This window comes from Mycobacterium sp. (assembly GCF_004298145.1).
Classification (GTDB): Bacteria; Actinomycetota; Actinomycetes; order Mycobacteriales; family Mycobacteriaceae; genus Mycobacterium.
Map to the genome: position 1 here is coordinate 1 of NZ_SCRH01000013.1, position 56,827 is coordinate 56,827.

A 56,827-nucleotide genomic window follows, 5' to 3' on the forward strand; every position below is an offset into this window, starting at 1 on the left:
AACCTCCCGGGCGATCAGCGAACTGGCGCGCTCATCCCACAGCACCGTCAACACCGTGCTGCAGGCCGCATGGGCCCAGCTGCTGATGTGGCTGACCGGCCAGCATGACGTGGCCTTCGGCACCACGGTCTCGGGCAGGCCGGCCGAGGTGATCGGTTCGGATTCGATGGTGGGCCTGTTGATCAACACCGTGCCCGTGCGGGCGCGCATCACGCCGGCCAACACCACCGCCGACCTGCTCGACCAACTGCAAACCGCCTACAACGACACACTGGACCACCAGCACCTGGCACTCAGCGAGATCCACCGCATCACCGGCCACGATCAGCTCTTCGACACCTTGTTCGTGCTGGAGAACTACCCCGTCGACACCACCGCCCTCGCCGGCGACCACGAGCTGGCCATCACCGAATTCACCGGCCGCGAATCCAACCACTATCCGCTGACCGTGCAAGCCACCCCGGGACCGGAGCTTGGCCTTCGTCTCGAGTACGACACCGACGTGTTCGACGCTGACAGCATCCAGGCCCTGATCGACCGGTTCCAGCGGGTGCTGGCGGCGATGACCGCCGACCCCACACAGCGGTTGTCGACGGTGGATCTGCTCGACGAGGATGAGCGCGCACGTCTGGATCAGTTTGGTAACCGCGCGGTGCTGACCCGGCCGGCGCCCCCCGCCATGTCGATTCCCGCGTCGTTCGCTGAACAGTTGGCCCGCACCCCCGCAGCGGTGGCTGTCACCTTCGACGGCAACTCGATGACCTACCGCGAACTCGACGAGGCCGCCAACCGGTTGGCGAACCTGCTGGCCGACCACGGCGCCGGACCGGGACAGCGTGTGGCGCTGCTGCTTTCACGTTCCGCCGAAGCAGTCGTCGCGATCTTGGCGGTGCTCAAGACCGGCGCGGCCTACCTACCGATCGACCCGGCACTGCCGGCGGCGCGCATCGAATTCATGATCGCCGATGCCACACCGATGGCCGCGATCACCACCGCCGCGCTGGCCGGCCGACTGAACGGGACCGACCTACCGATCATCGATGTCGACGATCCCCGTCTCGACACCCAGCCCGCCACCGCACTGCGGGGACCGACGCCCGACGACATCGCCTACCTCATGTACACCTCGGGCACCACCGGCGCCCCCAAAGGCGTGGCCATCACCCACCACAACCTGACCCAGCTGCTGAAGTCGCTGGACACCTGGCTGGAGCCGGAACAGGTGTGGTCGCAATGGCATTCGCTGGCCTTCGACGTCTCGGCGTGGGAGATGTGGGGTGCGATGTTCCGCGGTGGGCGGCTGGTGGTGGTCCCCGAGTCGGTGGGCCGCTCACCGGAGGACCTGCACGCCTTGCTGGTGGCCGAAAAGGTCAGCATGCTCATTCAGACGCCGTCGGCGGCCGGAATGTTGTCGTCGGAGGGGCTGGATGGGGTGACGTTGGTGGCGGCCAGCGAGGTTTGCCCGGGAGAGCTGGTGGATCGGTGGGCTCCGGGACGGTTGATGGTCCACGCCTACGGCCCTACCGAGACCACGGTGTACACGTCCATGAGCGCGCCGCTGAAATCCGGGTCGGGGTCGCCGCCAATGGGCTCGCCGGTGGCGGGTGCGGCCTTTTTCGTTCTGGACGGGTGGTTGCGTTCGGTGCCAGCCGGGGTGGTCGGCGAGTTATATATCGCCGGCGCCGGTGTGGGAGTGGGGTATTGGTGCCGACCCGGGCTGACCGCATCGCGGTTCGTGGCGAGCCCGTTCGGGGGGCAAGGGGCCCGCATGTATCGCACCGGCGATCTGGTGCGATGGCGCGCCGACGGTCAGCTGCAGTTTGTGGGGCGCGCCGACGAACAGGTCAAGATCCGCGGCTACCGCATCGAACTCGGCGAAATCCGAACCGCCCTAACGTCTCTCGACGGCGTCGACCAAGCCGTCGTCATCGCCCGCGAGGACCGCCCCGGCGACAAACGCCTCATCGGCTACATCACCGGCACCGCCAACCCCAGCGACCTACGAATTCAGCTGAGCGAGCGGCTACCGGCCTACATGGTGCCGGCCGCGGTGATGACCATCGAGTCGCTACCGCTCACCCCCAACGGCAAACTCGACACCCGCGCACTCCCGGCGCCCGAGTACTCGGCGGCCCAGTACCGGGCCCCGGCCAGCCCCACTGAGGAGATCCTGGCCGGCATTTACACTCACGTGCTCGGGGTCGAGCGGGTCGGAACTGACGACTCGTTCTTCGACCTCGGCGGGAATTCCCTGTCGGCGATGCGCCTGATCGCCGCGATCAACTCCCGCCTGGACGCCGACCTTTCGGTCCGCACCGTGTTCGACGCGCCGTCCGTCCGGAAACTCGGCGAGCAGTTGGGCAGGCGTGCCGGCTCGGCCAGCGGTCCCAGCTTTGCGTCCGTGCACGGCCGCAACTCCACCGAGGTGCACGCCGCCGACCTCACGCTGGACAAGTTCATCGACGCGACGACGCTGGCCAAGGCACCGACTCTGCCGGGCCCCAGCGCCGAGGTGAGAACCGTTCTGCTCACCGGGGCCACCGGCTTCCTCGGCCGCTACCTGGTGCTGGAATGGCTGGAGCGGATGAAGCTGGTCGACGGCACGCTGATCTGCCTGGTGCGAGGAGAGTGCGACGAGGACGCGCTGGCCCGTTTGAGCAAGACTTTCGATAGCGGCGACCCGGGGCTGCTGCGCCACTTCCGGGAACTGGCCGCCGATCATTTGGTGGTCGTCGCCGGTGACAAGGGGGAAGCGAACCTGGGGCTCGACCCACAGACCTGGCAGCGGCTGGCCGATACCGTCGACCTGATCGTCGACTCCGCTGCCCTGGTCAATGCCGTCTTCCCCTACAGCGAGCTATTCGGGCCCAATGTGGTGGGCACCGCCGAGCTGATCCGGATCGCGCTCACCACGAAACTCAAGTCCTACAACTTCGTGTCGACTGCCGACGTGCGAACCCAGATCGATTCGGCCGCCTTCACCGAGGACGCCGACATCCGGGTCATCAGCCCCACCCGCACAGTCGGCGACAGCTACGGCGACGGCTACGCCAACAGCAAATGGGCCGGTGAGGTACTGCTGCGTGCAGCCAATGACCTGTGCGGGCTGCCGGTGGCGGTGTTCCGTTGCGACGTGATCTTGGCCGACCCGACGTACGCAGGCCAGCTGAACCTGTCGGACACGGTCACCCGGATGGTGCTGAGCTTGGTGGCCGCCGGCATCGCGCCCGGCTCGTTCTTCCGGCTCGACGGCAGGGGCAACCGGCAACGCGCCCACTTTGACGGGCTGCCCGTCGACTTCATCGCCGAGGCCATCGCCACACTGGGTGCACGGGCGCTCGAGGGGTTTGAGACCTATCACGTGATGAACCCGCACGACGACGGCATCGGGCCCGACGAATATGTCGACTGGCTGATCGACGCCGGTTACCCGATCCAGCGCATCGGAGACTTTGGGGAGTGGTTGCAGCGGTTCGAGACCGCCCTCGGTGCCCTGCCGAATTGGCAGCGCCAGCACTCGTTGCTGCAGATGCTCTTGTTGCGCAATTCCGCGCCAGTCGATCCCCCCGAGCCGACCCGTGGGTCGTTCGCGCCGGCCGACCGATTCCGGGCGGCGGTGCAAGAAGCAAGAATCGGTCGAGACAAGGACAGCCCGGACATCCCACACATCTCGCCGCCGATCATCATCAAATACGTCACCGATTTGCAATTGCTCGGACTGCTCTAGCCCGTCGAGGAGGAACAAATGCGGCGAATTGCCCTTTCGATTTACTGGGCCTTCTTGACGGTCGTGCGCTCCTTCAGCCTGATCCGACAGAAAGACGCCGCGGGCTACTACACGGTCCTCGGCGATGACGTCATCGACTTCATGAATGACAGGTATGCCGACCAATCCAAGCCGCTGTGGCTCAACAACGGTTACTGGAAAGCCGCTCGTACCTATCCCGATGCGTGCATCGCGATGGTCGAGCTTCTGGGCACGCGGGCCGGACTGCAGCCAAGCGACGAAATACTCGACGTCGGTGTGGGTTTCGCGGAGCAGGATTTTGCTCTTCTCGATCGGTTCAAGGTGTCTCATATCACCGGCATCGACATCACGCCCGTCCACGTCGAGAAGGGTCGGGAACGCGTCGCCGAGCGCGGACTGGAGAAACAGATCGACATTCGGCTCGGCTCCGCGACCGCAATGGATTTTCCCACCGCATCGTTTGAGCGAGTCTTGGCCCTGGAATGCGCCTTTCACTTCGACACGCGTGACGACTTCATGCGCGAAGCGTTTCGCGTCCTCAAACCGGGAGGAACGATCGCGCTCGCCGACATGCTCCCGACCCCGGGCAGGAAACCGGCTCGAGCAACTACCTTCGGCCGAAGGTACGGCCACATTCCCGAGGCCAATAACTATGACCGCGATGAGTATTCACGTCGGCTGTCGGCCGCGGGGTTCGACGACGTGCTCGTGGAATCGATCCGGCAAGACGTGTTCCCCGGGATGGCCAAATACGCTCGGCAACGCCTCGAGGGCAAGAAGATGGATGAAGTGGTCGTCGAGATTTCGGATGACGATCGCGCCCAGTGCCGCGGTGTAGAGGTGTGGGAACGAGGGACTGGCTTGACGGATTATGTGATCGCGTCGGCGCGCAAGCCGATGGATATCGAGGTTCGGGCGCAAGGCTGAGCCGGGATCGCGCGGGGGCGCAGCCGGAATCATCGGTCATTGCCGCCCGGTGCCGGCGTTGTGAGCTGGGTCGAAGTCCTCGGCTTGTAGTTCGATCGGTGCACCATGCGGTGTGCGGTCCGCCGCGTGTTGCCAGGCAGCACGCCAGCGTGCCGTCTCGGCCGAGCCGATGCCTTTGCGCGCCAACAGGTCTTCGAGCGCATCAAGCCAGTGCTGGTAGTAGGTGTCGCCCACGTTGGAATCGGCATGTGCTGGTGACGCTTTGATACGACTGGCCAGCGCGTCGGCCCACTCGGACCAGGTATACAGCCCGCGCTCGTGCAATGAAACCGCCATTGCGAAAGCCCTTGCCTCCCAAGGCTCTGCGAACACCGGCCCGCCGGCGCCGATGACCCGACGAAGGCGTGCGGGCCGATTCATGCCGCTTCCAAGTACGGTTCCCATGCGTCGACCGACACGGTCAAGCCCCGCTCGGCGTCCGGCCAGAGGTCGGTGCCGCGGAACACCACCGTATACAGCCACTGCGGCTGTTCCCCGTGACCACTGGCATTCGCATCGGCGAAGACGTGCATCCCGTGCAACCGTTCGATCACCGCCGGCTTGCCCTGCCCATATTCCGGCAGGCGGGTGTGATGCGGGGTGGGCCCGGAAATCGTGCGCACGCGCTGGCCGACAGCGAACCGAGGCGCCTTGGTTGCGGACCGCTCGGTGGGCGCGCCGTGGGCCTGCAGCGTCGGCACGTCGCGCGCGCGCACGATGCGGGGCACCGGGATCGGCGGGCGGAGCGACCGGCCGGCGGCCAGTTCGTCGGCGGAGACCAACCCGCGCTCCTCGAGCTGCTTGAGCAAAGCGCCGAACCAGATTTCGTAGTAGCTGCGTTGGTCGTAGTCCGGCAGGGTTTCGCGTGCGGAACGTGTCATGTCGAGATTCCAGACTCCGGAGGCGCCCATCGACAGCTGAAGCGCGAAGACACGCGGCTCCCAGGCCGCGTGCCAGGGCTCGAACCCGGACTCGAGTTTGATGGAACCGTGTCCCAGCTGACCGCCTAGGTCAGCGTGCGTGACGTAATCGTCGCTACTCATGCGTCGAGGGCCTCGGGGCGCAGGGGTACACCGGTGCCGATCATCGAATCGCGTGTCACTAACCCGGCGAGCTCCTCTTCGCCGAGGTCTTCGCTTCCGACAGGCCGGATGGGCACCACGAGATAACGGACCTCGGCCGTCGAATCCCAGACACGGATGTCTGTGCCTGCCGGCAGGGTCACGCCGAACTCGGCAAGCACACCACGCGGGTCACGCACCGCACGCGACCGGTACTGCGCGCTCTTGTACCAGGCGGGCGGCAGCCCCAACACCGCCCACGGATAGCAGCTGCACAGCGTGCAGACCACCAGATTGTGTCGCTGGGGCGTGTTCTCCACTGCGATCATGTGCTCGCTCTGCCGGCCGGTGTAGCCCAGCCACGCGATCGCGGCGGTGGCGTCGCTCAGCAGCCAGTCGCGGTAGCTGGCATCAACCCACGCGCGAGCGACCACACGTGCACCGTTGCGGGGACCAATGCGTGTCTCATAGGTGTCGATGAGCTCGTCGAGTGCCGCCGGATCGACGTAGCCCTTCTCGACGAGCACGCTTTCCAGCGCCCGCACCCGCAGATCCATCTCCCCGATCTCGCTGCGGTGACTTGCGTCGATGCCGCGAACACGGTCATCGGGCCCACTCATGTTTCGAGGTTACGGCGATGACGCGGACCGACACAACGACCCTCACAACGGCGTGACGGAAAGCCGCAGCGCCCCAGGCGAATTGTTGCGCGACCTTCGCCGGCCCATGTAGCACTCCCCCGCAGTAGATCGGCGGCGGTCATGGTGCGCCAGGCAACGGCTTCGGAGAAGAAACCCTTTGCGCAGCGGCGTTATACGGCCAGCGTTCGTGGTCCTGCCCTGCACTCCCGCTATCGGGACGATGTGCTAGGCCGGCGTCGAGCAATTCGACTTCCGGGCCAAAGCGACGGTCGTTCCGTCGCACAGCCAAGACGGAAGTGTCATCGAGCCGACCCGTTGTCACGGATTTGGCCGCGGCGGCTTTTGCGTACTCCCACTGCTCCCGATCACGAATGTAAAGCGGTGATACGGCCTTCAACCCCGCGAGCTCGAACCCACCGTTGCGAAGAGTGAACCGGACTTCGCCACTTACGCGGTGCGCGCTCACCTCGAGGAAAGACTGCAAGGCCGCTCGGAGACCGCGGAACCATCGCCCCTCGACAGCCTCCAATATCAAAGCCTCACCGAGAGTGCGCATCCAACGGAGGGTTTCCACCTCGACGGTCGCTGATGCGAGCTGTGCGAAACCTTCGAGGATGAGCGTCGCGGCGGGAGCTTCGCGGACCTCAAGCACCTTCTCGCCGTTTTCGAGATGCTCCAGACTGCTGAAGCGTCCGATACCGTAACGGCCGATTGTGGTGTTCAGGCCGCGTATCAGGTCGACGAAGTCAGCGACAGGTTCAGTGTCCACCGATACGACATGCCCGCCCTCGAAGCGCAGCTCTACCACACGGCTGGCCGTTTCAGTTTGGACGGACCACTGGTAGAGATTCTGGTCGATTTCAAACTGCTCGGGATCGTCCAGGCTTCCACTTTCGAACTCTCTGCACCACAAGTTGGTGTCGGTGCTTGTCATCCGATTCGCAAAGCCGGAAATGCCGAACTCCTGTTGAAGTTCCACGCGCTTGAATTCGCGGCTGAGGGCATCGAGCTCGTAGGGCGATCCGTAGTAGCCCTCGAAACCCAGGTCGGAAATGGCTCCATTGAGCCTCCTGAGACTATTTTGCGACTGGTTGGCCGTATGGAGCAGACACTTCGCGCCGACCGAGCGCGCGAACTCCACACCGACTCGGGCGATCAATGGTCGTGACAGCGATGCACTAATGGGATGCTGTCCAAGATATCTGCCGCCCGCGAGAATCGACGGGTACACGAACTCTTCGACGAATTCTTTTCGGTAGTCGAATCTGGTTATTTGTAGATCAAACTTATCCGCGATGGATGAAAACTGTTCAAGATCGAATTCGTCACCGACGTCGATGGACAGTGCGATAAGATACACGTCGAGTTTCGACAACTGCGCCAACAGATATGCGCTGTCCAATCCACCCCCGCACAATGTGACGATAGTGTCATTTCGGCGACACAATTGCTCTATATCCGAGAAGGAGCGGACCTTTCTGTATTCCATATGGCCAGATCCCATGATTCAAGCGCCATCGGGCGGGTCGGAAGGCGCCACGGTCGTAAACCTCCGTTGCCCACGAAGGGCTCATCATCCGGCCGAAACGTCCCAGAAGAGTACGAAGGTCGCCCCGGCGGGGGTGGAAGGCTCGGATCCTTCCACTGGGTCAGGCTAACACTGTTCTCCGTTCGGGACACCTTGGTTTCGGCGATTGACAGGCCCCCCGAAAGTGCGTCCTCGTCTCCTTGCGTGCGGCCCGCGCTCCCCAGCGGGATGCGGGGCGCCGGTTCGGTCAATCCGAGTGCCCGTCAGGGGTTTCGTAAACCGTCCGCATCGACCCGCAAATTAGCAGGCCACGACAATCCCAGTCCGGGCAGCCGACGTAGGGAAGGTCGGTGGGTTCCACGGAGTCCGCGGTCGATCTCCCCCTCGGAGATGAGGACTCAATCGAGGTGCGCTTCTCGCAATATTTGCATCGCCGTAACACCACTTGCGGCGCCGCACCGGCCAGCCGGGTGTTCATCGCAGTGAGCCGTCCAGCAAACCAGCTGTCAATCGTCGGCCACCATGCCCGGCGGGGGCCATGGGCGCGGCGGCCCGCGCCTTGGCCCAGGTCACCGCGAGCGAGCCGGCCGCCATCGGACTTTGCTTGGGCAGGGCGTTCAGTACCGAAACGTCACAACGTCGGCCGGACGCGAGACGACAAATCCTCGGTGTTCCGGCATGTCCGGCAATTCTCTGTCGCGGCCCCAGCCGCGTATCTTTGCGACAATCGATCGAATTCCTAAGCGAGGCGAGGATGTCGCACGCATTGCACGTAGCCGCGGCCTGGGCCGAGGGAATTCGATGAATATCGACGCACGTGAGTGTTTGGAGATTACATCGGACGATCCCACCACTTGTCGTCAGTATCCGGAGGCCGAGGTCCGTGAGTTGACCGAGGTGCTCGACGAGGCCGGCTGATGCCCCTCCTGGAGTCGGACGCCGTTCGCTTTCGAATTGTGCCGTTTTGTGTGAATTTGTGACCGTTTTATGCCGGACCGCGTCTGCCGTCATCCATGATGGTCCGCATGGACAGGATGGCCCACGACATCGCGAGCATGCCCCGGGGCGGGCCGGACGCCTCGTGGCTGGACCGGCGGCTGCGTACCGACCGGCTGGAATACCTGGACCGCGACGACGTCGACGATCTCAGGCGCAAGGTGATCCAGGCGCTCGACCGCAGCGGACGGCGGCGGTTTCTCGGTAATTACGCGCTGTGCGCCCGCGCGGCGCTTGATGAGGTGACCGAAATCGCCTCGCCGAAGATCCTCGAGCTCGGGTGCGGCCTCGGCGGGTTGTCGCGCAAGCTGCTGGAGTTTCACCCCACCGCTCAGGTGACGGTCACCGACGTCGATCCCGAGTATGTGGCCGCCGTCGCCGCCAGCGACCTCGGCAGTCACCCGCGCGCCACAGTGCGCGAAATGGACGCCACCGCAATCGATGCCCCCGACGGGTATTACGACCTGGCGGTGTTCGCGCTGTCGTTGCATCACCTGGCGCCCGAACAGGCCGCTCAGGCGTTCGCCGAAGGGACCCGAGCGGCTAAGAAGTTGTTGGTCATCGACCTCCGCAGGTGGCGGGCACCGCTCCAATTGGGGTTGTTGACGCTCACACTCCCGTTCACCAGCCTGAACCCGCCGTTGCACGATGCGGTCATCAGCTCGCTACGCGCCTATAGCCCTTCGGCCCTGCGTGCGCTCGCACACTACGCCGACCCGGCGATTTCCGTCGAGTTCCGCACCCGACCGCGGGGCGCGACGGCCATGGTCGCCGGTCGTGCCCGGCAACCGGGCCGGCCCGCGTAGCGACTGTGGTGATCGGACGTTGATCACACCGCGCTGCTCGCGCGACGAAAACGACCGGGCCACCCTTCGGCAACGCGTGAAACCCCCTGGCTCAGGCTTCCAGTTCCCTTTTCAGGTTCGCCAAGACCTCGCCCTGAATCCTCTTCAGCCCCAACGGCGCAAAGGTCTTTTCGAAGAAGCCCTTCACGCCGCCGGCGCCGGTCCAGGTGGTCTTCACGGTGACGCTGGAGCCGGGCCCGGCGGGCGCCACCGTCCAGTTGATCACCATCGTCGAGTTGGCGTCCTTCTCGATGACGGTGTGCCCGGCCACGTCGACGTCGACCTGGACATCGCGGACGCGTGATCTGGTGGCTTGCAGCTTCCACGTGGCGACCGTGCCCGCCCCCTGCCCGCCCTGCAGCACCTGGTAGCCGCTGTACTGCGGGGAGAGAATTTTCGGACGCACCGTCTGATAGTCCGCGACGGCGGCAAGGGTTGCCGCAGGCTCGGCGTTGATCAAGATGGTGCTGTCTGCGCTCACCTGTCCCAAGGCGACCCCTCCTCGTGATGATTTCCCCGGTGCTGCCGCTCGCGACGGGTGCGCGGGCCGTTGTCGAAGACTAGGGTATATGCGGTGCCTGTCCTTGGATCTGCACTCTCGGCCCACAAGTCGGGCGTTGACCGGCTGCTGGCAAGTTATCGATCCATCCCGGCAGCGTCGGCAGTCCGGCTGGCCAAGCCGACGTCAAACCTGTTCCGCGCCCGCACCAAACGTGATGCGCCTGGTTTGGACACGTCCGGGCTGACCGGCGTCCTGGGTGTGGATCCCGAAACCCGCACCGCGGATGTGGCCGGCATGTGCACGTACGCGGACCTGGTGGCCGCGACCCTGCCGTACGGTCTCTCGCCGCTGGTCGTCCCGCAGCTGAAGACCATTACCCTGGGCGGCGCGGTCAGCGGCCTGGGTATCGAGTCGGCGTCGTTCCGCAACGGGCTGCCGCATGAATCGGTGCTGGAGATGGATATCCTCACCGGCGCTGGCGATTTGCTCACCACATCCCGCACCCAGTACCCGGACCTGTTCCGCGCCTTCCCGAATTCGTATGGGACACTTGGGTATTCGACCCGGCTACGGATCGAGTTGGAATCCGTCGCACCGTTTGTGGCGCTGCGCCACGTCCGCTTCCGCTCCCTGCCCGCTCTGATCGCGGCGGCCGAACGCATCATCGACACCGGCGGGCAGGGCGGAACACCGGTCGACTATCTCGACGGGGTGGTGTTCAGCGCCGATGAAAGCTACCTGTGCGTGGGCCGACGGACCACGACCCCCGGCCCGGTCAGCGACTACACGGGTAAGAACGTCTACTACCAGTCCATCCGGCACGACGCCCCCGGTGTGGAAGCCACCAAGGACGACCGGCTGACCATGCACGACTATTTCTGGCGCTGGGACACCGATTGGTTCTGGTGCTCACGCGCGTTCGGCGTGCAGAATCCGCGGCTGCGACGCTGGTGGCCCCGCCGCTACCGGCGCAGCAGCGTCTACTCGAGGTTGATCGCCCTGGACCGGCGCTTCGGGGTGTCCGACCGCATCGAAGCGCGCAACGGTCGACCCGCACGCGAACGGGTGGTGCAAGACGTCGAGGTGCCGGTCGAACGGACCTGCGATTTCCTGGAGTGGTTCCTGGACAACGTGCCCATCACGCCAATCTGGTTGTGCCCGTTGCGTCTACGCGACCACCACGGCTGGCCGCTGTACCCGATGCGGCCGGACCACACGTACGTCAACCTCGGCTTCTGGTCGTCGGTGCCCGCGGGCGCCACCGATGGAGCCACCAACCGGATGATCGAAGCCAAGGTGGGCGAACTCGACGGGCACAAGTCGTTGTATTCCGACTCCTTCTATTCCCGCGAGGACTTCGACGAGCTGTACGGCGGCGAGGCCTACAACACCGTCAAGAAAACCTACGACCCCGATTCTCGTTTACTCGACCTCTACGCAAAGGCGGTACAACGGCGATGACATCGATGAGGGAAACCAAAGAACCCCACCGCTCGCCGACGGGGAAACTCAGCATGGCCGAGATCCTGGAGGTCTTCGCCGCGACCGGGCGACATCCGCTGAAGTTCACCGCCTACGACGGCAGCACCGCGGGCAGCGAAGACGCCGAGCTGGGTCTGGATCTTCGGAGCCCCCGCGGCGCCACCTACCTGGCCACGGCGCCCGGCGAACTCGGTCTGGCCCGCGCCTACGTGTCGGGTGACCTGCAGGCCCACGGCGTGCATCCGGGCGACCCGTACCAGTTGCTCAAGACGCTGACCGATCGGATGGAATTCAAGCGGCCGCCGGCGCGGGTGCTGGCCAACGTCGTCCGGTCGATGGGCATCGAGCGGTTGTTGCCGGTCGCACCGCCGCCGCAGGAGACGCGGCCCCGGTGGCGCCGCACCGCCGACGGGCTGATGCACACCAAGACCCGTGACGCCGAGGCCATCCACCACCACTACGACGTGTCCAACACCTTCTACGAACTGGTGCTGGGGCGATCGATGACCTACACCTGCGCGGTATACCCGGATGACGACGCGACGCTGGAAGAGGCGCAGGAGAACAAGTACCGGCTGATCTTCGAGAAGCTGCGGCTACAGCCGGGCGACCGGCTGCTCGACGTCGGCTGCGGCTGGGGCGGCATGGTGCGCTACGCGGCGCGACGCGGGGTCCGGGTGACCGGCGCCACCCTGTCGGCCGAGCAGGCGAAGTGGGCACAGCAGGCGATCGAAGGTGAGGGGCTGGCCGGCCTCGCCGAAGTGCGCCACACCGACTACCGCGACGTGGGCGAGGCGGCGTTCGACGCCGTGTCCTCGATCGGGCTGACCGAGCACATCGGCGTCAAGAATTACCCCGCCTACTTCGGGTTCTTGAGGTCGAAGCTGCGCACCGGCGGCCTGCTGCTCAACCACTGCATCACCCGCCGCGACAACACCGCGACATCGTTCGCCGGCGGGTTCACCGATCGCTACGTCTTCCCGGACGGCGAGCTGACCGGCTCGGGCCGTATCACCAGCGAGATCCAGGACTGCGGCTTCGAGGTGCTGCACGCGGAGAACTTTCGCCATCACTACGCGATGACGCTGCGCGACTGGTGCCACAATCTGGTCGAGCACTGGGACAGGGCGGTCGCCGAGGTCGGCTTGCCGACCGCGAAGGTGTGGGGCCTGTACATGGCGGCGTCGCGGGTTGCCTTCGAGCAGAACAACCTTCAGCTACATCACGTGCTGGCCGCCAAGACCGACGCGCGGGGCGACGACGACCTGCCGCTGCGGCCGTGGTGGACGGCCTGAGAATTAGCCGTTGTCGATGCGGCGGGCGCCCAGCTCGTTCTGAAGCAGTTCGAGCGCAACCTCTTCCGGATCGCGGCGCGGCGCCGACGGCTCGTCGCGGACCGCTTCGGCAAGCATGTGTTCTTCCTCGGCCCGCCGGGCGGAATCCGGTTCGGGGGCAAGATCTTCCGGCTTGGGGGTCAGCGGGCCGGCCGCGGCGGGTGCCGACGCGCCGGCCTCACACCGCACCCGCCAGTTGACTCCCAGCGCGTCTTTGAGCGCTTCGGCGATGACGTCGGCGTTGCGCTGTTCGCAGAGCCGCTTGGCCAGCGGAGCCGACTCATGGCTCAGCACCAACGTGTTGTCCTCGATCGCCCGGACGGTCGCGCCGGCCAGCATCACCTCGGTGGTGCGGCTGCGCTGACGCACTTTGTCCCGCACCGTCGACCACATGCTTCGGACCGCGGCAGCGTTGAGTTCACCAGGGGCAGAGGGCGATTCGGATGCGGGCGCAGCGGTGGGTTCGGGAGCGGGAACCGGTGGGGCCGGAGCGGGCTCGGGTTCGGGCTTGGGTTGGGGTTCGGGCTTCGGATCGGGCTTGGCGGCAGGTGCCGCGGACGGCCGGGTGAACCGGACCGGCCGGTCGACGGGCTCGGCCGGTCCGGGCGCGCCGCGAGGTGCGCTCGCGGTGGTTTCGGAGCCGGGAATGGACATGTCCAGCCGGGTCTCGATCCGCTCGACGCGTTGCAGCAGCGCGGATTCGGTGTCGCTGGCCGAGGGCAGCAGCAGCCTCGCACACACGACCTCGAGCAGCAGGCGCGGCGCCGTCGCACCCCGCATCTCCCCGAGCCCCGCTTGCACCACCTCGGCGTACCGGGTCAGGGTCGCCGTCCCGATCCGGGTCGACTGGTCGCGCATCCGCTCCAGCACGTCCTCCGGGGCGTCCACCACGCCGCGGCTGGCCGCGTCCGGGACGGCCTGCAGCAGGATCAGGTCGCGAAACCGCTCGAGCAGATCGGTGGCGAAGCGCCGTGGGTCGTGGCCCGCATCGATCACCGACTCCACCGCACCGAACAGCGCCGCGGCATCCGCGGCGGCCAGGGCATCCACGGCGTCGTCGATCAATGCCAGGTCGGTGGCTCCCAGCAGGCCCAGTGCCCGCTGGTAGGTCACGTGGGCGCCTGCTGGACCAGCTTCAGAACCCGCGACCAGTTGGTCCAGCACCGACAGAGTGTCACGGGGCGAACCGCCGCCGGCGCGGATCACCAGCGGGTAGACCGCGTCGTCGACGACGACGCCCTCTTGCTCACAGATCCGCCCGATCAAGGCCCGCATGGTCTTCGGCGGCAACAGCCGGAACGGATAGTGATGCGTGCGCGACCGGATCGTCGGCAGCACCTTCTCCGGTTCGGTGGTGGCGAAGATGAAGATGAGGTGCTCGGGGGGTTCCTCCACGATTTTGAGGAGTGCATTGAACCCTGCGGTGGTCACCATGTGCGCCTCGTCGACGATGAACACCCGGTAGCGCGACTGCGCCGGCGCGTAGAAGGCGCGGTCCCGCAGCTCGCGGGTGTCGTCGACACCGCCGTGGCTGGCGGCGTCGAGCTCGACCACGTCGATGCTGCCGGGCGCGTTGGGCGCCAGCGCCACGCACGAGTCGCAGACTCCGCAGGGAGTGGCCGTCGGTCCTGCAGCGCAGTTCAGCGACCGGGCCAAGATGCGCGCCGAGGAGGTCTTTCCGCAGCCGCGTGGACCCGAGAACAGGTAGGCGTGGTTGATCCGGCCCGCTTCCAGCGCGATCGACAGCGGCTCGGTGACATGCTCCTGCCCCACCACTTCGGCGAAGGTTGCCGGACGGTACTTGCGGTAGAGAGCCACGGTCAGCAGGCTACCGGCGCCGGGTGACGAGAACCCGCCGGGCGTCGAGCGTGAACGTAGGGCGGGATTTCGATTTTTCGCCCTCCGCGCACACCCGACGCGGGCTCACACTCGATCGCGAGCCAGCAGCGACTCCGAAGCCGCCAGCAGTGCGCAGGTGGCCAGGCCGTCGACCGCGTCGCGCAGATCCGGCAGCGACGGGAAGGTGGGGGCGATTCGGATGTTCGTGTCGTTCGGATCTTTCCGGTACGGGAACGACGCACCCGCCTCGGTCACCGCGATGCCGGCGTCCTTGGCCAGCGCGACGGTCCGCTTGGCCGTGCCGGACAAGACGTCGAGGCTGATGAAGTAGCCGCCCTTGGGATCGGTCCACGAGGCGATCTTGGAATCGCTCAACCGCTGATCCAGGATCTCGGCCGCCAGCGCGAACTTCGGCGCCAGGATCTGCTGGTGGCGCAGCATGTGCAGGCGCACGCCGTCGGCGTCACGGAAGAAGCGCAGGTGCCGCAGCTGGTTGATCTTGTCCGGTCCGATCGACTTCTTCCCCGCGTATTGCAGATACCAGGCGATGTTGCCCAGCGATCCGCCCAGGAAACTCACGCCGGCGCCGGCGAACGTGATCTTGGAGGTCGACGCGAACACATACGGCCGGTTGGGGTTGCCGGCCGCGGCCGCCAGGCCGAGCACGTCGACCTGCCGGACGAAGTCGTGCGTCAGGGTGTGCACCGCGTACGCGTTGTCCCAGAACAGCCGGAAGTCGGGGGCCGCGGTCCGCATCTGGACGAGCCGCAGCACCGTCTCCCACGAGTAGGTGACCCCGGTGGGGTTGCCGAACACCGGCACGGTCCACATGCCCTTGATGGCGGGGTCCGCGGCGACCAGTTCCTCGATCAGGCCGATATCCGGACCGTCGGACAGCGTCGGGACGGGGATCATCTCGATGCCCATCGTCTCGGTAATGGCGAAGTGCCGGTCGTAGCCGGGGACAGGGCACAAGAACTTGACGCCGGGCTCGTCCTTCCAGGGCCGATGCGAATCCACGCCGCCGTACAGCATCGAGAAGGCGACGAGATCGTGCATCAGTTCCAGGCTGGAGTTGTTTCCCGCGATCAGGTTCTGCACCGGGATGCCGAGCAACTCTCCGAAGATGGCGCGCAGCTCCGGCAGGCCGTGCAGGCCGCCGTAGTTGCGGGTGTCGGTGCCCTCGCTGTCGCGGTAGTCATCGCCGGGCAGGCTCAGCAGCTGGTTGGACAGGTCGAGCTGGGCGGGGGCCGGTTTGCCGCGGGTCAGATCCAGGGTCAGCTTCTTGGCCTGCAGGCCCGCGTAATCCTGCTGGTGGCGAGTGTGTGCGGCGGCAAGCTCGGCAGGGCTGACGGACTCCAGCGACACCATGGACCCTTTCGCTATCGAAAGCGCGAGAGGTGGCGATCGCGAGCGCGGCGGAGCCGGGCGCGGCGGGTCGGCACCCGTTTAACCTAGGGGACCCCGCGCACCCGACAGAGCCCATTGACCCTTGCTGCCTTCCGGCCCTGGGGGAGTTCACAGGATAGACGCCGCGCGGGGTCCACCGAGAGTCTAATACCTGAGCCGGAGCAACTGGCGGCCGCCGCCTGACCCTCGGCTACCATGGCCACGGAGGATTCGCCTAGTGGCCTATGGCGCTCGCCTGGAACGCGGGTTGGGTTAACAGCCCTCGCGGGTTCAAATCCCGCATCCTCCGCCATCGGTCCGCCCGGCGGACACGCACAAAGCGGTTTGGAATCGAGTTGGTCGCCTTTAGGCTGGCTTGAGCCAACCCAGCATGAGGAGGCTTATGGGGCGCAAGGTCGCCATCCCGTGGCACGCGTCATTTTCGATCGCTGCCGGCGTCCTCTACTTCTTTTTCGTGTTGCCCCGCTGGCCTGAGCTGATGGGTGACACCACGCATTCGTTGGGGACGGCGCTGCGCATCGTGGCGGGTGCGCTCGTCGCGCTCGCGGCGCTGCCCGTGGTGTTCACCCTGCTGCGGACCCGCAAGCCGGAACTGGGCACACCGCAATTGGCGCTGTCGCTCCGGGTCGCCTCGATTGTGGCCCATGTGCTGGCTGGCGTGCTGATCATCGGGACGGCGATCAGCGAGATCTGGCTGAGCCTGGACGCCGCCGGACCATGGTTGTTCGGGATTTACGGGGCGGCCGCGGCGATCGCGTTGCTCGGCTTCTTCGCCTTCTATCTCTCCTTTGTCGCCGAGTTGCCACCACCGCCGCCCAAACCGATCAAGGCGAAAAAACCCAAGGACGCCAAGAGACGGGGCATTCGCCGCAAGAGGGGCGCGGAGGCCGACGCGGAAGACGCGGAAGACGCCACCGACGAAGACGAAGACGAGCCCGCCGAGACGGACGGAGCCCTGGAAGCGGACGCCGTCGAAGCGGCAGAAACCGAGGAGCCCGACACCACGGAAGCCGCCGAGGCGGCCGACGAGTCCGCCGGGACCGAGGCGGCCGACGGGTCCGCCGGGACCGAGGCAGCGCCGGTAGCCGACACCGCCGAGGCGACCGAGGAGAGCGAAGAGCCGCGGGCCAAGTTGCAAAACCGGCGCCCGACGGGCAAGGGATCGCATCGGATGCGGCGCACCCGGGCCGGCGTGGCCTTAGACGAATCCGACGAATCCGCCGACGAGGACTAGCGAGCGCAATCAGCGGCGCGCCACCGCGAGGACCACGGGAATGGCCGTGTTCTCGTCGGTGTGATAACTCGCGCAGACTCGGTGGTAGCCGTCGGCGATCTGCAACGGAACGCCGGTCATGAAGTCGCCGCGCACCAGCAGGATGGGCGACAGCGGTAAGCCCTTCTCGATCTTGGTCAGGTCGGCGGCAACGTGGGGATTGTCCACCGGCAGCAGGCTCAACTGCGCCGCCCGCAGAATGTCTTTGGCCATCTTGTGCGTGACGGTTCCGGCCTTCAGCTTCTTGATCACCTTCTGCACCGTCTGCGCGTCCGCAAGCATGGTGAGGTAGTTCGCCGCCGCCGGAAAGTCATGGGCCGCCGGCTTTTCCAGCCACTTCACGCTGAGCATCGCATGCCTCCCTGAGCGTCTTGGCGTTGCCGCAGACCAGCATATTTCGGATGCTTCACGGATAACCGCAATTGTCGATGAAACGGTTCCCGCTCACGGAGAAACGCACGGCGTGTCGTGCTCCTGGCGCCCAGGCGTTCCACGTCGGACGCGACGGCGGACTACGGTTCGTCGATGTCGGCCCCGCTGGCGAGGTCGCTGCAGTCCACGTTCTCGACATCGTCGCGGGTGCGCAGGTAGGCGCCGGCACCCGCGTCCCCCGACATCGCGTCCAGTACGCGGGGCCAGTGCCGGCGTGCGATCACGACGGGGTGGCCCGGCCGTTCATCGAACCAGGCTCGGCCCAGTCCTTCGCGGGAGGCCAACGCGCGCCGCAGGACTCGGGCGACAACCGCCGCCCCGACGTCGGGGGTGTCGATGAGGTGCAGCACGGCGTAGTCGGCGTCCATGCGCTCCGCCTGAGCCAGCCCGGTGCGCACCGAGGCGCTCAGCCCTTCATCCCAGTCCGCCGCGGTAACCGTAACCACACCGGGTGGAGCCGGGACCTCCGCGGCGCCGAGCACGAGCACGACGGCATCGCACCCGCCGTCGCGCAGTGCTCGCAAAGCGATCCGGAGCCACTCGTCCCTCAGCACCTTGGGCTTTCCATAGCGTCGCCCGGCGCCGGCGGCCAGCAGCACTCCAACGATACGGGGGCTCATGGTGTCATGTTGTCCCGAATGCGGCCGTCAGCCTCGGCCCGCAGGACGCCCGGCCACCGCGGCGGCGGCGCGGCGATGTCCGCGGTGATCGACACGGCTGTTGCCTCCAAAGCATCCGGGCACCGAGATCCAGGCCGATCTGCGCCTCGGTCAACCCCGCTGCGCGCAACCGCCGCAACGGGTCGTCGTGCGTGCGGCGCGAAGCCCTCGCGCCCGCCCGGCCGACCGTGGGCAAGCCTAAGGCCCGCCGCGCCGGCACGTCGACCTCCGGGTGTCGATCACGCCGCGGGTTCACATGTGTGCATGTAGCGGCGAGCCGGCCAATGCCAGCACCGCTTCGCCCAGCGCCTCGTTCTGGGTGGGATGGGCGTGGACAAACGGTGCGACGTCGGTGGGCAGCGCCTCCCAGCCAACCATCAGCTGGGCCTCCCCGATCAGCTCGCCGACGCGATCGCCCACCAGGTGAACACCGACCACCGGGCCGCCACCGTCGGCTCGTCCGCGGCGAATTACCTTGACTCCGCCCGCGGTTCGTAGGATCTGGCTCTTCGCGTTGCCGCCGAGGTCGTAGACGATCGCCGTGATGTCGCCATACTGATCGCGCGCCGACGATTCGGTGAGTCCCACCGAAGCGACCTGCGGGTGGGCGTACGTTACCCGTGGAATCAGCGGGTCCGCCGGCAGTACCGGGTCCCGGCCGGCGATCTGTTCGGCAACGTAAATGCCGTGCGCGAAGCCACGGTGGGCCAGTTGTGCCCCGGCCACGAGATCGCCGACCGCGTAGACGCCGCCGTGGCTGGTCGTGAGTCGGCGATCGACCGTCACAAACCCACGGTCCGTGGCGATTCCGGCCTCGGCGAAGCCGGCCGATCTGGGTTCGCGGCCGACGGCGACCAGCAACACGTCGGCCTTCATCGCCTCACCGCCGGCCAATTCCACGGCAACCCCGGCGCCGTTCTGCCGGGCCGCGGTCACGGTCGCGCCGGTCTTGACCGTGATACCCCGGCGACGCAGCGCCCGTTCGAGTGTCGCCGACGTCCAGTCGTCTTCGCCGGGCAACAGCCTGGGCATGGCTTCCAGCAATGTCACCTCGGCGCCGTACGACGCCCACATGCTGGCGAACTCGACGCCGATCACACCGCCGCCGAGCACGATCGCGGTCCGCGGGATCTCGGGCAGCTGCAGGGCGTGATCGCTGGACATGATCCGGCCACCGATCGGGATGTTCGCGATGGCTCGGGAGGCGGAACCGGTCGCCAGGACCAACGCCCCGCCGGTGTAGGGGTTTCCGTCCACGACGACGGTGCGGTTTCCGACATAGCGGCCGGCACCCTGGATGACCGCTATACCGCGGCCGGCGATCAACCCGTTCAGTCCGGTGTGCAACCGGTCCACCACCGACTGCTTGTAGGCGTGCACGGCCGCCATGTCGATGGCGGTCAGGGTTGCGCGCACGCCGAAACGTTCGGCCGCGCGCGTCACGTCGGCGACCTCGGCCGCATGCAGCAGCGCTTTGGTGGGAATGCAGCCGCGGTGCAGACACGTGCCGCCAACCTTGTCCGCCTCGATCAGGGTCACGGAGCGACCCAGTTGACCTGCCCGCAGCGCGCAGGCGTAGCCGGCCGAGCCGCCGCCGAGGATCAGCACGTCGCTGTGCCGGGCCGGCCGGGAATCACCCATCACAACCGCGCCAACGCCGCGATCGGGTTCTCGATGAAATCGGCGAACAGTCGCAGGAATCCGCCGGCGGTAGCGCCGTCACACACCCGGTGATCGAAGCTCAGCGAAACTTGCGTCATTGTGCGCACGGTCAATTCGCCGTCGACCACCCATGGCCGGTCGATGATTCGGCCGATACCCAGGATCGCCGCTTCGGGGTGGTTGATGATCGGTGTGGACCCGTCGACACCGAAGACGCCGTAGTTGTTCAGCGTGAACGTTCCCCCGGTGAGCCGGGCGGGTGGGAGCTCGTCGTCGCGGGCCAATGTCGTTGTCGCGGTCAATATGTCGGATAGGGCAAGAAGGTCGAGCGTGTCGGCGTTCTTGATCACCGGGACCACCAGCCCGCGCGGGGTTTGGGCCGCGATTCCCAGGTTGACGTGTTGGTAGCGGACGAATTCCGAACGTGCGGTGTCGACCGACGAATTGAGGTCGGGGAACTGCCGGAGTGCGGCGACGGTGAACCGGGCCAGCAGCGCCAGCAGGCTGACCTTGCGGCCCGCGACCTCCTGGACGGATCGTCGGGCGTCGAGCAGTGCGGTGGCGTCGACGTCGACCCAGGTGGTCGCATCGGGAATCTCGCGACGGCTGGTGAGGAGTTTCTCCGCAATTACCTTGCGTATTCCGGTGATTGGGGTGCGTTGTTCGTCTTGCGTGCTGGTTGCGGTCCGGGTCAGGGCGTGTTCGACGTCTGCGCGAGTGATCACGCCGTCCCCTCCGGTGGGCGGCAGGAGGGTGAGGTCAACACCGTTGTCGCGGGCGAGTTTGCGGACCACCGGCGAGATCACCTTGGTCGTGGCGGCCGCTGGAGCGATCGGCTGCTGCACGGGTGTTCGACGGCGACGACGAGGATCTGGTTCACGAGTGCCGTACCCGATCAGCACATTTCCCGAGCCCGCCCCCTCCTCGGTGCGTTCGTCGGCGCTGCCAACAGTGATCAACGGGGCGCCCACGGCCAGGGTTGAACCCACCCCGCCGTGCAGTTCAATCACCGTGCCCGCGAACGGGACCGGAACCTCGACTGCCGCCTTGGCGGTTTCGACCTCGACGACCACCTGGTCGACGGTCACGGTGTCGCCAACCTGCACTCGCCAGTCCGCGATGACGGCCTCCGCGAGGCCCTCACCGAGGTCGGGCAGCACGAATGTCCGGTCGGTCATGAGGGCACCGTCTTTGTTGCGGGTCTCGCCTGCGGTTCGCGGATCGGACTTGGCGGGAACCGAAGTGGCTCATCCCCATCCGGTAGGCTGCCCGCGCCGGGCGTGGCAGGTGAAATCTCTCGCAACCGGCCCACACCAGCTGCCGCCGACCGAGGGTTATCGAATACCCGGCTCGCCGTGGCCCCGGGGCGGTTGCGGGGTCGATGCCGGCGGCACCGCGCGGCGCCCAGGGCATGCCCGACGGTGACGAGCGCCGGTATGAGCAGCGGGAACAAGATCAGCAAAAGCATCACGGACAGGGTTCCGATAGCACTGAGCACGGATTCACTCCTCTTGTTCGGTATCCATATCACGTTGACGGGCAATGCTTCTCACTCGACGACGTGCCGTCATGAGTGGGCCGGAGCCCATCGGGTGTCGACGCGGTCGTCCCATTGCAGCCGGCCGAGTGCGTCGAGAATCCGGTCGCAGCAGGGCAGGTGCAACGCCTCGAATTTGGGTGCCGGGTAAGGGATGTCGAATCCGCAGACGCGCAGCACCGGCGCCTGCAGGTGATGGAAGCAGCGCTCCTGAACCCGGGCCGCGATCTCGGCCCCCACCCCGGCGAATCCCTGGGCCTCGTGCACCACCATGCATCGACCGGTCTTTCGCACCGATGCCGCGACGGTCTCGTCGTCGAAAGGGACGATCGACCGCAGGTCGATTACTTCGACGTCGCGCCCGTCGTCGGCGGCGGCGGCCGCCGCCTGCAACGCGGGATCGACCGCGGGCCCGTACGCGATCATCGTGGCGTCGCGTCCCGGCCGGAGGATTCGCGCTCTCCCGATCGGGGCGCCGCGCTCGAGGTCGACGTCGTCGCGGGAAAAATATTGGCGTTTGGGTTCGAGGAACACCACCGGATCCGGGTCGTCGATCGCGTGCCGCAGCAGACTGTAGGCGTCCGCGACCGACGCCGGCGCAACGACTTTGAGGCCCGGGGTGTGCGCGTAGTACGCCTCGCTGGAATCGCAATGATGCTCGACCCCGCCGATACCGCCGGCGAACGGTATCCGGATCACCATCGGCGCCGACAGCGCACCTTTGGTGCGGTTCCTGAGCTTGGCGACGTGGGACACGATCTGCTCGAACGCCGGGTAGGCGAAGGCGTCGAACTGCATCTCCACCACCGGGCGAAAACCCGCCATCGCCATGCCGATGGCGAACCCGATGATTCCCGATTCCGCCAGCGGGGTATCGAAACACCGATCCCTGCCGAACGTTTTGGCGAGGCCGTCGGTGACCCGGAAGACCCCACCCAGGTCGCCGACGTCCTCGCCGAACACCAAGACGGATTCGTCTTGCTCGAGTGCGTCGCGGAGCGCGGTGTTGAGAGCCTGCGCCATGGTGATCACGGTCATCCTTGTCAGGCCTCCCGGGCCTCGGCGGCTAATTCCGCTCGCAGCTGCGATTGTTGTTCGCGCAGTTGACTGGTCGGTTCGGCGAAGACGTAACGGAAAAGGTCGTCGGCATCAGTCGGCCGATCGGCGTTGATCCCGGCTCGCAGCGCCGCGGCGCGGTCTTCGGCTTCGGCGGCGACGGCACTGACATGGGCGTCGTCAATGAGGTCTTCGGCGCGCAGGTAGGTCTCGAGCCGGGCGACGGGGTCCCTCGCGCGCCAGTGCGCGACTTCGTCGTTGGTCCGGTACCGGGTTGGATCATCGGCGTTGGTATGACCCTCGACCCGGTAGGTATGGGCTTCGACGATGACGGGGCCCTTGCTGTCCAGCACATAGCTGCGCGCTTCGTCCATCACCGCCAGCATCGCGACCGGATCGTTGCCGTCGACCTGCTCGCTGCCGATGCCATATCCGATACCTTTGTGCGCCAACGACGGGGCAGCCGTCTGCCGCGACAACGGCACGCTGATCGCAAAACCGTTGTTCTGCACCAAGAAAATCACCGGCGCACCGAAAACCGCCGCGAAGTTCAGTGCTTCGTGAAAGTCGCCTTCGCTGGTCGCACCGTCGCCGCACAGCGCCAGCACCACCGCGTCGACGCCTTTGCGGGTCTGGGCATGCGCCAGCCCGGCCGCGTGAAGAAGCTGGGTCGCCAACGGCGTGCACTGCGGTGCGGTGCGGTGGCGAGCCGGGTCGTAGCCGCAGTGCCAATCGCCCGCCACCATGGTGAGGATCTCGACCGGATCCACACCCCGGGTGACCAATGCCATCGAATCGCGGTACGTCGGGAACATCCAATCCGTGGCCCGCAGCGACATCCCGGCAGCGACCTGACAGGCTTCCTGTCCTCGTGCGGACGGATACACCGCCAACCGGCCCTGCTTGGTCAGCGCCGTCGCCTGTTCGTCAAAACGACGCCCCAGAACCATGTTTCGGTACATGTCGACCAGTCGTTGACCGGACGGACGGGGGTACCTCGCAGCGCTGTCGGTCAGCTGACCCGTCGGGTCGAGGTACTGCACGGGAGCGTCGGCCGGAAGAAAATTCGCGTACGCCGTGCCAACCTGCTCAACCACCGCCACAACTGCCTCCCAATTTGACTACCTGCGCTCCAATGGTCGGCGTTCATGGCCATTAATGCATCAAGGCCGCGGTACTTGAGGATGTATTGGCCTAGCCAGGAGGATTCATATGCATACTGTTCATACCCCCGATCGAACGAGGCGAGGCGGCGAACACATGGACGACGACACGACAGCAGCTCTGCAACTCGACGATGTCGATCGGCGGCTGATCCGGGAATTGGTCAAAGACGGCCGGGTGTCGATGCTGGAGTTGGCCAAGCGGGCGCACATCTCTCGCACCCATGTGTACGCGCGGATCGAACGGCTCGAACAGCGGGGGATCATCGAGGGCTTCACCGCGCGAATCAACCTGGAAAGAGCGGGCTTTGCGACGTCGGCGCTGATCGCGTTGTCCATTCAACAGGACGCCTGGCGCGGCTTGTCGGCACAGTTGAAGACACTGCGGTTCGTCGAACGGTTCACTCTGGTGGGCGGCGACTTCGACGTTCTCGTCGTGGTCCGCGCCCCCGACAATGCGACGCTGCGCACGGTGGTGCTGGAACGGCTGCACGGCATGGCCGGCATCCGCGCGACCCGCACCTGGTTGGTGTTCGAGGAGTGGAATGGCCTGCCGGCCGACTGGTTTTGAACAGCGCCACGTCAAGCCGGAATCGCCGCGCCCACGGCCTTCATCCGGCGGCGGGCCAGTATCCGGGCGGCGGCGTCGGTGGTGATGTCCTCGGCCTCACTGATCGCGTAAACCTCGATGACGGTATCGCCGATTCGTCTGGTGTGCTCGGCGACAGTGTCGTCGCCCCACCCGAGCACTTCGCGGCCGACAAGGTGGAACGCGCCGCCGGCATTGGCGACGAAGTCGGGCGCGTACAGAATGCCGCGTTCGCGCAGAATGGCACCGGCCTGCTCATGAGCAAGAATGTTGTTGGCCGCCCCGACGATCGCGGACGTGCTCAGCCGCGCGGCGGTCGCGCTGTCGATGACGCCGCCCATCGCGCACGGGGCGAAGATATCGCAGCGGGTGGTCGAGACGTCTTCGGGTTCGACGACCGTGCACCCGAATTGACGGGCCCAGCTGAGACGCGCAAGGTCGGTGTCGGAGACCAACAATCGGGCGCCGGCCTCCGACGCGAAAGCGGCCAGTTGGCCGCCGACCGCGCCCAGCCCCTGGATCAGAATGGTCAGTCCGTCGAGCGCTCCGAGGCCGGCATGTACGGCGGTAGCCCGCATGGCTTCGAACACCCCGAGCGCGGTGTTGACGGCGCTGGAGCCGGCGCCGCCGCGATCCGCCGAGCGGCCGAAGACGAATTCGGTTGTCTCGTTGAGGATGTCCATGTCGGCGGAGTTGGTGTTGACGTCGGGTCCAGTCCAGTAGGTGCCGTTGAGCCGGTCGATGTTCTCGGCATGCAGTTCCAGGATCCGCTGCCAGGCCGGCGGCTCGATGTCTTTGCGTGGCGACGGAAGCACGATCACGGATTTCCCACCGCCCATGGGAAGGCCGCTCACCGCCATCTTCAACGTCATTGCCCCGGCGAGTTTCCCGGCATCGTCCAGGGCGCCGGACAGCGACGAATACTGCGCCGCCCGGGTGCCGCCGGCCGCCTGCCCCAGCCGCGTCGAGTCCACCCGGATGACAAACGATGCCCCGGTCTCGGGGTCGTGCCGGGTCACCGTCAATTCCCCGTCCCAGCGCAACACATCGTCCAAACCCATGATGAAGCCCTTCCGACCGGTAACCCTATCCGTCTACAGAACCTAGGTATTCGACGGTGGGCTTGCATCTGAGCCCGCGAAAATGGCGACAGATTGTCCGCATCCGCGGGATCGGAGCGCATCATGTTCAGTCGGCCGAGCCATGACCCGATCTCGGAGGGCATGTTGCGTGGATCCCGCAGACGGGTGAATGGGCGCGTCGGTCCCGGTCAGCCGGCCTCCGTTGCCGCCACCGCGATCCGCGATGATCTCCGCGGCGATCGAGACCGCCGTCTCCTCGGGCGTGATCGCCCCGAGTTGAAGACCGATGGGCGCCCGCAGCCGGCCGAGTTCCCGTTCGGTCAACCCGATTTCACGCAGCCGTGCCGCACGGTCAGCATGGGTCCGCCGGGAACCGATCGCGCCGACGTACGCCGGTCGCTCCCTCCAGCCCTCGTCACGCAGGGCGAGTTCGAGCAGGGGGACATCGAATTTCGGGTCATGGGTCAACACCACCAATACGGTGCGGCCATCAACGCGACCGGCGTCACGCTCCGCCCTGAGGTAACGGTGTGGCCACTGCACCACGATGTCGTCGGCATCGGGAAACCTTGTCGGCGTGGCGAATACCGCTCTCGGATCGCAGACGGTGACGTGGTAGCCCAGAAACGCGCCGATTCCCGCGGTGGCCGCGGCGAAGTCGATCGCCCCGAAGACGATCATCCGGGCCTGCGCGCGATGCGCGGACACGAAGATCTCGAGTTCGTCGTCGATACCACCGCCTGTTGGGCGGTAGCGCAGCACCGCCGGGCCACCGGCGCTCCGTGTTCCGCGCACGGCCCGCGTCACCTCCGCGTCGGCGCGAGCTGAGCCCAGCGACCCGCTGGTCGAACAGGATCGGACGATCAGCCGCCGGCCCACCAGGGCCGGATCCCCCGCCCGGATGGTGGTTGCGACAACCATCAGCTCCCGTTTCGGGCCGACCACGTCGCCGAACTCCGGATAGCTGTTGCGGTGGATCCGCTCGATGAAGACCTCGAGCGTGCCGCCACAGGTAAGGCCCGCTTCAAAGGCGTTGTCGGCCAAGCCGAAACGCTGCAGAACCGGTACTCCGTCGGTGAGCACCTGGAGCGCCAGTTCATACACCGCCGATTCGACGCATCCGCCCGACACGCTGCCGGTGACCGAACCGTCCTCGGCGACAACCATCATCGACCCGGGCGGCCGCGGCGCCGAATCCCACGTTCGAACCACGGTCGCCGCCGCGACCGCTTCGTCGCGCAGCCACCGCCGGCGAATCTCCTCCCTCACACCCACTGCGCAATCCGCGTGGAGATCTTGTCGACATGGATGGTGCCGCGGTGAATCACCGCCCGTACCCGCTCGGACAAACCGCGCACGGCGATGTCGGTGCCGTCCAACAGCACGAGGTCCGCTCGCTTGCCGGGCGCCAACTCACCGATCTGGTCACCGGCACCGAGCAGTTCGGCCGCCGACGTTGTCGCCGCGCGCAGCGCATCGCCCGGCGAGAGGCCCTGGTCATGCATCAGTTCGAGCTCGGCGAGGTTGTGCCCGTGCGGCGCGATCCCGGCATCGGTTCCCATCGCGATGCGGACACCGGCGGCATGCGCGAGCCTCAGCGATTCGTCGTGTGCCTCGACCATATCGGCCACCTTCGCCCGCGTGGTCGCGGTGATGCCGGCGCCGGTCCGCGCCAGGCGCAACAGGGCCCGCGGTGCGGATAGTGTTGGCACCAGCCAGGTTCCGTGGTCCACCATCATCGCGACCGCTTCCTCGTCGAGATAGACGCCGTGCTCGATGGAACGAACACCGCACCGCACAGCATTCTTGACACCATCGGTGCCCTGCGCGTGCGCCATGACGTGGACCCGCGCGGCTCGTGCCTCAACCATCATCACCGCAAGTTCGTCGGAGGCGAGATGCGCGCGGCGGGGGTCACTGCGCGGGCTGACGACCCCACCCGTGGTGGCGACCTTGATGACGTCGGCGCCGGCGCGGATCAGTTCCCGGACCTTGCGGCGCATCTCGTCGACGCCGTCGACGATTGTCGACGGGCAGCCGGGGTACGGCGGCCACAGGGCGTGCACGCACTCGCCCGATGGCATCCATTCGTCGGCGTGGCCGCCGGTCTGGCTGAGCATACCGATCGCGATGTGCATGTCGGGGCCGTCGATCAGCCCGGTGGCCACCGCCTGTTTGACGCCGAGGTCCGCGCCGGCGGCATCCCGGACGGTGGTCACTCCGGCGTGCAGGGTCAACCGCAGGTTGCGGACGGCCTGAAAGAACCTGAGCGAGAACGGACTTTGGATCAGCCGCAGCACGTCGACATCGTCGAGCGTGACATGGACGTGGCAGTCGATAAAACCCGGTACCACCAGGTGCCCGGTGGCATCCAGCGCGGTGTCGCCGTCCAGGCCCGGCCCCACCTCGACGATCCGTTCACCGTCGATGACCACATCGGCGGGGGCCGCCGTTCCGGAGACCGGATCGAAGACGCTCCCCCCGTGGACGAGCAGCCGTGGGCTCATGGGCCCTCCGCCGATTGCCGGTAGAGCGTGTTGATCCAGATGGTGGCCAGCGCGTCGGTCGCCGCGGCCGGGTCGGCGAACGGTCGCTGCCCGAACGACGCCAGCAGGTAGCGCTCGTTCATCCACGTCAGGGCGCGTGCCACCTCGCCGGGCTGCGCAATCTGGCTGCGGCCCCCCGCAATGTCCGCTTGGATCCGGCGCGCGGTCGCCGTGACGAGACCTTCGGCCAGAGCGGAATACAGCTCGCTGATCTCCGGGTCGTATCTCGCGGTATCCGAGATCGCCTGGATGAGCCGGCCATGTTCGACGAATATCTCGGTCAGGTCGGCCAGGCTGCGCCGAAGATCGGCGGCCGGGTCATCGTGATCGGCCATCCACTCGTCGGCGACATGACCCAACTCCAGACCGACGTCGTCCAGCATCGCCATCAGCAGATGCTGACGATCCTCGAAATGCCGGTAAAAGGCGGTCCGGGCGACCTCGGCCGCGGAGGTGATGTCGTCGAGCGAAATCTCGGCCCAGGGCTGGTTCTCCAGCAGGCGATGGGCGGCGTCGAGCAGCCGTCGCCGGGCATTGCGACGGTGTTCGCGCCGGCGCGCCTGCAGATCGCTTTGTCGCGTCGTCACGTCGCCAAGTCTGGCACGTTGAGACTCCATGTACAACCACAACATTGACACCGTGTCACAGATGGCGTTACGGTGGCCGCGCCGATGATCCAATCGGCAGGTCGAGCGACGAGGGGTCGGACCGTGCGAGTCAGTTTGTCGTTTACCGGGTTCGGCTCGATCCTTGCCGACCTGCCGGCCGTCCGGGCCGCCGACGAAAACGGCTTCGACGGTCTGTGGTACGCCGAACACATCTGCGCGCACGACGCGGTGGTGCCCGCGACCGTGTACCTGCGGGAGACCGAGCGGCTCGAAGTCGTCCTGATGGGGATCAGCGCCGCCGGACGTCACCCCGGCGTGGCCGCGATGGAGCTGGCGTCGCTGGCCGAAATCGCGCCGGGCCGGGTCCGGGCGGCGATCGGGACCGGGGTGCCGGACATGATCGCCACGCTCGGCAAGTCGATCGACAAGCCGATCGCGTCGACGATCGCGCTGCATCGTGCGCTCAAGAGCGCGCTGGCCGGCGGCGAGCTGACCGCCGAATTCCCCGGGTTCCGATTCGAGCGATACACGTTGAACCCGGTGTCCGCGCCGCCCGCGCTGGACATCATGGCCGTGCGCCCGCGGATGGTGGAAACTGCCGCCCGCTATGCGGACGGCGTCTGCCTGAGCGCCGGCTCATCGCGCAAGTACCTGGCCGAGACCGTGGAACGGGTGGAGGCGACGCTCACCGACGCCGGCCGCCCGCGTGAGGGCTTCCGAATTTCCGCTGTGGTCACCGCATTCATCACCGACGACGTGCAGACGGCCCGCATTCAGGTGGCGGAGCTGCTGTCGGCGTTTGATCCCGGCACCACCGAATACCTTGCCGCCGGGGCGATCCCGGACGGGGCGCTGGTCGAGGCATTCGCCAGGGGTGGTCCCGTCGAGGCCGCCAGGGTCCTCACCCCCGAGGTCGTCGATGCGGTGGCGATGGTGTGCCCGCCCGAAGCCGTCGGCGATTCGTTGGCGGCCTACGCCGAGACCGGCATCGACGAGATCGCGATCGTGCCGTTCGCGCCCCCCGACCAGTTGCCCGAACTCATTACGCACATCGGTGAATGCCGTCCGCTGCTCGCCGCCCGACCCTGATCGAAGAACGGAACACGCCCATGACCGAAACCCTGATCGACGGCGACGCACGGGAGATCATGCGCTTGCATCGCGAATTCGTCGACGCCAACGGTCCGCTCGACTCGAGCTATCTGCGTCGACGCGTGACCGCGATACCCGACGAACTGGTCTGGTACAACCTCAACGGCGCGGTCTACGTCGGACAGGATCACATTGCGCAGCTGTGGGACATGCTGTCGTCGGCCATGGGGGGCGAGGCGATCACCGCGGAACTCCGGGACGAGCGCGTCGAGGTGGTCGGTGATGTCGCCTGGGTGACCTACCTCAACCACTACCAGGCCGACTTCGGCGAGCTGGGCAACTACAACGCCGGCATGCGCAGCACCGAGATCTGGCGGCGCCGTCAAGGCAACTGGGAGCTGGTGCACGCGCACTTCTCCGCCCATGCGCCCACTGCGACCGGTGACCGGTAGCGACCATGGAGCGATTCTCGGTGTCCGGCCCGGTCGGTCTGCTCGCGGGGGTGCGACGAACATCGGACGGACCGGGAACTCCCGTCGTCTTCGTCCACAACATCAACGGCGCCGCCGCACAGTGGTCCCCGGTGATGGAGGCGCTCACCGACCGCACCACGGTGGCCGTCGACCTACGGGGACAAGGGTTTTCCGACCCGGGTGGAACCTACGGCGCCGCGGATTACGCCGCGGACGTCGCGGCGGTCATGGACGGTCTCGCTGTGGCGCGCGCCCATCTGGTGGGCGCCTCTTTCGGTGGCAGCGCGTGCGTCGCACTCGCGGCCGCCCAGCCGGCGCGAGTCGCGTCGGTGACGGTGATCGGTGGTGCGCTGCGGGTCGCCGATGTGGACAGCGCCGCTGTCGTCGCCGAGTTACGCCGGCTCGGCCCGACGCCGTTCTTCGAGAAGTTCGCCGCGCTGAGCTTCGCGCCCGGTACCGACGACGCGCTGCTCGCCGACTCGGTCCGCTGGGCGGTCCGCAACGACAGCACCACGGTGGAGCACATCATCGACGGCGCATTCTCAGCCGACATCTCCGCGGCCGCAAGCCAAGTAGACGCACCGGCTCTGGTACTGACCGGCGAACACGATCAAACATGCCCCCCGGTGCTCGGGGCCGAATTCGCGGCGGCACTCGGTACCGGGTGCCGCGTGCTGGCCGGGCGCGGGCACCTGGCCCACCTCGAGGATCCGATGCTCGTCGCCGGGCTGATCGACGAACACCTGCGGCACATCGACAGCGTGCCGATCCACTGAGGCTTTGCGATGCATCCGGCTCCATTCGACTACCTGGCGGCTGCTTCAGTCGACGACGCCTGCGCTGCCCTACGTGAAGATCCCTGCGGTACCCGGGTTCTCGCCGGTGGACAGAGCCTGATGCCACGGATGGTCCGCAGGCTGGAGCGGCCCCGCCGGCTGGTCGATATCACCCGGATCGCCGAACTACGCGATCTGCACGCCACTGCCGGCGGATTGCGTATCGGCGCCGCCGTCACCCAACACACCACCGAGTTCTCTTCCGCAATCGCCGGTTTCCACGTTCTCGCGCAAGCGCTTCCCCGCGTGGGCAAAGTGACCACACGCAACCGGGGCACGGTATGCGGCAGCATCGCCCACGCCAACCCGGCGGCCGAACTCGGTGTCTGTCTGCTCGCCCTCGGGGGTGAGGTCACCGCCGTCTCATCGAAGGGCTTCCGGCAGATCGCAGAACAGGATTTCTTCCGGGCGCCGCATCGAACCGACCTGCGACCCGGCGAGTTGGTGCACAGCGTCAGGTTTCATCGGCCGAAGCCCGAATCCGTGGGGTATTTCGACGAAGTCACGCTGCGCGGTGCCGGCGACACGCCACTGATCAGTGCCGCCGTCACCGGCAGCGTCGTCGATGGCCAGGCCACCGGCGTGCGCATCGTGGTCGGCGGCGCCGGCCAGGTACCGGTGCTGGCAGATCCGGCGAGCACCGGCGGGCTGTCCGGGCGATTCGACGACGACGCGATCGAGCATGCCGCCCATGCCTTTTCGGCGGGCCTCTCCTTCGCCGGCGACGCGCACGGCTCCGCGGACCATCGCCGTCGGCTCGCCGTGCGCATTGTCGCCCGGCTGTTGCGTCGGCTACGGAAGGACCTGGGGTGACCATCGAGCTACGGGTGAACGGTCGCCCGATCCGCGCGGATGTGCCCGCGCGGATGTCGCTGGCCGACTTCCTGCGCGAGCGCCTCGGCCTGACGGGCACCCACATCGGCTGTGGTCAAGGGCTGTGCGGCAGCTGCAACGTGTTACTCGATTCCCGGTCCGCGCGAGCGTGTTTGACGCTGGCGGTGCAGGCCGACGGGTCGGATGTCGTCACGATCGAGGGCCTGAGCCACTCGGCGGAGCCCTCCGCGGTCCAGGACTGCCTGATCCGGCACCGTGCGCTGCAGTGCGGCTTCTGCACCCCCGGATTCGTGGTGTTGATCGAAGAGCTGCTGGCCGAGGTCGACGCGGGCGCCCGACCCACGCCGGCGGAGCTGCGGGATCGGTTGGCCGCGTCGCTATGTCGCTGTACGGGTTACGCGCCGATCGTGGCGGCCGCGGAGGAACTCGTCGCCGCCAAGATTGTCGAGCAGAGCCGATGAGCGCGGCACGGCAGGTCGGTGCGGGCCCGCCGGGGCTGCACCTACGGCGGTTGGCGGCCGGCGGCGGGCGCTATCTGGCCGACGAATTCGCCGCCGGCGAGCTGCATTTGGTGGTGGTCCGCTCCCGCGAACCGCACGCCCGCATCACGGTGGACCCGCGGCGGGCTCGTGCCGCGCCCGGCGTTCACGCGGTGCTGGTCGGCGCGGACGTTCGCGGTGTCACCGCGCCGATGGGGATGATGTGGAATGCGCAGATCCAAGCCTACGCCCCCACCTGGTGCCTGGCGACGGACAAGGTCCGTTACGTCGGTGAGCCGATCGCCGCCGTCGTCGCCGACGACGCGTATCAGGCCGAGGACGCCGCCGAACTCGTCGACGTTCACTACGAACGGCTGCCCGCGGTGGTCGACGCGCATCCGGACAGCCAACCGCTGCTGTACGAGGACTGGCCGGACAACGTGTTCGGCCGCAACCGTTTCGAGGCGGGGGATACCGCCGCCGCGCTCGGCGACGCCGCCGTGGTCGTCAGCGGCCGCTACACGAACAGCCGCGTCGCGGGATTGTCGTTGGAGGCCCGCGGCGTACGGGCCGGCTGGGATATCACCGGCGAGTCGGTCACGGTGTGGAGCTCCACGCAATCGCCGCATCAGGTCCGCGGCTCACTGAGTGCGACGCTGCGGGTCCCGGTCAGCCGCGTCCGCGTGCTGTGCCCGGATGTCGGCGGCGCGTTCGGCAACAAGGCGTGCGCCTACATCGAGGAGACTCTGGTGGCCTTCGCGGCCCGCGCCGTGCGCCGGCCGGTCCGCTGGATCGAGAGCCGGTCCGAGGCGTTCGTCGCCACGGTGCACGGTCGCGGCACGGTCGTCGACCTCGAACTGGGATTCACCGCCGACGGAGCGATATCGGGGCTGCGGGCCAATGTCCTGCTCGACTGCGGCGCGACGCCGTACATGGTGGGCTGTGGGACCGGGATGGTCACCGCCGCCACGGTGCTCGGTCCCTACCGGATTCCCGACGCGCTGTCCGAGCTGGTGGCCGTGGTGACGAACAAGACACCGATCGGCGCCTACCGCGGATTCGGCATGCCCGAAGCGACGTTCGCCATCGAGCGCGCGATGGACGAGGGCGCGCGGCGGCTCGGCATCGATCCGATCGAGATCCGCCGGCGCAACCTGCTCCGCCCCGACGAGCTGCCGTATTGGACCGCGGCGATGATGTGTTTGGACAGCGGACGCTACAGCGAACTGCTGGATCTTGTTGCCGCGCAGATCGACTGGCCCCGGACGCGGCGAGAGGCCGCCGAAGCCCGCGAGGGCGGGCGCCTCGTCGGCGTCGGTGTCGCATGCTACCTGGAGGCCACCAATTTCGGCCCGTCGTTGACCGCGGCGATGATGGGGATCAACAGCCCCGGACATGACCGGGCCGTCGTCCGGATGGACGAGTCGGGCTTGGTCACGGTGTTGACCGGCCAGATTCCGATGGGTCAGGGACTCGAGACGGTCCTGGCGCAGGTCGCCGCCGACGAGCTCGGGGTGCCCCTGGAGTCGGTGTCGGTGATCTGCGGGGATACGTTGGCTTGCCCGTATACCGGCTACGGCAGCGGCGGCAGCCGGGGCGCCGGCGTCGCCGGTTCGGCGGTGATGATGGCGTCGCGCCGGCTGCGAGAGCGGATGCGCGGCATCGCCGCCCACCTGCTGGAGGCCGCCGATCCCGGCGCGGTGCGCGACGTGGAGGGTGGCTTCACCGACGAATCCGGCTGCACAGTAACGGTTTCCGCGGTCGCCGAATCGGCCTATCAGGCTCGGGACCTTCCACCCGAGACCGAACCCGGGCTGGAGTCCTCGTATACCTACGATCCGCAGGCGTTCGCGTTCGCCTACGGCGCGGTCGCCGCTGTGGTGGAGATCGACCGCGACACCGGGGCGGTGTCGGTGCAGCGCCTGGTGTTCGGGCACGACTGCGGGGTGCAACTCAACCCGGCCAACGTCGCCGGGCAGATCATCGGCGGCGCCGCCCAGGGACTCGGCGCGGCGCTGTATGAGCAGCTGCCGTACACCGCCGACGGGCAGCCGGTGGTCGAGTCGCTGTGGGACTACTTTCCGCCGCTGCCGGCCAACATGCCCGCAGTCGAGCTGGTCCACCTACAGACACCATCGCCGTTCTCGCTCAACGGCGCCAAGGGCTGCGGAGAGAGCGGCGCGATCCCGCTGCCCGCGGTGCTGGCCAACGCCATCCGCGATGCGCTGGACGCGGAGAGCAGCGAGGTCGTCGACACCATTCCGATCACCGCGGAACGCTTGCTGGCCGTGCTCGATCGAGAGAACAGCACCACTCAACCGAGGGAGACAGTATGAAGTACGCATCGCAGGAATGGCTGGATCGGCAGCGCGAGCTGCAGCAGGCGTTCGGCCGGCGGCCCGGCGCGTCGGCGCGGGTGCAGTATCGCCTCACTCACGCTCCCGACGGTGCTGACATCCGCTATTTCGCCGACGTGCAGGATGGCCGCATCGTCGACCAGCGGATCGGCGACGACCCCGCTGCCGACGGCACCATGTCGGCGTCGTACGCCGATTCCGTCGCGATGCTGCGCGGCGAGCTGGCGCCGAATGCCGCGTTCATGGAGGGCCGGGTCAAGCTGTCCGGCAATGTCGCGAAACTGGCGGCGCTGATGCCGATCACGCAGACCACCGAATACCGCAATCATTACGCGCAGCTCGTCGAGGAAACCGACTTCTGACCGATGACGTTCTCGTTACTGGCTCGCGACCCGGCCACCGGTGCGTTGGGTGTCGCAGCCCAGTCCCACTATCTCGGCGTCGGCGCGGTGGTGACGTGGGCCGAAGCGGGTGTCGGCGTGGTGGCGACCCAGGCGATTCCGGACCGTGCCTACGGCCCGCGGGGCTTGGCGTTGATGAGGCAGGGCAACCCCGCCGGCGAGGCATTGTCGCTACTGCTCGACGCGGACCCCCATCGGGAGCTGCGGCAAGTCGCCTACTTGGACTCGTCGGGGTGCCTGGGCATCCACAGCGGGCACCGGTGTGTCGCGACGGCCGGCGTCGCGACCAACGATCACGCCGCCGCGCTGGGCAACATGCTGGACAGCGACGCGGTGCTCGGCGCGATGCTGCGCGGCTTCGAGCAGGCCGAGGGCGATCTGGCGCATCGTCTGATCGCCGGCCTGCGTAGCGGCGACCGGGCGGGCGGCGACATCCGGGGCAGCCAGTCGGCCGCGTTGCTCGTCGTCGACGGTCGGCGCACCGACGCACCATGGGAGGGCCTGCTGCGCGACCTGCGAGTCGACGACCACGCCGACCCGATCGGCGAACTGGCTCGGCTCGTGGACCTCCACGACGCATTCGACAAGGTGTCGCGGGTGGTGTTCAACCCGTCGGGCGCCATTCTCGGTGCACGGCGATCCGACGCCGAATTCACCGCGGCCGCAGCCGAACTCGCGGCCGCCGACGGTGTGCTGGGCCCTAATCCCGAGGCCGCATTCTGGTCCGCGGTGCTGCACGCCCGCTGGGGGCGATGCGGCGAGGCTCGACGCCTGCTGGCCGACGCCGCCCGGCGCAACCCGCGCCTGCCACGCTTTGTGGCGCGGCTGGCCGATGCCGGGATTCTGACCGCGCAGGACGCCGCGCTGCTGTCATGAGCGCCGCCCGTGCTCGACGATGCGGGTGGCCTTGCCGGCCGAGCGCTCGATCGAGCCGGATTCCACGACACTCACGATGACGCTGACGCCGATGCGGTTCTTGATCTGCTGCGCCAGCGCGTCAGCGGCGAGCTGACGGTGCTCGACGGCGATGCCCGGGCGGTGCTCCACCCGAACCGTCAGCTGCTCGAGCCGGCCCGGGCGGTCGAGCACACACTGAAACTGCGGCGCCAGGGCGCGCTGGGCCAAGATCAGTTCCTCGATCTGGCTGGGGAATACGTTCACGCCGCGCAGGATCATCATGTCGTCGCTGCGCCCGGTGATCTTGCGCATCCGGCGCATGGACCGAGCGGTGCCGGGCAGCAGCGCGGTCAGGTCGCGGGTGCGATACCGGATAACCGGAAACGCCTGCTTGGTCAACGACGTGAACACGAGTTCGCCGTCACTGCCGTCGGGCAACACCTCTCGGGTGTCCGGGTCGACGATCTCCGGGTAGAAGTGGTCTTCCCAAATGTGCAGACCGTCCCTGGTTTCCACGCATTCCTGCGCGACGCCGGGACCCATCACCTCGGAGAGGCCATAGATGTCGACGGCATCGATCCCGACCCGGTGTTCGAGTTCAGCGCGCATCTCCTCGGTCCACGGTTCGGCACCGAAAACGCCGATGCGCAGCGACGTGCTGCGTGGGTCGATGCCCGCCGCGTCCATGGCGTCGACGATGGTCAACATGTAGGACGGGGTGACCATGATGGCGTCGGGCCCAAAGTCGGTGATCAGCTGGACTTGTCGTTCCGTCATGCCACCCGACATCGGAATGACGGTGCAGCCGAGTCGTTCGGCCCCGTAGTGGGCGCCGATCCCGCCGGTGAAAAGCCCATAACCGTAGGCGATGTGGACCTTGTCGGTGGAGCGGACACCACCGGCGCGCAACGAGCGGGCGACCAGGTTGGACCAGGTGTCGATGTCGGCGGCGGTGTAGCCGACGACGGTCGGACGCCCGGTGGTGCCGGAGGACGCGTGCAGCCGCGCCACCTGCGACTGGGGCACGGCGAACATGCCGAACGGGTAGTTCGCCCGCAGATCGGCTTTGGTGGTGAACGGGAACAGCGCGAGGTCACCGAGCTCTTTGAGGTCGCCGGGGTGTACCCCGTGGGCGTCGAATGCCGCCCGGTAGTGCGGAACGTTGCCGTAGGCGTGCCGCAGGGACCATTGCAGCCGGCGCAGCTGCAGCGCGCAGATCTCGTCGCGGGACGCGGTCTCGATCGGCTCGAGGTCATCCGGCGAGCGGGCGACGCGCGGGGCGGGACGGTCGACGGTTTCGGTCATGGCTGACTCCTCGGTCGCGGGTCAGGCGTCGAAGTCGACGACGACGGTGTCGCTGGACGGAAACGATTGGCAGGTCAGCACGAAACCGGCGTTCACTTCCGCGGTTTCGAGCGCGTAGTTGCGGCGCATGTCGACGGCCCCGTGGGTCACCTTGGCGCGGCAGGTGCCACACACTCCGCCCTTGCACGCGAAGGGCACGTCGTCGCGGGACCGTTGCGCGGCGTCGAGCACCGTGCTGTGCCGCGGCATGCTGCGCGTGCTGGAACGCCCGTCCAGGATGATGGTGACCTCGCTGGTGGGCCCGCCCGTGGTGGTCTCGATGTGACGGACCGGTTGCGGGGCAACATCTTCGACGAAGAACAGTTCCCGATGGACCCGGTCCTCGGCGACGCCGAGGTCGCGGAGCACCTGTTGGGCCGCGACGACCATGCCAAGCGGCCCGCACAGCCAGAAATGGTCGACGGCGCCGATCGGGACAAGCGTTTGCAGCAGCGCCTGGATGCGGGCGGCGTCCAGACGGCCGCTGAACAGGTCCACGCCGCGGGGTTCGCGGGAGAGCACGTGGATCAATTCGAACCGGGCCCGAAAGCTGTCCTTGAGGTCGGCGAGTTCCTCGGCGAACATCACCGAATTGACGTGCCGATTCCCGTAAAACAGCGTGACGTGCGAATCCGGTTGCCGCAGAACGCTCTCGGCGATCGAGAGGATCGGGGTGATGCCGGATCCCGCGGCGATCAGCACGTGCCGTTCACCGCTCTGCGGTACCGCGGCAAAGCTGCCCGACGGTGTCTGCGCCTCGACCGTGTCGCCGGGACGGATGTCGCGGACGAGCCACGGGGAGAAGTCGCCGCCCGCGACTTCCCGCACACCGATCCGTAGCGGCTCGCCGGCCGGCGCGCAGATCGAATAGCTGCGCCGTTCTTCGTTGCCGTCCAAGGTCTTTCGCACTGTCACCGACTGTCCGGGGCGGAACGCGAATTCGGGTTGCAGCTCGTCGGGTATCGCGAACGTGATGGCGACGGCGTCGGCGCAGAGGCGCTGCACCGCGGCCACCGACAGCGGGTGAAACGGTCTGGTGCGGGTGGGCATCCTAGATCTCCTTGACCCGCTCGAACGGCTCGGCGCAGGACCGGCAGCGGTGCAGCGATTTACACGGTGTGGCACCGAATTCCGAGGTCGTCTCGGTGTCGACCGAACCGCACCGCGGACAGCGGACCACCTGGCGACGCGGAGTCAGCGTGAGCAGCACCGGGCCGGCGCCCGGGCTGGACACGACCCCGGGCGGCGCGATGCCGTAGGCGGCGAGTTTGCGCCGCCCGTCGGCGCTGATCCAGTTCGAGCTCCACGCCGGGCTCAGCGTCGTGCGGACCTGCGGGTCGGCGAACCCCGCCGCGACCAGCGCCCGTCGCAGATCGGCTCGGATCGCGGCCATCGCGGGGCAACCGGAATAGGTGGGCGTGATGGTGACGACCACCCGGCCCCGCTCGTCGCGGGACACGTCGCGGAGCACCCCGAGGTCGGCAAGTGTCAGCATCGGCATCTCCGGGTCGGCGACCGCGGCGACGGCGCGCCGCGCCCGGTCCAGCGGGATCACCACTGCCCCAATGGGTGTGCCCGGGCGACCGACTGCATCTCGGCGAGCAGGACTCGCATCGCTTCGGTGTGGCCGCCGTCGCGCCCGGTCCGGCCACCCGGAGTCGCCATCGCCGGAATCGGTAGTTCGGCGGCGTGCAGCACCTGTGTCATCACCGCGTCGAACTCGGCGCGCAGGTCGGCCGGGTCGACACCGGCGCCGACCGTCGCCAGCCGGGTCTCGATGGGGTGGCCGGTGAACAGCTCGGCGACGTACGGCCAGACCACGGTGACCGCCGCATCGACGCGGCGACGGGATTCGCCGGTGCCGCAGGCCAGCGTGATCAGCCAGCGGGCGGCGTAGTCGCGATGGTAGGTAACCTCTTTGACGCCCTTGGCCGCCACCGCCGCCAGCACGGGATCGCGGGAGCCGCCCAACCGGTGCAGCAGCGCCAGCCGGTAGGTGGCGAAGACGAGCAACCGGGTGATGGAGACCGCGAAGTCGCCGTTGGCCGGTTCGACCAGCCGCACGTTGCGGAACTGCCGTTCATCGCGGAAGAACGCGAGCCGATCCTCGGCGGAAACGGGCGACCCCGCGGGCAGGACCGGCACCACGCCGGGGTCGGCGGCCGCGGCGCGGGCCAGCAGTAGTCGCGCCTGGCCGAGCAGGTCCAGGCCGATATTGGCCAGTGCCACTTCCTCTTCGAGTTCGGGTGCGTGGGTGACCCATTGGGTCAGGCGCTGCGCGGCGATCAGCGCGTCGTCGCCGAGCATCAGGCAGTAGACGGCCAGATCCGTGCCGTCGATGCCGTCGGCCAGGCGGGTGTCCACCCCGGCCAGCGGGTCGTCAAAGCTGGTCCCGAACGCCCACTGGTCGGCGGCGTCAAGGTCGACGAGGCCGGCGTAGGCCGAATCGTGGTCACTCATGGCTGCTCCTCACCTCACATGTGTGCGACGGTGTCGGGGATGTCGTAGAAGGTGGGATGGCGGTAGACCTTGTCGCCGCTGGGCGCGAAGTACGGGTCTTTCTCGCTGGGGCTCGACGCGGTGATCGCCGCCGAGCGCACCACCCAGATGCTGACGCCCTCGTTGCGTCGGGTGTAGACGTCGCGGGCGTGGCGTAGGGCCATCTCGTCGTCGGCGGCGTGCAGCGATCCCACATGGACGTGGTTGAGGCCACGCTTGCCGCGGACGAACACCTCATACAGCGGCCAGGCGGCGTCAACCTGCTTGTTGCTCATCGTGTTTCCTCTTGTCGGCGAAGGCGGTAGCGGCCTCCCGCACCCAGCGGCCCTCGTCGTGGGCGGATCTGCGGGTGGCGATCCGTTCCTCGTTACAGGGGCCGTCGCCGTTGACGACGGCCATGAACTCCGACCAGTCGGGCGCGCTGAAATCGTAGGATCCGTGCTGCTCGTTCCACACCAAACCGGAATCGGGAAAACGGACCCCGAGGACCGCGCCCTGCGGGACCGTCATGTCCACGAACCGCTGCCGCAGCTCATCGTTGGTGTGGCGTTTGATGCCCCACGCCATCGACTTGGCGGTGTTGGGTGACTGGTCGTCGGGTGGCCCGAACATCATCAACGCCGGCCACCACCACCGATCCACGGCGTCTTGCACCATGACGCGTTGCGCATCGGTCCCGCGCATCATCGCCATCAGCAGTTCGTAGCCCTGCCGCTGGTGAAACGACTCCTCCTTGCAGATCCGGATCATCGCGCGGGCATAGGGTCCGTACGAGCTGCGACACAGCGGCACCTGATTGCAGATCGCCGCGCCGTCGACCAGCCAGCCGATCACACCCACGTCGGCGTAGCTGAGCGTCGGGTAGTTGAAGATCGACGAGTATTTCTGTTGGCCGGCAATGAGTTTCGCGGTCATGTCGGCGCGGTCGGCGCCGAGGGTTTCAGCAGCCGAATACAGGTACAGGCCATGGCCGGCTTCGTCTTGCACCTTGGCCAACAGGATCGCCTTGCGGCGCAGCGACGGAGCCCGGGTCAGCCAATTGCCCTCGGGCTGCATCCCGATGATCTCCGAATGCGCGTGCTGGGCGATCTGGCGGATCAGCGTGTTGCGGTAGCCGTCGGGCATCTGATCACGCGGCTCCACGCGCTGCCCGGCGGCGATGACGCAGTCGAAGGTGTCAGTCATCGGATCGCCCTCACTGCCCGACAAAGGCCGGGCGCCGTTTGTCCAGGAACGCCTCGACGGCGGCGCTGTGATCGGTGCTGGCGCCGAGCAGCGCCTGGGCGCGGGCTTCGCGGGTAAGCACGTCGCCCAGGGCCGCGCCCGCGTTGTCGGTGATCAATTGTTTGACCGCCTTGAACGCGGCCGTTGGTCCGGTCGCGAATTGTCGTGCCAGCGCGGTGGTTTCGGCGGCGACATCGGGGTCGGACACCACTCGATGGATCAGGCCCCAGGCCAGCGCGGTGTCGGCGTCGATGGTGTCGCCGAGCATGAACAGCCCGGTCGCCCGGCTCCTGCCGATCAGAGCAGCCAGGGTGGCGCTCAGCCCCGAGTCGCTCGCCAGCCCGATCCCGCAGAAGGCGGTGCCGAACTTGGCGCGCTGCCCGGCGATGCGGATGTCGGCGCCCAGCGCGATGGCGAGACCGGCGCCGACGCAGGCTCCGCCGATGCCGGCGACGACCGGAACCTCGATGGCGGCCAGCGCCAGCATGATCGGGTTGTAATGCCGCGCGACGGTGTCCATCGCGTGGCTGGGGTCGGCGCGCAGCGCCTCGACGTGCTCGCCGAGGTCTTGGCCGACACAGAAGTTCTTCCCGGACGCCGTCAGGGCCACCGCCCGGATGGTCGCGTCGCCGCGAACGGCCGACAGCGCTTGCAGCAGCTGCTCTTTCATGGTGCGATCCAGGGCGTTGGACGCCGTGGGACGGTCCAGGACGATACCGGCGAGGCCGTCGTCGACGGTGTAGGTGACGGTGGTCATCGGGACTGTCCTCCTTCGGTGCGAGGCCAGGAGCCGAAGCCCTGGCCGGACTTGCGACCCAGCTCGCCGCGGGCGGCTTTGTCCCGCAACAGGTGCGGCGGTCGGAACCGCTCGACCAGGGTCTCGTGCAGGTGCCGGGCGAGCGCCAGCCGCACACCCAGGCCCACCAGGTCGGTGGCCGCCGCATCGGCGACCAGCGCGGCGGTGATGGCGTTGCGCTGCTCCGGTCGGTGCGGTTCGGCGACGACGCGATCGTCGGTCGCGTGCACCCGGAGCGTGTCGATGACCGTCACAAGCGCCAACAATAACCGACCTTTCGGTCGGTTATCAAGGCGGGGTTGGCCGATCGGCGCGGTCAGCGGCTCCCGCAGTGCGATGATGTGCGGTATGGCTGCGCCGCGTTCTCGACCCGCCGGCCAGGTCGGGCGCCCGGGCTACGACCTGGACTCGCTGTTGGCCGTCGCTGTGACGGTGTTCAACCAGCGGGGCTACGACGGCACCAGCATGGAGCATCTGGCGAGCCGACTCGGGATCACCAAGTCGTCGATCTATCACCATGTGCCCGGCAAGGCCGAGCTGCTGCGGCTATCGGTCAACCGGGCACTCGATGCGTTGTTCGCGGCCACCAGGGCATCCGACACCACCACCGGACCGGCTATCGACCGGCTGGAGAATCTGGTCCGGCGCAGCATTCATGTGCTGGTGGAGCAGCTGCCATACGTGACGCTGCTGTTGCGAATCCGGGGCAACACCACCGTTGAGCGCCGCGCGCTGGCGCGGCGTCGCGAGTTCGATCAGATCGTTGAGCAACTGGTGGCCGACGCCTGCGCCGAGGGCAGCGTACGACCGGACGTCGACCCCGCCCTGACCAGCCGGCTGATTTTCGGCACGGTCAACTCACTCGTCGAGTGGTACAGGCCGACGCGCGGCCTGGGCGCCGATGAACTGGCCGACGCGATCGTCACGGTGCTGTTCGACGGCTTGCGCGTGGTTCCCTCCGGCCAACGCTGACCCGTTCCGGTTCGAGCGCGGTCCCCCCCGCGCCGCTTGACGCCGACTCGCTCGGCTGCCAGTCTGATAACCGAACGAACGGACGGTTGGGAAAGGATCGAGGTCGGATGGCGGCGTTGTTGCAGAGTTACGTGAACGGGCAGTGGCGCACCGCGCCGGATGACGGCGTCGCACTCGCCGACGCCGCCACTGGCGAGGTGGTGGCGCGGTTCTCGACGCGCGGCCTCGATTTCGCCGACGTCGTCGACCACGGCCGACGCGTCGGCGGGCCGGCCCTGCGCGAGCTCACCTTCCATCAGCGGGCCGCGCGGCTCAAGCAGCTCGGCAAGCGGTTGATGGCCGACAAGGAGCAGTTCTATCCGCTGTCGTTCGCCACCGGCGCGACCGCGCGGGACTCGGCCATCGACGTCGACGGCGGCATCGGCACGCTGCTCGGCTACGCGAGCAAGGGCACCCGCGAGCTACCCAACGACACGGTCTATCTGGACGGCTCGACCGAAAGCATCGGCCGCGCAGGCACATTCGTTGGCCAGCACATCTACACCTCGCGCCCCGGGGTCGCGGTGCAGATCAACGCGTTCAACTTCCCGGTGTGGGGCATGCTGGAGAAGCTGGCGCCGGCGTTTCTGGCCGGTGTCCCGACCATCGTCAAGCCCGCGCACCAGACGGCGTACCTGACCGAGCTGGTGGTGCGACACATCATCGACTCGGGCCTGCTGCCCGAAGGCTCGCTGCAGCTGGTGTGCGCCAGCCCGCACGGATTGCTCGACCAACTCGGCGAACAGGATCTCGTTGCGTTCACCGGGTCCGCCGGCACGGCCGCGGCACTGCGCGCCCACCCGAACGTCGTCGGCGCCGGTGTGCGGTTCAACGCCGAAGCCGACTCGCTGAACTGCTCGATCCTGGGACCCGACGCCACCCCCGACACCCCCGAATTCGCGCTCTACATCAAGCAACTCGTCGCCGAGATGACCGCCAAGGCCGGGCAGAAATGCACCGCCATCCGCCGCGCCCTGGTTCCGCGCGACCTGGTCGACGACGTGGTGGATGCCGCCCGCGCCCGCCTGGCCACGGTGGTGGTCGGCAAGCCCGATGCCGACGGAGTGACGATGGGCGCACTGGCCAGCATCGCCCAACGCGACGAAGTGCTGCGCTCGCTGAAGAGCCTGACCGACGCCGCCACCCTGGTCAGCGGCAATCCCGACAACTTCACGGTCGAGGGCGCCGACGCCGATCGCGGCGCGTTCCTGCCGCCGTTGCTGTTGCGCGCCGACGACAACACCGCCGCCGCGCTGCACGACGTGGAGGCGTTCGGCCCGGTCAGCACTGTCATCGGTTACCGCGACGTGGAGGAGGCGATCACGCTGGCCGCCCGCGGCCACGGCAGCCTGGTCGGCTCGGTCGTCACCCACGACCCCGGCATCGCCCGCCGCGTGGTCATCGGTATCGCCCCGTACCACGGCCGGATGCTGGTGCTGGACCGCGACGACGCCAAGGAGTCCACCGGGCACGGCTCCCCGCTGCCCACCCTGGTGCACGGCGGACCCGGGCGCGCCGGCGGCGGTGAGGAACTCGGCGGCATCCGCGGCGTGCTGCACCACATGCAGCGCAGCGCCGTGCAGGCCTCCCCCGACATGCTGACCGCCATCACCGGCCGGTGGACGACCGGTGCGGCCCGCGACGTCGGCGACGTGCACCCGTTCCGGAAACACCTGGGGGAACTGCGGATCGGCGACACGATCATCGGTGGCCCGCGCACGGTGACGCTCGACGACATCAACCACTTCGCCGAGTTCACCGGCGACACGTTCTATGCGCACACCGATCCCGACGCCGCGGCGCAAAATCCGCTGTTCGGCGGCATCGTCGCGCACGGCTACCTGGTGGTGTCGCTGGCGGCGGGCCTGTTCGTCGAGCCCAATCCCGGTCCGGTGCTGGCCAACTTCGGTGTCGACGCGCTGCGATTCCTCACCCCGGTCAAGGCGGGCGACGCGCTGACCGTCACGCTGACCGCCAAACAGCTCACCCCGAGAATCTCCGCCGACTACGGCGAAGTCCGGTGGGACGCCGTCGTCACCAATCAGGACGACTCACCGGTCGCGACCTACGACGTGTTGACGCTGGTCGCCAAGCAACCCGTCACCCCCGAGGAGCACTGATGCATGTCGTTTCCGTCTGCTACCGCCAGCCCACCGACCCGACCGCGTTCGACGACTACTACGCCGGTACCCACGCGTCGCTGGCATTGAAAGTGCCTGGGCTGGTGAGCTTTACCACCGGTAAATGCCGGTCGTTGGACCGTTGCGACCCACCGTATTACATGGTGGCCAAGCTGGGCTTCGAGACCGCCGAGTCGCTCAAAGCGGGCCTGAGCTCACCGGAAATGCAAGCCGCCGGGGCCGATGTCGCCAACTTCGCGACCGGCGGCGTGACGATGTACGTCCAGGAGGAGAACGTCATCCTCGGCTGATCGCCGAACTACCCGCCGCCACAAAGGAATCCAGCATGGCATTGCCGTCCGACCCGTCGTTTCTCGTCTTCGGTGCCGCCGGGCACATTGGTGGTCCGTGTGCCCGATGGCTCGCCGAGCGGCACCCGACGGCGAAAATTCGCGTCGTCTCGAGCCGGCCGGACATGGCCGCCGATCTAGCCGATGTGCACCCGGGTGCAGAGGTCATGATCGCTGACTATTTGGACGCCGACGACATGATCGCGGCCTTCGATGGGATCGATGCGGCATTCGTCGTCACTCCGGATTTCCTGGACGAGCGGACCGCCATGACCAATGTGGCCGGCGCGATCAAAGCATCAGGCGCGCTGGTCCGACTCATCCGGCTGATCGGCGACCCGCCGGGGCTCCGCGATGAGTCGGAAGTCACCACGTTGCCGGGCTTCGACGACGAGAAGATGAATGTCCAGCATCTGCGCGCCCGCAAGGTCTTAACGGGTGCGGGCGTGCCGGTCGTCTACGCCAACGTCCCGGGGTGGTTCTTCGAGGACTTCTCCGGATTTCTCCTCGACCCCATCCGCGACAAGCGGACGTTCGTCATGGCCGCCGATCGGCCGATGAACTTCATCGCCACCCGCGACATCGGCCGCTGCGTGGCCGAGCTCCTCCTGAATCCGTCGCTGACCGAGGTTGGCGAGACCGTTCATCTGGAAAACGGCATCGACGACCTGGTCATGTTCAGCACGATCCCGCGGATGATGAGCGACGCGTGGGGCGTGCCGATCGGCTACGACGGCACCGACGAAGCGTTTCTGCGCGAACTCGGCGACGGGCTGCGCACCTACTATCGCCGCGACGACGCCGCCGAGTACATCCTCACCTACTGTCACCACGAGGTCCCCTTCATCGAAGAGCTGCTGAAGAGCGGCAACAGCCTGCACGGCACCGAACGGCACTTCACACCGGCAATGCTCGGTTTTGCGGCGCTGCCGTTGACGTCGTGGCTTCGGGAGATGAAGGACGTGTTCGTTCCGGCGGGCGGCTGAGGCCACGGCCGCAGATCGCGGTCGCTATTAGGCCTACTAAGAACCCCGGCGATTCCCTATGCTGAGCGGGTGCCAAACAACTATCGAGTGGTTCAGTGGAACACCGGCAACGTCGGCAAGAGCTCGCTGAAGTCGATCGTCACCAACCCCACGCTGGAATTGGTCGGGTGCTACGCCTGGTCCGAAGACAAGGTCGGGCGCGACGCCGGTGAGCTCGTCGGCATCGCACCGGTGGGCGTCGCGGCCACCAATGACGTCGACGAGCTCCTGGCCCTCAAGCCGGACTGCGTGGTCTACAACCCGATGTGGTTCGACGTCGACGAGCTGGTCCGCATCCTGTCCGCGGGCGTCAACGTGGTGACCACGGCGTCGTTCATCACCGGCGGAAACCTCGGCGACGGCCGCGACCGCATCGTCCAGGCCTGCCAGAAGGGCGGCTCCACGATCTTCGGGTCCGGTGTCAGCCCGGGTTTCGCCGAGCTGTTGGCCATCGTGTCGGCGATGGTGTGCAACCGGATCGATAAGGTCACCGTCAACGAGGCCGCCGACACCACCTTCTACGACTCCCCCGAGACCGAGAAGCCGGTGGGCTTCGGCCAGCCGATCGACCATCCGGACCTGCCGGCGATGGCCGCGAAGGGGACGGCCATCTTCGGCGAGGCCGTGCGGCTGGTGGGCGACTCCCTCGGCGTGGAACTCGACGAGGTGCGCTGCGTGGCCGAGTTCGCCCAGACCACCGAGGACCTCGTCATGGCGTCCTGGACCATCCCCGCGGGACACGTCGCGGGCACCTACATCAGCTGGCAGGGAATCATCAACGGCGAGACCCTGATCGACCTGAACGTGCGGTGGCGCAAGGGACAGACGCTCGACCCGGACTGGAAGATCGAGCAAGACGGCTGGGTCATCCAGATCGACGGGCAACCCACGGTGACCACCAAGGTGGGCTTCCTGCCGCCGCCATACTTCGAAGCCACCACCATCGAAGAATTCATGGATCTCGGTCACATCATGACCGCGATGCCGGCCATCAACGCGATCGGAGCCGTCGTCGCCGCCGCACCCGGCATCGCCACCTACGCCGACCTGCCCCTGACGCTGCCCCGGGGCAACGCGCACGTTGGGCTATAGCGCCGCGCTGCGCCGAGCGGATTTGGCGTAGCGGGCGCCCAGCGGCGGCACCGCGAGTGGGCCCTGATCGCGGACCGCCTCGATGGCATTGCGCAGCGGACGGGCCAGGCCCGCAAAGGATCCCATGTCGAACAGCAGCGGCGTCAGCAGCCGGTTGTGCACGAAACCGAAGGAGCTGCCGGTTTCGGGGTCGGCCCAGCCGAGCGTTCCGCCCAGCCCAACGTGACCGAAGCCGCGAAGCAATCCGGGTACCGGCGATTCGTGGTAGCCGAGGTGAAAAGGCATGGGCACCACCATGTTTGCGTCGGGCCACTTGCGCCGCGCCTGCCCGGCCAGTCCCCTGGCCAGCTCGTCTGACAGGAACTTCTTGCCGTCGATGCGGCCGTCGTTGGCCAGCGCCGCGAACATCTTGGCCAGGCCCCGCCCGGTGACCACACCGTTGGCGGCGGGGACCTCGCCGTCCAGGAACGGGGTGTCCCCCTTGATCAGCGAGATGACGCCGGGAAAGTACATCGCGCCCAGCGCCCCGGAGAACGGCAGACCGGCCAGTCTCGGTGCGATGTAGTTGAGCACCGGGGCACGCAGCCGTCCCTGCGGTATCAGGATTTCGGCCGCCCTGGTCGGTGAACCCGCCGGGGGGCGGCCCAGGTGCAGTCCCTCGGTGTTGAGTGGGCGGGCGACCTCCTGGCGGATCAGCTCGCGCATGCCCTTGCCGGTCACCGCTCTGGCCAGACCGGACAGCAGCCATCCGTAGGTGAGCGCGTGGTAGGCCTGCACACCGCGCAGATGATCGACGGGCGCGGCCGCCAGTCGCTCCTCCATCAGGAGATGGTCCATCAGCTCGGTCTTGGTGACGCCCCGCAGGTGCGACAACCCGGATCGGTGCCGCAAGACATCGCGAACCGTGATCTCGGCCTTCCCATTGGCGGCGAACTCGGTCCAGTATTCGGCGACGGGCGCGTCGTAGGACAGCAGGCCGCGGTCGGCGAGCCGGTGAATCACCGTCGACGCGATGCCCTTGGTCGCCGAGAACACCATCGCGCCGGTGTCGGCGGTCCAGCGCTGCGTGCCGGCCCGGTCCGACCACCCGGTCCAGACGTCCACGACGGACACGCCGTCGACGTAGACGCTCAGGGCGCCCCCGCCGAACCGGCGACCGGGGAACAGCTGAGAGAACAGCTTGATGACGTTGGCGAAGCGCGGGTCGGCAGCACCGGACACACCGCGTGGCAAACCATCGTCGGTGACCAGAAGGGTCGGCGGTGTCACTGCGCCGCGACGCCTCGAGCGCTCATCCGAATGAAGCTATCAGTCGGGATGCCGCGGGGGATCGGGATCGATACCGGGGGCTTGATCGGGCGGCGCATCCTTCAAATAGCGCCGCAGCCGCAGCAGCTGATTGACCACCATGCCGATGCCCAGCAGCATCAGCCCCACCACTACTGCCACCACGACCGCGGTGCTCACGGAGTCCATGATGACAGGGCCGGGGTTTCGATATCTGCTGCCGGCGGGTAGCCACCACGCCATGAGCGCCGAAGATAAGTTGAAGAATAAGATCGAAGACCTCGGTGGCCGCGCCAAGGAAGCCCTGGGCAAAGCCACCGGCGATGCCGAGACCAGGGATGAGGGCCGGGCCGATCAAGCGAAGTCCGCCATGAAGGACGCCGGCGAAAAGGTGAAGGACGCGTTCAAAAAGTAATGAATCTTCGGAATGCCTCGACCGTCCGGTCGATGCGCCGCCTGCCGCTGCCCGTTCTGGCAGCGGCAGCGGTATTCGGTTCGCCGGTCGCGAGCGCGCCGCCGGCGGCGGCACAGCCGTGTCCCGACGTCGAGGTCGTGTTTGCCCGAGGATCCGGCGAACCACGCGGCGTCGGCGGCATCGGTCAGCCCTTCGTGGACGCGCTGCGTTCGCAGATCGGCCCCAAGTCGCTGACGGTGTATGCGGTCAACTACCCCGCCAGCACTGACTTCGACAATCCCGCTTTCCCGGCGACCGTCATCGACGGAATCCGCGACGCCAGTTCGCACATCGAGTCCATGGTGGCGAATTGCCCCAACACCCGTGAGGTGCTCGGCGGCTACTCGCAGGGCGCCGCGGTGGCCGGCTACACCACCTCGGCCTCCGTGCCACCGGGCGTTCCCGCGTCCGCGGTGCCCCCGCCGATGCCGCCGGACATCGCAAAACACGTCGCCGCCGTCACGCTGTTCGGCACGCCGTCGGGGCAGTTCCTGGAGAAATACCACGCGCCGCCGCTCGCCATCGGACCGCTGTATCAGCCCAAGACGATCCAACTCTGCGCGCCGGGCGACCCGGTCTGCGCCAATGGCGGCGACGGGGGACTGGCCGCCCACACCTCCTATCCGGGGAACGGCATGACAAACCAGGCCGCCGGCTTCGCCTCCAGCCGGCTGTAGGTGTCGCGGTCTTGCACAATGACGCCATGCGGGTTCTCATCACGGGCGGTACCGGTTTCGTCGGCGGGTGGACCGCCAAGGCCATTTCCGATGCGGGTCACTCCGTCAGGTTTCTGGTCCGCAACCCCGCGAAGCTGCAGACCACCGTCGCGAAGCTGGGCGTGGACGTGTCGGACTTCGCCGTCGCCGACATCACCGATCGCGTCGCGGTGCGGGACGCGTTGCAAGGGTGTGATGCCGTCGTGCATAGTGCCGCGCTGGTGGCCACCGACCCGCGGCAGACGCCGGAGATGCTCGCCACCAACATGCAGGGCGCCCAGAATGTGCTCGGCCAGTCCGTCGAGCTCGGTTTGGATCCCATCGTCCACGTGTCGAGTTTCACCGCGCTGTTCCATCCGGACCTGGAGACGCTGACGGCGGACCTGCCGGTGGTGGGCGGGGCGGACGGATATGGAACGTCCAAGGCGCAGGTCGAGATCTATGCCCGCGGTCTGCAGGATGCGGGCGCGCCGGTCAACATCACCTATCCGGGCATGGTGCTCGGGCCGCCGGTCGGCGACCAGTTCGGCGAGGCGGGCGAAGGCGTGCGAGCCGCCGTGCACATGCATGCGATCCCTGGGCGTAGCGCGGCATGGCTGATCGTCGACGTCCGCGACCTGGCCGCGTTGCACGCGGCGTTGCTCGAGCCCGGGCGCGGGCCGCGGCGCTATACCGCCGGCGGCCACCGGGTGCCCGCGGCGGACCTGGCGGACCTGCTCAGCCAGGTCGCCGGGACGCCGATGCTGGCCGTCCCGATCCCGGACACCGCGCTGCGGGTTGCGGGGGCGGTGCTGGATCGAGCCGGCCGCTTCCTGCCCTTCGACACCCCGTTCACCTGGGCGGGAATGCAGTACTACACCCAGATGCCGGCGTCCGACGATTCCCCGAGCGAACGAGAGCTGGGCATCACCTATCGGGATCCCCGGCAGACGGTGGCGGACACCTTCGAGGCGATGCGCGCGGAAAGCGGCTGAAGCTGCCGGCCCGCGAAAGTGCTCTCACCGACATCGGCTCTTGAGAAATGCGTTGCCAGTTGCACTCTCGCGATCAACGGGCGATCACACGGCTTCCTCATCGCGGCCGGTCCACTCTGGGCTAAGCTTTTGGGCGATTGCCCAAACGCTGGCTCCCATCATCCGTTGCCCGAAAGACGTGCGCCATGACCGCCTCCCGACGGCCGAAGGGGCGAGACTCCAACACTCGCGACATGCTGATCGACGCGACGATCCAGATCATGGTCGAGGACGGATACGCCGCGGCCACGTCGCGGCGGGTGGCGAACGAAGCCGGTGTCAAACCGGCGTTGGTCCACTATTACTTCCCCACCATGGACGAGCTGTATCTGGACGTCTTCCGGCGCGGGGCCGCCGCCTATCTGGAGCGCCAGAGGCAGGCGCTGGCATCCGACCGCCCGCTGCACGCCTTCTGGGACACGCTGATCGAGCCGAAGGACACCCGGCTGCTGCTGGAATTCATGGGACTTGCCAATCATCGCAAGGAGATCGGCGCCGAGATCGTGGCCTGGTCGGAGCGGTGGCGCGAATCGCAAACCACCGCGCTGAATTTCATTGTTCGCGAACATGGGTTGGACAAGAACGAATTCCCGCCCGCCGGCATCGCGGTCATCATCGCGGCGATCGGTCGCATGCTCATCTTGGAACAAGCGCTCGGGACCACGGGTGGGCATGAGGAGGCCGTCGCCCTCATCAACCGGCTCATCGACCGATTCGAGCTGCCGGATTAGCGCCCGTCAGGGCAACACGACCCGCAGCCGCTCCCACCCGCGCACCGTCGACGTCGACGCCAATTGCGCTGTTTCGTAATCGATGTCCCATTCGGGCCAACGGTTCAGAATCTCGTCCAGCGCGACGCGGCCCTCGAGGCGGGCCAGGTTGGCGCCCATGCAGTAGTGCACGCCCTTTCCGAACGTGATGTGCGAGATGTTGTCGCGGCGGATGTGGTAGGTGTCCGGATCGGTGTAGCGGCGGGGGTCGCGATTGGCGGCGCCGAACAGCAACAGCATGGCGCTGCCGGCCGGAACCGTCGTGCCGTAGCACTCGAAATCCTTTGCCATCCAACGGGCGACGTGGGGCCCGGTGGGTTCGAACCGCAGGGTCTCGTCGACGGTGCGGGTCAGCAGCGATCGGTCCTGATAAACCTCGCGGCGCTGGTCGGGATGCTCGGCCAGCACCTTGGCCAGCCAGCCGATCAGCCGGCCGGTCGTCTCGTTGCCCGCGCCGGCGACGACCTGGGTGTAGTGCAGCACTTCTTTACGGGTCAGCTTGCGGTGCACACCGTGCTCGTCGTCGAACTCGACGTTGAGCAGTGTCGTCATCAGGTCGTCGGACGGGTTCTTGGATCGCCATTCGACGTAGTCGGCGTATATGCGGCCGTCGGCGATGGAGTCGGCGTTGGCGACCTTCAGCGGCGCGCCCGGCTTGGTGCGCAGGTTGGCGTCGTTGGCGTCGCGTACCGAGATCTGTTCGGACTCCGGTATTCCCATCAGCATGCCGATCACCCGCATCGGCATCATCGAAGCCAGCTCGGCGATGATGTCGAAGCCGCCGGAGCCGACGAGCGGATCGAGGCAGCGAATGCAGTATTGCCGGATCTGGTCCTCGAGGGCGGCCATTCGGCGGGGCGTGAACACGCGTGACATCAGGCCGCGCAGCCTCGAGTGTTCGGGCGGATCCTGAAACATCATGACGCCGCCGGGCATGTCGAACTTCGACTGGACGAGCTCGAGGATGTCGCTTCGTTTGTTGGAGAATGTTTCCCAGGTTGCCAGCGCCCGCTCGACGTCGGAATGCCGCGACAGCGCCCAGAAGTCGTAACGTTCGTTGTAGTAGATGGGCGCCTCTTCGCGCAGCCGCGCGTAGGTCGGATACGGGTCGGCATTGATATCGACGTCGTAGGGGTCGTAGTAGACGTCCGTGTCGTTGGTGACGGTCATCGATGCTTTCCTTAACTAAACCCACCGACCTTTGGGCGATCGCCCAAATATGGGGCGCAGGCCATGTCTAGCAGCATCTCAGCGAATTCGTCAAGGGTGTCAACCCGGCGCGAAATGATGGCAACCGGGATGTCGCCACGCTTCAAGCGATCGGCGCCGCCAGCGCGTCGACGTGGTAGCGGCCGGCAGTCCAGGGCGGCGAGTCGACGGTAGGCGTCAGAGTGACCGTCAACTGCGCTTTGCCCGCGGTGACCGACTGTGGCATCAGATACGTGTCCTCCAGCCAACGGTGAAAGGTGTTGCTGCGCGGCTGTAGCCAAGTGCCCGTGGGTATGCCGTCAACCGCGACGTCCGCCGATTGGAAGCCGGTGGCTTGGTCCGACGTGCGCCGCAGCAGGACGCCGTGGTTGTCCGGATCGATCTGAACGCGGAATGTGATCGCGCTTTGGGTGCTGCGGACCGAACCGACGACCGACAGGGTGTCCTCGGTGCCCTCGTATTCGCTGACCAGCAGCTGATCGGTCGCGTCGGAGTCGGTGTAGCCGTGCAGGACTCGATTGAGAGGATCGGCCGGGCTGACGTCGTCACCGCCGGTCACGCTTGAGTCCGGCTGTGTGTAGAGGAATGCGGTTGAGCCGTAGTCGGGTTGGACCATGTTGCGTTTGCCATGCTCGATGCCGAATCGGAGCGCGGAGTGATAACCGATGGCGTCGGCCAGCATGATCCGGTAGACGGCGACGCAGTAGTCCGCGCACCCGCCGGTCGCCGTGCGTTGGTCGGGTTGGCCGTTGAGTGGGTCGCTGAAGTGGGTGCCGTCTTTGAAGTACCAGCCGCCCTCGTACAGGTCTTCGGTGCCGGTGCCGTACCACTGCGGGGATGCGGCGCCGTCCGTGTAGATGCGCTCGGCGCCTTCGAGAAAGTACGGGGCATCGTCGCTAAACGCCGTTTTGGTTCGGTAGCCACGTATGGTCTGGCTGACGCCGACGAACTTGCCGTGACCCTGTTCGTTGGCGAATAGCCAGTCCTGGCCCGGGACGGTCGGTCCGGCGTGTGAGCGTGCGGTGAAATATCCCGCTCTGCCACTGGCCAGCGCCGCCGCCCACTGAGGATCGGGTGTGGTCGTGACGTCACTGTCAATCCCCGATACCGGGGAGTCGGTGGTGTTGACGAGCGCGACGCGGGCCGAGTTCGCGAAAGGCATTGGCCACCAATCCCACAACACCAGCGACCCGTCGGGCTGTGGGACGGCGGCGAACATCAGCGATCGCACCGGGTTGACACCGAGTCCCGCGCCGAAGAATTCCCCGAGCGGCGAGTCGATCGTTGTCCGGCCGTCGAACTCGATCCGCAGCCGCAATCCGTTCAACGGCTGATCCGCCGGCGCCCGCAACCGTAGCCGCAGCGCCGAGATGCTGCCCGAGCCACTCGATTCGGCGATTGTTTGCCCGGAACCCGCGGGCAGGTCGATGACCCGATCGTCATGTGCTGCACCACCCGCCCGCGATTTGGGGTCGGCGGTTCCCGCGGCGCGCAGCGTGTCCAGCACATCGAGCGCGGGATCGGCCGGCGAGAATGTCCTTACCCCGTCGTCGTCCGGGAACTGTCGATAGTCGACGTGGTAATACTCCACATGGGATGTGACGCTGATCCGCATCGACCGCCGGTAAGGCATCGGCACCTTGATGTAGACGCCTCCCGGCGATTGGGTGGCGTTGGCGACCAACGGCCACCCGAATGGCGCCCCCAGTTTGCCGTCGACCAGCGATTGCAGTGGCGTGTCTACGACGGTCCGCCCATCCAGCTCGATGCGGATGTTTCCGATGGCGCGAACATCGCCGCCGTCGCGGGTCAGCCAGATCGAATCAATTTCTCCGGCACCGTGATCCTCCGCGATGACGCAGCCGGCGCCGCCCGGGGCCAAACACCCGCCGGTGCCATTTCGATTGCCGGTGGAAATGTCGAAATCGCCGCCGCTGCGATCGAAACTCGACACCTGCAGAGTCTGCGAGCCGGCGTCCAAATAGGGCAGTCGATCCAACCGACGATAGGTGTCCCAGCCGACAACCTTTTCACCGGATTGGTTTGTCGTCGGTCTGGCCGGCTCTGCGCCGGCGGCGCCGGCTCCGGCCGTCGCCAACGCCAGCAGCAACGCGAACATCGCGGAAGACGCCCGGGCGGCCATCGGCATAGCAACAAAGCCTAGGCCATTCCCTATCCCGGTCGCGCTCAACGCGTTTAAGCCCATGTTGAACGGGCCCCCGCTGTTCGGCGAAGACGGCGAGCGACGACCGCATTCCGTGCATCCGCCTTGCTGCGCAGCGAAACCCGCCCCCAAACAGGTTTTCAGTCAGGTGAAGTAATTCCCGAAATTTACTCATTCCCATATCTTCCCGAGAACTCACCGCGTAATATTACTCACCTCGGGCGTACATTTCTCCTAGGACGGAGTGGTTATGTCTGGTTTGAAATACAAGCTTGTTCTCGGCCTGATGCTCACTTTCACCGCCATCACGGCCTCCGGTTGCACGACGCCGATAACGATCGACTGCACACCCCTGACCTGCATACCGTAGGTCTGCCGGGCAGCCGACAGGATCTCGACTACTAGCACCCTTTACTTGTAGGGCTCGATATCTGAGCCCGCCGAGTGCCCCCTTAGTGGCATTGGGTGCCAGTTTTTCGCACGGCCGAAGCCGATACCTTCCCCCCGTGTATCGGATGACGCCGTGACAGCGACAGCGCGGCCACGTGACGTGAAAGCGACTGAACGCCAACGGTTTAGCAGTTCATGCTGGGATTGTTCGGGTCGATTCTCAAACAAGGCCGGCATCTAGGCGACGCGAGGGCGTGCGCATCCTGAGGGCCGTGCGCACGCTCTTCGCGGAATGCCTGCTGACCTGTGCGGGTTCGCGGTAGACTGATCGCCGCAACGAAACAGCGTTGAAAGCGGTTGGCCCCGATGCCCCGGCGGCTCGGGCAGGGGAATTCGTGCGGTGTGAATCCGGTTGGCGATTCCACGCTTACAGCCGTTGGCCGTCACTGTGACAAATTCGCCTAAGCCACTGTGGCGCACGAGAATCACTTCCGGCCGACACCTCCGGGCCCAGCGCGACCCGGATGCCGATCGCCTCGAGTTCGTCCGTCAATCTTTGAGATCCCGATCCCGGCTGGGCTGAACGCGTTTGGGTTCCCCGGGCATCTTCGGATAGTTCGGCGGATATGGCATGTCACCGAGCCCACGCTCTTCGTCCGCCTCGGCCATCGCGAGCAACGAAGCAATCGACTGCGCCACATCATCCATTGCGGCCCAAGGGTCTTCACGGCGCGCGACCAGATCGGGCACGGTCGCCATGGTGTACTCGTCGGGCTCGGCGCCCGCCAGCTCCTCCCATGTCAGCGGCATCGATACCGTCGCGATCGGCGTGGGCCGCACCGAATAGGCCGACGCCATGGTGCGGTCCCGGGCGTTCTGGTTGAAGTCGATGAAGATGCGCTCGCCCCTTTCTTCCTTCCACCACGCCGTGGTGATGGCGTCGGGTGCGCGGCGCTCAACTTCACGGGCCAGCGCGATGCCCGCGCGGCGCACCGCGACGAAATCCCAGTCCGTGGCGATCCGCAGAAAGACGTG

At 67.1% G+C, this 56,827-nt stretch carries 53 protein-coding genes, 1 tRNA gene, 1 other RNA gene and 2 pseudogenes (1 of these 57 cut by a window edge); 25 read left to right on the top strand and 32 right to left on the bottom strand.

Going from position 1 to position 56,827, the window contains the following annotated elements; translation table 11 throughout:
* On the top strand, window positions 1-3,727 hold a 3,727-nt coding region (locus EPN51_RS04475), incomplete at its 5' end, for a non-ribosomal peptide synthetase (protein ID WP_293037731.1).
* A gap of 18 nt (window positions 3,728-3,745) precedes the next feature.
* Window positions 3,746-4,675 carry a class I SAM-dependent methyltransferase gene (locus tag EPN51_RS04480; RefSeq protein ID WP_293037733.1) on the top strand — a complete coding sequence of 310 codons (930 nt, stop codon included), beginning with the start codon at window positions 3,746-3,748 and terminating at the stop codon, window positions 4,673-4,675.
* A gap of 36 nt (window positions 4,676-4,711) precedes the next feature.
* Here EPN51_RS04480 and EPN51_RS04485 read toward each other — a convergent pair whose 3' ends face one another.
* From EPN51_RS04485 to EPN51_RS04500, 4 genes are all read right to left on the bottom strand, one after another.
* Window positions 4,712-5,119: a nitrile hydratase accessory protein gene (locus EPN51_RS04485; RefSeq protein WP_366509377.1), complete on the bottom strand. Its 408-nt coding sequence runs from the start codon at window positions 5,117-5,119 to the stop codon at window positions 4,712-4,714.
* On the bottom strand, window positions 5,092-5,757 hold the full coding sequence (gene nthB, locus EPN51_RS04490) for a nitrile hydratase subunit beta (RefSeq protein ID WP_293037738.1): 666 nt from the start codon (window positions 5,755-5,757) through the stop codon (window positions 5,092-5,094). The genes EPN51_RS04485 and nthB overlap by 28 nt, the downstream gene beginning before the upstream one ends.
* The gene (nthA, locus tag EPN51_RS04495; protein ID WP_293037741.1) at window positions 5,754-6,395 is read right to left on the bottom strand and encodes a nitrile hydratase subunit alpha; all 642 of its coding nucleotides are present in this window, start codon (window positions 6,393-6,395) and stop codon (window positions 5,754-5,756) included. The genes nthB and nthA overlap by 4 nt, the downstream gene beginning before the upstream one ends.
* 139 nt (window positions 6,396-6,534) lie before the next feature.
* Window positions 6,535-7,920: an argininosuccinate synthase-related protein gene (locus EPN51_RS04500; protein WP_366509379.1), complete on the bottom strand. Its 1,386-nt coding sequence runs from the start codon at window positions 7,918-7,920 to the stop codon at window positions 6,535-6,537.
* 1,049 nt (window positions 7,921-8,969) lie between these two features.
* On the opposite strand from EPN51_RS04500, the gene EPN51_RS04505 reads away from it, so the two are divergent.
* A complete protein-coding gene (locus tag EPN51_RS04505; protein ID WP_293037746.1) occupies window positions 8,970-9,746 on the top strand; it encodes a class I SAM-dependent methyltransferase in 777 nt (258 codons plus the stop codon).
* Window positions 9,747-9,837: 91 nt separating this feature from the next.
* Here the strand turns inward: EPN51_RS04505 and EPN51_RS04510 are convergent, their stop codons facing one another.
* Window positions 9,838-10,275, bottom strand: coding sequence for an SRPBCC family protein (locus EPN51_RS04510; protein ID WP_293037749.1), 438 nt, complete (start codon window positions 10,273-10,275; stop codon window positions 9,838-9,840).
* A gap of 84 nt (window positions 10,276-10,359) precedes the next feature.
* Here EPN51_RS04510 and EPN51_RS04515 point away from each other — a divergent pair, with 84 nt between their 5' ends.
* Together EPN51_RS04515 and EPN51_RS04520 are read left to right on the top strand one after the other, a co-directional pair.
* Window positions 10,360-11,748: an FAD-binding oxidoreductase gene (locus EPN51_RS04515; protein WP_293037751.1), complete on the top strand. Its 1,389-nt coding sequence runs from the start codon at window positions 10,360-10,362 to the stop codon at window positions 11,746-11,748.
* A gap of 5 nt (window positions 11,749-11,753) precedes the next feature.
* Entirely contained in the window at window positions 11,754-13,064 is a 1,311-nt protein-coding gene (locus EPN51_RS04520; protein WP_293038131.1) for a class I SAM-dependent methyltransferase, read from the top strand.
* Between the two features lie 3 nt (window positions 13,065-13,067).
* Here EPN51_RS04520 and EPN51_RS04525 read toward each other — a convergent pair whose 3' ends face one another.
* The 3 genes from EPN51_RS04525 to ffs all read right to left on the bottom strand — a co-directional run bounded on the left by EPN51_RS04525 (window position 13,068) and on the right by ffs (window position 16,490).
* Complete coding sequence (locus tag EPN51_RS04525; RefSeq protein WP_293037754.1) at window positions 13,068-14,921, bottom strand: DNA polymerase III subunits gamma/tau; 1,854 nt, start codon at window positions 14,919-14,921, stop codon at window positions 13,068-13,070.
* A gap of 105 nt (window positions 14,922-15,026) precedes the next feature.
* On the bottom strand, window positions 15,027-16,310 hold the full coding sequence (locus EPN51_RS04530) for an aminotransferase class I/II-fold pyridoxal phosphate-dependent enzyme (RefSeq protein ID WP_293038133.1): 1,284 nt from the start codon (window positions 16,308-16,310) through the stop codon (window positions 15,027-15,029).
* A gap of 85 nt (window positions 16,311-16,395) precedes the next feature.
* Window positions 16,396-16,490, bottom strand: an RNA gene (gene ffs / locus EPN51_RS04535) — signal recognition particle sRNA small type.
* A 65-nt stretch (window positions 16,491-16,555) separates the two neighbouring features.
* Here ffs and EPN51_RS04540 point away from each other — a divergent pair.
* Window positions 16,556-16,644, top strand: a tRNA-Ser gene (locus tag EPN51_RS04540).
* A gap of 90 nt (window positions 16,645-16,734) precedes the next feature.
* Entirely contained in the window at window positions 16,735-17,586 is an 852-nt protein-coding gene (locus EPN51_RS04545) for a hypothetical protein (RefSeq protein ID WP_293037757.1), read from the top strand.
* A 9-nt stretch (window positions 17,587-17,595) separates the two neighbouring features.
* Here the strand turns inward: EPN51_RS04545 and EPN51_RS04550 are convergent, their stop codons facing one another.
* From EPN51_RS04550 to pdhA, 7 genes and pseudogenes are all read right to left on the bottom strand, one after another.
* Entirely contained in the window at window positions 17,596-17,976 is a 381-nt protein-coding gene (locus EPN51_RS04550; protein WP_293037759.1) for a hypothetical protein, read from the bottom strand.
* A gap of 161 nt (window positions 17,977-18,137) precedes the next feature.
* The gene (locus tag EPN51_RS04555) at window positions 18,138-18,677 is read right to left on the bottom strand and encodes an NTP transferase domain-containing protein (protein ID WP_293037761.1); all 540 of its coding nucleotides are present in this window, start codon (window positions 18,675-18,677) and stop codon (window positions 18,138-18,140) included.
* Window positions 18,674-18,948, bottom strand: a pseudogene (locus EPN51_RS04560) (XshC-Cox1 family protein); the annotation flags it as partial. The gene EPN51_RS04555 and the pseudogene EPN51_RS04560, both read right to left, overlap by 4 nt.
* Window positions 18,949-18,968: 20 nt before the next feature.
* On the bottom strand, window positions 18,969-20,357 hold the full coding sequence (gene lpdA, locus EPN51_RS04565; RefSeq protein WP_293037762.1) for a dihydrolipoyl dehydrogenase: 1,389 nt from the start codon (window positions 20,355-20,357) through the stop codon (window positions 18,969-18,971).
* Window positions 20,357-21,556 (bottom strand): dihydrolipoamide acetyltransferase family protein, encoded by a 1,200-nt coding sequence (locus EPN51_RS04570; RefSeq protein WP_293037764.1) that lies wholly within the window; start codon window positions 21,554-21,556, stop codon window positions 20,357-20,359. Before EPN51_RS04570 ends, lpdA begins: the two co-directional genes overlap by 1 nt.
* Window positions 21,557-21,945: 389 nt before the next feature.
* Complete coding sequence (locus tag EPN51_RS04575) at window positions 21,946-22,953, bottom strand: alpha-ketoacid dehydrogenase subunit beta (RefSeq protein ID WP_293037766.1); 1,008 nt, start codon at window positions 22,951-22,953, stop codon at window positions 21,946-21,948.
* Window positions 22,954-22,958: 5 nt separating this feature from the next.
* Window positions 22,959-24,074, bottom strand: coding sequence for a pyruvate dehydrogenase (acetyl-transferring) E1 component subunit alpha (pdhA, locus tag EPN51_RS04580; RefSeq protein ID WP_293037769.1), 1,116 nt, complete (start codon window positions 24,072-24,074; stop codon window positions 22,959-22,961).
* Window positions 24,075-24,231: 157 nt separating this feature from the next.
* On the opposite strand from pdhA, the gene EPN51_RS04585 reads away from it, so the two are divergent.
* Window positions 24,232-24,705 (top strand): Lrp/AsnC family transcriptional regulator, encoded by a 474-nt coding sequence (locus EPN51_RS04585; protein ID WP_293037771.1) that lies wholly within the window; start codon window positions 24,232-24,234, stop codon window positions 24,703-24,705.
* Window positions 24,706-24,716: 11 nt separating this feature from the next.
* Here EPN51_RS04585 and EPN51_RS04590 read toward each other — a convergent pair whose 3' ends face one another.
* Genes EPN51_RS04590 through EPN51_RS04605 form a run of 4 tightly spaced genes read right to left on the bottom strand, consistent with a single transcriptional unit; the run spans window position 24,717 to window position 28,938 of the window.
* On the bottom strand, window positions 24,717-25,784 hold the full coding sequence (locus EPN51_RS04590; protein ID WP_293037774.1) for a Glu/Leu/Phe/Val dehydrogenase family protein: 1,068 nt from the start codon (window positions 25,782-25,784) through the stop codon (window positions 24,717-24,719).
* Between the two features lie 42 nt (window positions 25,785-25,826).
* Window positions 25,827-27,080 carry an XdhC/CoxI family protein gene (locus EPN51_RS04595; RefSeq protein ID WP_293037776.1) on the bottom strand — a complete coding sequence of 418 codons (1,254 nt, stop codon included), beginning with the start codon at window positions 27,078-27,080 and terminating at the stop codon, window positions 25,827-25,829.
* Entirely contained in the window at window positions 27,071-28,312 is a 1,242-nt protein-coding gene (locus tag EPN51_RS04600; protein WP_293037779.1) for an amidohydrolase family protein, read from the bottom strand. The genes EPN51_RS04595 and EPN51_RS04600 overlap by 10 nt, the downstream gene beginning before the upstream one ends.
* Window positions 28,309-28,938 (bottom strand): TetR/AcrR family transcriptional regulator, encoded by a 630-nt coding sequence (locus tag EPN51_RS04605; RefSeq protein WP_293037781.1) that lies wholly within the window; start codon window positions 28,936-28,938, stop codon window positions 28,309-28,311. The genes EPN51_RS04600 and EPN51_RS04605 overlap by 4 nt, the downstream gene beginning before the upstream one ends.
* Before the next feature lie 123 nt (window positions 28,939-29,061).
* Between EPN51_RS04605 and EPN51_RS04610 the strand changes: the two genes are divergently transcribed.
* The 8 genes from EPN51_RS04610 to EPN51_RS04645 are packed head-to-tail and all read left to right on the top strand — an operon-like array spanning window position 29,062 to window position 36,307.
* Entirely contained in the window at window positions 29,062-30,048 is a 987-nt protein-coding gene (locus EPN51_RS04610; RefSeq protein WP_293037784.1) for an LLM class flavin-dependent oxidoreductase, read from the top strand.
* A 20-nt stretch (window positions 30,049-30,068) separates the two neighbouring features.
* Window positions 30,069-30,503 carry a nuclear transport factor 2 family protein gene (locus EPN51_RS04615; RefSeq protein WP_293037787.1) on the top strand — a complete coding sequence of 145 codons (435 nt, stop codon included), beginning with the start codon at window positions 30,069-30,071 and terminating at the stop codon, window positions 30,501-30,503.
* Between the two features lie 20 nt (window positions 30,504-30,523).
* Window positions 30,524-31,300 (top strand): alpha/beta fold hydrolase, encoded by a 777-nt coding sequence (locus EPN51_RS04620; RefSeq protein WP_293037789.1) that lies wholly within the window; start codon window positions 30,524-30,526, stop codon window positions 31,298-31,300.
* A gap of 9 nt (window positions 31,301-31,309) precedes the next feature.
* Window positions 31,310-32,173 carry an FAD binding domain-containing protein gene (locus tag EPN51_RS04625; RefSeq protein WP_293037791.1) on the top strand — a complete coding sequence of 288 codons (864 nt, stop codon included), beginning with the start codon at window positions 31,310-31,312 and terminating at the stop codon, window positions 32,171-32,173.
* Window positions 32,170-32,655: a (2Fe-2S)-binding protein gene (locus tag EPN51_RS04630; protein ID WP_293037794.1), complete on the top strand. Its 486-nt coding sequence runs from the start codon at window positions 32,170-32,172 to the stop codon at window positions 32,653-32,655. The genes EPN51_RS04625 and EPN51_RS04630 overlap by 4 nt, the downstream gene beginning before the upstream one ends.
* Window positions 32,652-35,009: a xanthine dehydrogenase family protein molybdopterin-binding subunit gene (locus tag EPN51_RS04635; RefSeq protein WP_293037798.1), complete on the top strand. Its 2,358-nt coding sequence runs from the start codon at window positions 32,652-32,654 to the stop codon at window positions 35,007-35,009. Before EPN51_RS04630 ends, EPN51_RS04635 begins: the two co-directional genes overlap by 4 nt.
* Window positions 35,006-35,392, top strand: coding sequence for an SCP2 sterol-binding domain-containing protein (locus tag EPN51_RS04640; protein WP_293037801.1), 387 nt, complete (start codon window positions 35,006-35,008; stop codon window positions 35,390-35,392). Before EPN51_RS04635 ends, EPN51_RS04640 begins: the two co-directional genes overlap by 4 nt.
* A gap of 3 nt (window positions 35,393-35,395) precedes the next feature.
* Entirely contained in the window at window positions 35,396-36,307 is a 912-nt protein-coding gene (locus tag EPN51_RS04645) for a DUF1028 domain-containing protein (RefSeq protein WP_293037804.1), read from the top strand.
* Here EPN51_RS04645 and paaK read toward each other — a convergent pair.
* The 8 genes and pseudogenes from paaK to EPN51_RS04685 all read right to left on the bottom strand — a co-directional run.
* Window positions 36,302-37,633, bottom strand: coding sequence for a phenylacetate--CoA ligase PaaK (gene paaK, locus EPN51_RS04650; RefSeq protein ID WP_293037807.1), 1,332 nt, complete (start codon window positions 37,631-37,633; stop codon window positions 36,302-36,304). The genes EPN51_RS04645 and paaK overlap by 6 nt on opposite strands.
* A gap of 21 nt (window positions 37,634-37,654) precedes the next feature.
* On the bottom strand, window positions 37,655-38,722 hold the full coding sequence (gene paaE, locus EPN51_RS04655) for a 1,2-phenylacetyl-CoA epoxidase subunit PaaE (protein WP_293037810.1): 1,068 nt from the start codon (window positions 38,720-38,722) through the stop codon (window positions 37,655-37,657).
* A 1-nt stretch (window position 38,723) separates the two neighbouring features.
* Window positions 38,724-39,230, bottom strand: coding sequence for a 1,2-phenylacetyl-CoA epoxidase subunit PaaD (gene paaD, locus EPN51_RS04660; protein ID WP_293037812.1), 507 nt, complete (start codon window positions 39,228-39,230; stop codon window positions 38,724-38,726).
* Complete coding sequence (gene paaC / locus EPN51_RS04665) at window positions 39,224-40,132, bottom strand: 1,2-phenylacetyl-CoA epoxidase subunit PaaC (protein WP_293037815.1); 909 nt, start codon at window positions 40,130-40,132, stop codon at window positions 39,224-39,226. Before paaC ends, paaD begins: the two co-directional genes overlap by 7 nt.
* A 14-nt stretch (window positions 40,133-40,146) precedes the next feature.
* Complete coding sequence (gene paaB, locus EPN51_RS04670; protein WP_293037818.1) at window positions 40,147-40,446, bottom strand: 1,2-phenylacetyl-CoA epoxidase subunit PaaB; 300 nt, start codon at window positions 40,444-40,446, stop codon at window positions 40,147-40,149.
* Window positions 40,427-41,356, bottom strand: coding sequence for a 1,2-phenylacetyl-CoA epoxidase subunit PaaA (gene paaA, locus EPN51_RS04675; protein ID WP_293037822.1), 930 nt, complete (start codon window positions 41,354-41,356; stop codon window positions 40,427-40,429). Before paaA ends, paaB begins: the two co-directional genes overlap by 20 nt.
* Window positions 41,357-41,366: 10 nt before the next feature.
* On the bottom strand, window positions 41,367-42,152 hold the full coding sequence (locus tag EPN51_RS04680; protein WP_293037825.1) for an enoyl-CoA hydratase-related protein: 786 nt from the start codon (window positions 42,150-42,152) through the stop codon (window positions 41,367-41,369).
* Window positions 42,149-42,331: pseudogene (locus EPN51_RS04685) on the bottom strand (3-hydroxyacyl-CoA dehydrogenase family protein); the annotation flags it as partial. The pseudogene EPN51_RS04685 and the gene EPN51_RS04680, both read right to left, overlap by 4 nt.
* A 208-nt stretch (window positions 42,332-42,539) precedes the next feature.
* Between EPN51_RS04685 and EPN51_RS04690 the strand changes: the two are divergent.
* The 5 genes from EPN51_RS04690 to EPN51_RS04710 all read left to right on the top strand — a co-directional run bounded on the left by EPN51_RS04690 (window position 42,540) and on the right by EPN51_RS04710 (window position 47,789).
* Window positions 42,540-43,163 carry a TetR/AcrR family transcriptional regulator gene (locus EPN51_RS04690; RefSeq protein ID WP_293037828.1) on the top strand — a complete coding sequence of 208 codons (624 nt, stop codon included), beginning with the start codon at window positions 42,540-42,542 and terminating at the stop codon, window positions 43,161-43,163.
* A gap of 107 nt (window positions 43,164-43,270) precedes the next feature.
* The gene (paaZ, locus tag EPN51_RS04695) at window positions 43,271-45,322 is read left to right on the top strand and encodes a phenylacetic acid degradation bifunctional protein PaaZ (protein WP_293037831.1); all 2,052 of its coding nucleotides are present in this window, start codon (window positions 43,271-43,273) and stop codon (window positions 45,320-45,322) included.
* Window positions 45,322-45,633 carry an EthD family reductase gene (locus EPN51_RS04700; protein WP_293037835.1) on the top strand — a complete coding sequence of 104 codons (312 nt, stop codon included), beginning with the start codon at window positions 45,322-45,324 and terminating at the stop codon, window positions 45,631-45,633. Before paaZ ends, EPN51_RS04700 begins: the two co-directional genes overlap by 1 nt.
* A 35-nt stretch (window positions 45,634-45,668) precedes the next feature.
* Complete coding sequence (locus EPN51_RS04705; RefSeq protein WP_293037838.1) at window positions 45,669-46,658, top strand: NmrA family NAD(P)-binding protein; 990 nt, start codon at window positions 45,669-45,671, stop codon at window positions 46,656-46,658.
* A gap of 69 nt (window positions 46,659-46,727) precedes the next feature.
* Window positions 46,728-47,789 (top strand): dihydrodipicolinate reductase, encoded by a 1,062-nt coding sequence (locus EPN51_RS04710; RefSeq protein ID WP_293037841.1) that lies wholly within the window; start codon window positions 46,728-46,730, stop codon window positions 47,787-47,789.
* Here the strand turns inward: EPN51_RS04710 and EPN51_RS04715 are convergent.
* Window positions 47,784-49,058 carry a serine hydrolase domain-containing protein gene (locus tag EPN51_RS04715; protein WP_293037843.1) on the bottom strand — a complete coding sequence of 425 codons (1,275 nt, stop codon included), beginning with the start codon at window positions 49,056-49,058 and terminating at the stop codon, window positions 47,784-47,786. The two genes, EPN51_RS04710 and EPN51_RS04715, sit on opposite strands and share 6 nt — an antisense overlap.
* A gap of 39 nt (window positions 49,059-49,097) precedes the next feature.
* On the bottom strand, window positions 49,098-49,256 hold the full coding sequence (locus EPN51_RS04720) for a hypothetical protein (protein WP_293038153.1): 159 nt from the start codon (window positions 49,254-49,256) through the stop codon (window positions 49,098-49,100).
* A gap of 61 nt (window positions 49,257-49,317) precedes the next feature.
* Here EPN51_RS04720 and EPN51_RS04725 point away from each other — a divergent pair, with 61 nt between their 5' ends.
* From EPN51_RS04725 to EPN51_RS04740, 4 genes are all read left to right on the top strand, one after another.
* Window positions 49,318-49,491 carry a CsbD family protein gene (locus EPN51_RS04725; protein ID WP_293037846.1) on the top strand — a complete coding sequence of 58 codons (174 nt, stop codon included), beginning with the start codon at window positions 49,318-49,320 and terminating at the stop codon, window positions 49,489-49,491.
* Window positions 49,491-50,207, top strand: a complete 717-nt coding sequence (locus EPN51_RS04730) for a cutinase family protein (protein WP_293037848.1) — start codon at window positions 49,491-49,493, stop codon at window positions 50,205-50,207. The genes EPN51_RS04725 and EPN51_RS04730 overlap by 1 nt, the downstream gene beginning before the upstream one ends.
* A 26-nt stretch (window positions 50,208-50,233) precedes the next feature.
* Window positions 50,234-51,220, top strand: coding sequence for an SDR family NAD(P)-dependent oxidoreductase (locus EPN51_RS04735; protein ID WP_293037851.1), 987 nt, complete (start codon window positions 50,234-50,236; stop codon window positions 51,218-51,220).
* A 185-nt stretch (window positions 51,221-51,405) separates the two neighbouring features.
* Window positions 51,406-51,990, top strand: coding sequence for a TetR/AcrR family transcriptional regulator (locus tag EPN51_RS04740; protein WP_293037854.1), 585 nt, complete (start codon window positions 51,406-51,408; stop codon window positions 51,988-51,990).
* Window positions 51,991-51,996: 6 nt separating this feature from the next.
* Here EPN51_RS04740 and EPN51_RS04745 read toward each other — a convergent pair whose 3' ends face one another.
* From EPN51_RS04745 to ligD, 3 genes are all read right to left on the bottom strand, one after another.
* A complete protein-coding gene (locus EPN51_RS04745) occupies window positions 51,997-53,199 on the bottom strand; it encodes a cytochrome P450 (protein WP_293037857.1) in 1,203 nt (400 codons plus the stop codon).
* Between the two features lie 142 nt (window positions 53,200-53,341).
* Window positions 53,342-55,357, bottom strand: coding sequence for a glycoside hydrolase family 172 protein (locus tag EPN51_RS04750; protein ID WP_293038136.1), 2,016 nt, complete (start codon window positions 55,355-55,357; stop codon window positions 53,342-53,344).
* Between the two features lie 984 nt (window positions 55,358-56,341).
* Window positions 56,342-56,827, bottom strand: the final stretch of a protein-coding gene (gene ligD / locus EPN51_RS04755) for a non-homologous end-joining DNA ligase (protein WP_293037860.1). 537 nt of this gene lie beyond the right edge of the window; only the last 486 of its 1,023 coding nucleotides appear in the window; its start codon lies off the right edge, out of view; its stop codon occupies window positions 56,342-56,344.

Coding starts and splice junctions, on each gene's coding strand:
- EPN51_RS04615 (WP_293037787.1), top strand. CDS start 30,069: ATGACCGAAACCCTGATCGACGGCGACGCACGGGAGATCATGCGCTTG.
- EPN51_RS04680 (WP_293037825.1), bottom strand. CDS start 42,152: ATGACCACCGTCACCTACACCGTCGACGACGGCCTCGCCGGTATCGTC.
- EPN51_RS04640 (WP_293037801.1), top strand. CDS start 35,006: ATGAAGTACGCATCGCAGGAATGGCTGGATCGGCAGCGCGAGCTGCAG.
- EPN51_RS04570 (WP_293037764.1), bottom strand. CDS start 21,556: ATGACCGACCGGACATTCGTGCTGCCCGACCTCGGTGAGGGCCTCGCG.
- EPN51_RS04705 (WP_293037838.1), top strand. CDS start 45,669: ATGGCATTGCCGTCCGACCCGTCGTTTCTCGTCTTCGGTGCCGCCGGG.
- EPN51_RS04750 (WP_293038136.1), bottom strand. CDS start 55,357: ATGTTCGCGTTGCTGCTGGCGTTGGCGACGGCCGGAGCCGGCGCCGCC.
- EPN51_RS04690 (WP_293037828.1), top strand. CDS start 42,540: ATGGCTGCGCCGCGTTCTCGACCCGCCGGCCAGGTCGGGCGCCCGGGC.
- paaE (WP_293037810.1), bottom strand. CDS start 38,722: ATGCCCACCCGCACCAGACCGTTTCACCCGCTGTCGGTGGCCGCGGTG.
- paaC (WP_293037815.1), bottom strand. CDS start 40,132: ATGAGTGACCACGATTCGGCCTACGCCGGCCTCGTCGACCTTGACGCC.
- EPN51_RS04735 (WP_293037851.1), top strand. CDS start 50,234: ATGCGGGTTCTCATCACGGGCGGTACCGGTTTCGTCGGCGGGTGGACC.
- EPN51_RS04520 (WP_293038131.1), top strand. CDS start 11,754: ATGAGGGAAACCAAAGAACCCCACCGCTCGCCGACGGGGAAACTCAGC.
- EPN51_RS04700 (WP_293037835.1), top strand. CDS start 45,322: ATGCATGTCGTTTCCGTCTGCTACCGCCAGCCCACCGACCCGACCGCG.
- EPN51_RS04485 (WP_366509377.1), bottom strand. CDS start 5,119: ATGGGAACCGTACTTGGAAGCGGCATGAATCGGCCCGCACGCCTTCGT.
- EPN51_RS04600 (WP_293037779.1), bottom strand. CDS start 28,312: ATGAGCCCACGGCTGCTCGTCCACGGGGGGAGCGTCTTCGATCCGGTC.
- EPN51_RS04635 (WP_293037798.1), top strand. CDS start 32,652: ATGAGCGCGGCACGGCAGGTCGGTGCGGGCCCGCCGGGGCTGCACCTA.
- EPN51_RS04480 (WP_293037733.1), top strand. CDS start 3,746: ATGCGGCGAATTGCCCTTTCGATTTACTGGGCCTTCTTGACGGTCGTG.
- lpdA (WP_293037762.1), bottom strand. CDS start 20,357: ATGGGTGATTCCCGGCCGGCCCGGCACAGCGACGTGCTGATCCTCGGC.
- EPN51_RS04590 (WP_293037774.1), bottom strand. CDS start 25,784: ATGGGTTTGGACGATGTGTTGCGCTGGGACGGGGAATTGACGGTGACC.
- EPN51_RS04505 (WP_293037746.1), top strand. CDS start 8,970: ATGGACAGGATGGCCCACGACATCGCGAGCATGCCCCGGGGCGGGCCG.
- EPN51_RS04745 (WP_293037857.1), bottom strand. CDS start 53,199: ATGACCGTCACCAACGACACGGACGTCTACTACGACCCCTACGACGTC.
- EPN51_RS04740 (WP_293037854.1), top strand. CDS start 51,406: ATGACCGCCTCCCGACGGCCGAAGGGGCGAGACTCCAACACTCGCGAC.
- paaB (WP_293037818.1), bottom strand. CDS start 40,446: ATGAGCAACAAGCAGGTTGACGCCGCCTGGCCGCTGTATGAGGTGTTC.
- EPN51_RS04645 (WP_293037804.1), top strand. CDS start 35,396: ATGACGTTCTCGTTACTGGCTCGCGACCCGGCCACCGGTGCGTTGGGT.
- EPN51_RS04725 (WP_293037846.1), top strand. CDS start 49,318: ATGAGCGCCGAAGATAAGTTGAAGAATAAGATCGAAGACCTCGGTGGC.
- EPN51_RS04730 (WP_293037848.1), top strand. CDS start 49,491: ATGAATCTTCGGAATGCCTCGACCGTCCGGTCGATGCGCCGCCTGCCG.
- nthB (WP_293037738.1), bottom strand. CDS start 5,757: ATGAGTAGCGACGATTACGTCACGCACGCTGACCTAGGCGGTCAGCTG.
- EPN51_RS04555 (WP_293037761.1), bottom strand. CDS start 18,677: ATGAGCCCCCGTATCGTTGGAGTGCTGCTGGCCGCCGGCGCCGGGCGA.
- paaZ (WP_293037831.1), top strand. CDS start 43,271: ATGGCGGCGTTGTTGCAGAGTTACGTGAACGGGCAGTGGCGCACCGCG.
- paaK (WP_293037807.1), bottom strand. CDS start 37,633: ATGACCGAAACCGTCGACCGTCCCGCCCCGCGCGTCGCCCGCTCGCCG.
- paaA (WP_293037822.1), bottom strand. CDS start 41,356: ATGACTGACACCTTCGACTGCGTCATCGCCGCCGGGCAGCGCGTGGAG.
- EPN51_RS04575 (WP_293037766.1), bottom strand. CDS start 22,953: ATGACCGTGATCACCATGGCGCAGGCTCTCAACACCGCGCTCCGCGAC.
- nthA (WP_293037741.1), bottom strand. CDS start 6,395: ATGAGTGGGCCCGATGACCGTGTTCGCGGCATCGACGCAAGTCACCGC.
- EPN51_RS04550 (WP_293037759.1), bottom strand. CDS start 17,976: ATGCTCAGCGTGAAGTGGCTGGAAAAGCCGGCGGCCCATGACTTTCCG.
- EPN51_RS04585 (WP_293037771.1), top strand. CDS start 24,232: ATGGACGACGACACGACAGCAGCTCTGCAACTCGACGATGTCGATCGG.
- EPN51_RS04625 (WP_293037791.1), top strand. CDS start 31,310: ATGCATCCGGCTCCATTCGACTACCTGGCGGCTGCTTCAGTCGACGAC.
- EPN51_RS04545 (WP_293037757.1), top strand. CDS start 16,735: ATGGGGCGCAAGGTCGCCATCCCGTGGCACGCGTCATTTTCGATCGCT.
- EPN51_RS04500 (WP_366509379.1), bottom strand. CDS start 7,920: ATGGGATCTGGCCATATGGAATACAGAAAGGTCCGCTCCTTCTCGGAT.